The organism is Rhodococcus sp. WAY2, from assembly GCF_009859915.1.
GTDB lineage: Bacteria > Actinomycetota > Actinomycetes > Mycobacteriales > Mycobacteriaceae > Rhodococcus_F > Rhodococcus_F oxybenzonivorans.
On record NZ_CP046573.1, the window covers coordinates 685,882 to 743,552 of the forward strand.

Annotated in this window: 49 protein-coding genes, 6 pseudogenes and 1 other annotated feature (2 of these 56 only partly in view); of the genes and pseudogenes, 27 read left to right on the plus strand and 28 right to left on the minus strand. The window is 64.8% G+C overall.

Annotated elements, in window-relative coordinates; all coding sequences use genetic code 11:
- From GFS60_RS33220 to GFS60_RS33240, 5 genes and pseudogenes are all read right to left on the minus strand, one after another.
- Nucleotides 1-154: the 5' portion of an MBL fold metallo-hydrolase gene (locus GFS60_RS33220; protein WP_159928627.1), read on the minus strand. 782 nt of this gene lie to the left of the window's left edge; only the first 154 of its 936 coding nucleotides appear in the window; it begins with the start codon at nucleotides 152-154; its stop codon lies beyond the left edge, outside the window.
- A 239-nt stretch (nucleotides 155-393) separates the two neighbouring features.
- A pseudogene (folE, locus tag GFS60_RS33225) lies at nucleotides 394-1,022 on the minus strand (GTP cyclohydrolase I).
- Nucleotides 1,023-1,170: 148 nt separating this feature from the next.
- Nucleotides 1,171-1,914: a GntR family transcriptional regulator gene (locus GFS60_RS33230; RefSeq protein ID WP_159928629.1), complete on the minus strand. Its 744-nt coding sequence runs from the start codon at nucleotides 1,912-1,914 to the stop codon at nucleotides 1,171-1,173.
- A 167-nt stretch (nucleotides 1,915-2,081) separates the two neighbouring features.
- The gene (locus GFS60_RS33235; RefSeq protein WP_159928631.1) at nucleotides 2,082-3,659 is read right to left on the minus strand and encodes an ABC transporter substrate-binding protein; all 1,578 of its coding nucleotides are present in this window, start codon (nucleotides 3,657-3,659) and stop codon (nucleotides 2,082-2,084) included.
- Between the two features lie 298 nt (nucleotides 3,660-3,957).
- Nucleotides 3,958-5,175, minus strand: a complete 1,218-nt coding sequence (locus GFS60_RS33240; protein ID WP_159928633.1) for an amidohydrolase family protein — start codon at nucleotides 5,173-5,175, stop codon at nucleotides 3,958-3,960.
- Nucleotides 5,176-5,261: 86 nt separating this feature from the next.
- Here GFS60_RS33240 and GFS60_RS33245 point away from each other — a divergent pair, with 86 nt between their 5' ends.
- Complete coding sequence (locus GFS60_RS33245) at nucleotides 5,262-5,930, plus strand: SDR family NAD(P)-dependent oxidoreductase (RefSeq protein ID WP_159928635.1); 669 nt, start codon at nucleotides 5,262-5,264, stop codon at nucleotides 5,928-5,930.
- 7 nt (nucleotides 5,931-5,937) lie between these two features.
- Here GFS60_RS33245 and GFS60_RS33250 read toward each other — a convergent pair whose 3' ends face one another.
- On the minus strand, nucleotides 5,938-6,843 hold the full coding sequence (locus GFS60_RS33250) for an NAD(P)-dependent oxidoreductase (protein WP_159928637.1): 906 nt from the start codon (nucleotides 6,841-6,843) through the stop codon (nucleotides 5,938-5,940).
- Nucleotides 6,844-7,193: 350 nt separating this feature from the next.
- Between GFS60_RS33250 and GFS60_RS33255 the strand changes: the two genes are divergently transcribed.
- Complete coding sequence (locus tag GFS60_RS33255; protein ID WP_159928639.1) at nucleotides 7,194-7,979, plus strand: SDR family NAD(P)-dependent oxidoreductase; 786 nt, start codon at nucleotides 7,194-7,196, stop codon at nucleotides 7,977-7,979.
- 449 nt (nucleotides 7,980-8,428) lie between these two features.
- Here GFS60_RS33255 and GFS60_RS33260 read toward each other — a convergent pair whose 3' ends face one another.
- The gene (locus tag GFS60_RS33260) at nucleotides 8,429-8,599 is read right to left on the minus strand and encodes a hypothetical protein (RefSeq protein WP_159928641.1); all 171 of its coding nucleotides are present in this window, start codon (nucleotides 8,597-8,599) and stop codon (nucleotides 8,429-8,431) included.
- Between the two features lie 404 nt (nucleotides 8,600-9,003).
- Between GFS60_RS33260 and GFS60_RS33265 the strand changes: the two genes are divergently transcribed.
- From GFS60_RS33265 to GFS60_RS33280, 4 genes are all read left to right on the plus strand, one after another.
- The gene (locus GFS60_RS33265) at nucleotides 9,004-12,282 is read left to right on the plus strand and encodes a protein kinase domain-containing protein (RefSeq protein WP_159928643.1); all 3,279 of its coding nucleotides are present in this window, start codon (nucleotides 9,004-9,006) and stop codon (nucleotides 12,280-12,282) included.
- A 763-nt stretch (nucleotides 12,283-13,045) separates the two neighbouring features.
- Entirely contained in the window at nucleotides 13,046-13,165 is a 120-nt protein-coding gene (locus tag GFS60_RS33270) for an NAD(P)-binding protein (protein ID WP_159928645.1), read from the plus strand.
- Nucleotides 13,166-13,546: 381 nt separating this feature from the next.
- Nucleotides 13,547-14,041: a DoxX family protein gene (locus GFS60_RS33275; RefSeq protein ID WP_236603626.1), complete on the plus strand. Its 495-nt coding sequence runs from the start codon at nucleotides 13,547-13,549 to the stop codon at nucleotides 14,039-14,041.
- A 1,036-nt stretch (nucleotides 14,042-15,077) separates the two neighbouring features.
- Nucleotides 15,078-15,848 (plus strand): SDR family NAD(P)-dependent oxidoreductase, encoded by a 771-nt coding sequence (locus GFS60_RS33280; protein ID WP_159928647.1) that lies wholly within the window; start codon nucleotides 15,078-15,080, stop codon nucleotides 15,846-15,848.
- 305 nt (nucleotides 15,849-16,153) lie between these two features.
- Here GFS60_RS33280 and GFS60_RS40485 read toward each other — a convergent pair whose 3' ends face one another.
- The 3 genes from GFS60_RS40485 to GFS60_RS40010 all read right to left on the minus strand — a co-directional run bounded on the left by GFS60_RS40485 (nucleotide 16,154) and on the right by GFS60_RS40010 (nucleotide 17,416).
- Nucleotides 16,154-16,399 carry an integrase core domain-containing protein gene (locus GFS60_RS40485; RefSeq protein ID WP_442972215.1) on the minus strand — a complete coding sequence of 82 codons (246 nt, stop codon included), beginning with the start codon at nucleotides 16,397-16,399 and terminating at the stop codon, nucleotides 16,154-16,156.
- A gap of 40 nt (nucleotides 16,400-16,439) precedes the next feature.
- Nucleotides 16,440-17,066 carry an IS3 family transposase gene (locus GFS60_RS40490; protein WP_159928649.1) on the minus strand — a complete coding sequence of 209 codons (627 nt, stop codon included), beginning with the start codon at nucleotides 17,064-17,066 and terminating at the stop codon, nucleotides 16,440-16,442.
- Nucleotides 16,986-17,105, minus strand: a sequence feature (AL1L pseudoknot). Its footprint overlaps the gene before it by 81 nt.
- Complete coding sequence (locus GFS60_RS40010; RefSeq protein WP_268962673.1) at nucleotides 17,063-17,416, minus strand: transposase; 354 nt, start codon at nucleotides 17,414-17,416, stop codon at nucleotides 17,063-17,065. (Overlaps the previous feature by 43 nt.) Before GFS60_RS40010 ends, GFS60_RS40490 begins: the two co-directional genes overlap by 4 nt.
- Nucleotides 17,417-17,487: 71 nt before the next feature.
- Between GFS60_RS40010 and GFS60_RS40495 the strand changes: the two are divergent.
- Nucleotides 17,488-17,635, plus strand: a pseudogene (locus GFS60_RS40495) (IS30 family transposase); the annotation flags it as partial.
- A gap of 90 nt (nucleotides 17,636-17,725) precedes the next feature.
- On the opposite strand, the gene GFS60_RS33300 reads toward GFS60_RS40495, so the two are convergent.
- From GFS60_RS33300 to GFS60_RS33310, 3 genes and pseudogenes are all read right to left on the minus strand, one after another.
- On the minus strand, nucleotides 17,726-19,117 hold the full coding sequence (locus tag GFS60_RS33300) for an MFS transporter (protein WP_159928653.1): 1,392 nt from the start codon (nucleotides 19,115-19,117) through the stop codon (nucleotides 17,726-17,728).
- Nucleotides 19,118-19,752: 635 nt separating this feature from the next.
- A pseudogene (locus GFS60_RS33305) lies at nucleotides 19,753-20,551 on the minus strand (hypothetical protein).
- Nucleotides 20,551-20,754: a hypothetical protein gene (locus GFS60_RS33310; protein ID WP_159928655.1), complete on the minus strand. Its 204-nt coding sequence runs from the start codon at nucleotides 20,752-20,754 to the stop codon at nucleotides 20,551-20,553. The pseudogene GFS60_RS33305 and the gene GFS60_RS33310 overlap by 1 nt, the downstream one beginning before the upstream one ends.
- A 76-nt stretch (nucleotides 20,755-20,830) precedes the next feature.
- Between GFS60_RS33310 and GFS60_RS38795 the strand changes: the two genes are divergently transcribed.
- The gene (locus tag GFS60_RS38795) at nucleotides 20,831-21,283 is read left to right on the plus strand and encodes a hypothetical protein (protein ID WP_201453692.1); all 453 of its coding nucleotides are present in this window, start codon (nucleotides 20,831-20,833) and stop codon (nucleotides 21,281-21,283) included.
- 936 nt (nucleotides 21,284-22,219) lie between these two features.
- Complete coding sequence (locus GFS60_RS33320; protein ID WP_159928659.1) at nucleotides 22,220-23,365, plus strand: citrate synthase 2; 1,146 nt, start codon at nucleotides 22,220-22,222, stop codon at nucleotides 23,363-23,365.
- Nucleotides 23,366-24,044: 679 nt separating this feature from the next.
- Here the strand turns inward: GFS60_RS33320 and GFS60_RS33325 are convergent.
- Both GFS60_RS33325 and GFS60_RS33330 read right to left on the minus strand, forming a co-directional pair.
- Nucleotides 24,045-24,254 (minus strand): hypothetical protein, encoded by a 210-nt coding sequence (locus GFS60_RS33325; protein ID WP_159928661.1) that lies wholly within the window; start codon nucleotides 24,252-24,254, stop codon nucleotides 24,045-24,047.
- A gap of 200 nt (nucleotides 24,255-24,454) precedes the next feature.
- Nucleotides 24,455-25,726, minus strand: a complete 1,272-nt coding sequence (locus tag GFS60_RS33330; protein ID WP_236603627.1) for a DUF7373 family lipoprotein — start codon at nucleotides 25,724-25,726, stop codon at nucleotides 24,455-24,457.
- Nucleotides 25,727-26,005: 279 nt separating this feature from the next.
- Between GFS60_RS33330 and GFS60_RS40015 the strand changes: the two genes are divergently transcribed.
- The 11 genes from GFS60_RS40015 (at nucleotide 26,006) to GFS60_RS33380 (ending at nucleotide 37,393) form a co-directional block, all read left to right on the plus strand.
- Nucleotides 26,006-27,889: a dynamin family protein gene (locus tag GFS60_RS40015; RefSeq protein WP_159928663.1), complete on the plus strand. Its 1,884-nt coding sequence runs from the start codon at nucleotides 26,006-26,008 to the stop codon at nucleotides 27,887-27,889.
- The gene (locus tag GFS60_RS33340; protein WP_159928665.1) at nucleotides 27,886-29,313 is read left to right on the plus strand and encodes a GTPase; all 1,428 of its coding nucleotides are present in this window, start codon (nucleotides 27,886-27,888) and stop codon (nucleotides 29,311-29,313) included. The genes GFS60_RS40015 and GFS60_RS33340 overlap by 4 nt, the downstream gene beginning before the upstream one ends.
- A gap of 234 nt (nucleotides 29,314-29,547) precedes the next feature.
- Nucleotides 29,548-31,452, plus strand: a complete 1,905-nt coding sequence (locus GFS60_RS33345; RefSeq protein WP_159928667.1) for an Hsp70 family protein — start codon at nucleotides 29,548-29,550, stop codon at nucleotides 31,450-31,452.
- 208 nt (nucleotides 31,453-31,660) lie between these two features.
- Nucleotides 31,661-32,527, plus strand: a complete 867-nt coding sequence (locus GFS60_RS33350) for a hypothetical protein (RefSeq protein WP_159928669.1) — start codon at nucleotides 31,661-31,663, stop codon at nucleotides 32,525-32,527.
- Nucleotides 32,528-32,658: 131 nt separating this feature from the next.
- Entirely contained in the window at nucleotides 32,659-33,606 is a 948-nt protein-coding gene (locus tag GFS60_RS33355) for a C39 family peptidase (protein WP_159928671.1), read from the plus strand.
- Nucleotides 33,607-33,786: 180 nt separating this feature from the next.
- On the plus strand, nucleotides 33,787-34,200 hold the full coding sequence (locus tag GFS60_RS33360; RefSeq protein ID WP_236603628.1) for a hypothetical protein: 414 nt from the start codon (nucleotides 33,787-33,789) through the stop codon (nucleotides 34,198-34,200).
- Nucleotides 34,201-34,345: 145 nt separating this feature from the next.
- Nucleotides 34,346-34,888, plus strand: a complete 543-nt coding sequence (locus GFS60_RS33365; protein WP_159928673.1) for an RNA polymerase sigma factor — start codon at nucleotides 34,346-34,348, stop codon at nucleotides 34,886-34,888.
- A gap of 183 nt (nucleotides 34,889-35,071) precedes the next feature.
- Entirely contained in the window at nucleotides 35,072-36,142 is a 1,071-nt protein-coding gene (locus GFS60_RS33370) for a PDDEXK nuclease domain-containing protein (protein WP_159928675.1), read from the plus strand.
- A 180-nt stretch (nucleotides 36,143-36,322) separates the two neighbouring features.
- Nucleotides 36,323-36,535: a hypothetical protein gene (locus tag GFS60_RS33375; RefSeq protein WP_159928677.1), complete on the plus strand. Its 213-nt coding sequence runs from the start codon at nucleotides 36,323-36,325 to the stop codon at nucleotides 36,533-36,535.
- Nucleotides 36,536-36,575: 40 nt separating this feature from the next.
- Entirely contained in the window at nucleotides 36,576-36,734 is a 159-nt protein-coding gene (locus tag GFS60_RS38800) for a hypothetical protein (protein WP_201453693.1), read from the plus strand.
- A gap of 128 nt (nucleotides 36,735-36,862) precedes the next feature.
- A complete protein-coding gene (locus GFS60_RS33380; protein ID WP_159928679.1) occupies nucleotides 36,863-37,393 on the plus strand; it encodes a hypothetical protein in 531 nt (176 codons plus the stop codon).
- 166 nt (nucleotides 37,394-37,559) lie between these two features.
- On the opposite strand, the pseudogene GFS60_RS40500 reads toward GFS60_RS33380, so the two are convergent.
- The 4 genes and pseudogenes from GFS60_RS40500 to GFS60_RS33405 form a co-directional block, all read right to left on the minus strand.
- A pseudogene (locus GFS60_RS40500) lies at nucleotides 37,560-38,842 on the minus strand (DUF3644 domain-containing protein).
- Between the two features lie 562 nt (nucleotides 38,843-39,404).
- Entirely contained in the window at nucleotides 39,405-40,106 is a 702-nt protein-coding gene (locus GFS60_RS33395) for a DUF5642 family protein (protein ID WP_159928685.1), read from the minus strand.
- 92 nt (nucleotides 40,107-40,198) lie between these two features.
- Nucleotides 40,199-41,797, minus strand: coding sequence for a hypothetical protein (locus tag GFS60_RS33400; protein ID WP_159928687.1), 1,599 nt, complete (start codon nucleotides 41,795-41,797; stop codon nucleotides 40,199-40,201).
- 31 nt (nucleotides 41,798-41,828) lie between these two features.
- Nucleotides 41,829-42,476 (minus strand): MspA family porin, encoded by a 648-nt coding sequence (locus GFS60_RS33405; RefSeq protein ID WP_159928689.1) that lies wholly within the window; start codon nucleotides 42,474-42,476, stop codon nucleotides 41,829-41,831.
- A gap of 147 nt (nucleotides 42,477-42,623) precedes the next feature.
- Between GFS60_RS33405 and GFS60_RS33410 the strand changes: the two genes are divergently transcribed.
- Nucleotides 42,624-43,502, plus strand: coding sequence for a hypothetical protein (locus tag GFS60_RS33410; RefSeq protein WP_159928691.1), 879 nt, complete (start codon nucleotides 42,624-42,626; stop codon nucleotides 43,500-43,502).
- A gap of 56 nt (nucleotides 43,503-43,558) precedes the next feature.
- Here GFS60_RS33410 and GFS60_RS33415 read toward each other — a convergent pair.
- The 4 genes and pseudogenes from GFS60_RS33415 to GFS60_RS33430 form a co-directional block, all read right to left on the minus strand.
- Nucleotides 43,559-44,266 (minus strand): annotated as a pseudogene (locus GFS60_RS33415) (HNH endonuclease family protein); the annotation flags it as partial.
- Nucleotides 44,267-44,399: 133 nt separating this feature from the next.
- Nucleotides 44,400-44,672, minus strand: a complete 273-nt coding sequence (locus GFS60_RS33420; RefSeq protein WP_159928693.1) for a hypothetical protein — start codon at nucleotides 44,670-44,672, stop codon at nucleotides 44,400-44,402.
- Between the two features lie 669 nt (nucleotides 44,673-45,341).
- Nucleotides 45,342-46,130, minus strand: coding sequence for a DUF3626 domain-containing protein (locus GFS60_RS33425; protein WP_442972216.1), 789 nt, complete (start codon nucleotides 46,128-46,130; stop codon nucleotides 45,342-45,344).
- A gap of 81 nt (nucleotides 46,131-46,211) precedes the next feature.
- On the minus strand, nucleotides 46,212-46,595 hold the full coding sequence (locus tag GFS60_RS33430) for a MerR family transcriptional regulator (RefSeq protein ID WP_236603629.1): 384 nt from the start codon (nucleotides 46,593-46,595) through the stop codon (nucleotides 46,212-46,214).
- Nucleotides 46,596-46,654: 59 nt separating this feature from the next.
- Between GFS60_RS33430 and GFS60_RS33435 the strand changes: the two genes are divergently transcribed.
- Together GFS60_RS33435 and GFS60_RS40505 are read left to right on the plus strand one after the other, a co-directional pair.
- Nucleotides 46,655-47,344: an RBBP9/YdeN family alpha/beta hydrolase gene (locus GFS60_RS33435; protein ID WP_236603630.1), complete on the plus strand. Its 690-nt coding sequence runs from the start codon at nucleotides 46,655-46,657 to the stop codon at nucleotides 47,342-47,344.
- A gap of 210 nt (nucleotides 47,345-47,554) precedes the next feature.
- A pseudogene (locus tag GFS60_RS40505) lies at nucleotides 47,555-47,706 on the plus strand (putative dsRNA-binding protein); the annotation flags it as partial.
- 168 nt (nucleotides 47,707-47,874) lie between these two features.
- Here the strand turns inward: GFS60_RS40505 and GFS60_RS33440 are convergent.
- From GFS60_RS33440 to GFS60_RS33455, 5 genes are all read right to left on the minus strand, one after another.
- Complete coding sequence (locus GFS60_RS33440; RefSeq protein ID WP_159928695.1) at nucleotides 47,875-48,672, minus strand: hypothetical protein; 798 nt, start codon at nucleotides 48,670-48,672, stop codon at nucleotides 47,875-47,877.
- On the minus strand, nucleotides 48,672-50,645 hold the full coding sequence (locus GFS60_RS33445; RefSeq protein ID WP_159928697.1) for a hypothetical protein: 1,974 nt from the start codon (nucleotides 50,643-50,645) through the stop codon (nucleotides 48,672-48,674). Before GFS60_RS33445 ends, GFS60_RS33440 begins: the two co-directional genes overlap by 1 nt.
- Nucleotides 50,642-50,986 carry a hypothetical protein gene (locus tag GFS60_RS33450; RefSeq protein WP_159928699.1) on the minus strand — a complete coding sequence of 115 codons (345 nt, stop codon included), beginning with the start codon at nucleotides 50,984-50,986 and terminating at the stop codon, nucleotides 50,642-50,644. Before GFS60_RS33450 ends, GFS60_RS33445 begins: the two co-directional genes overlap by 4 nt.
- Nucleotides 50,987-51,196: 210 nt before the next feature.
- On the minus strand, nucleotides 51,197-51,367 hold the full coding sequence (locus GFS60_RS38805) for a hypothetical protein (RefSeq protein ID WP_201453694.1): 171 nt from the start codon (nucleotides 51,365-51,367) through the stop codon (nucleotides 51,197-51,199).
- Between the two features lie 129 nt (nucleotides 51,368-51,496).
- Complete coding sequence (locus GFS60_RS33455) at nucleotides 51,497-51,724, minus strand: hypothetical protein (protein ID WP_109335662.1); 228 nt, start codon at nucleotides 51,722-51,724, stop codon at nucleotides 51,497-51,499.
- A gap of 254 nt (nucleotides 51,725-51,978) precedes the next feature.
- On the opposite strand from GFS60_RS33455, the gene GFS60_RS33460 reads away from it, so the two are divergent.
- The 4 genes from GFS60_RS33460 to GFS60_RS33475 all read left to right on the plus strand — a co-directional run.
- Nucleotides 51,979-52,923 (plus strand): phospholipase D family protein, encoded by a 945-nt coding sequence (locus GFS60_RS33460; RefSeq protein ID WP_159928701.1) that lies wholly within the window; start codon nucleotides 51,979-51,981, stop codon nucleotides 52,921-52,923.
- A gap of 560 nt (nucleotides 52,924-53,483) precedes the next feature.
- Nucleotides 53,484-53,708 (plus strand): hypothetical protein, encoded by a 225-nt coding sequence (locus GFS60_RS33465; protein ID WP_159928703.1) that lies wholly within the window; start codon nucleotides 53,484-53,486, stop codon nucleotides 53,706-53,708.
- Between the two features lie 58 nt (nucleotides 53,709-53,766).
- Nucleotides 53,767-54,006, plus strand: a complete 240-nt coding sequence (locus tag GFS60_RS39530) for a hypothetical protein (RefSeq protein WP_236603631.1) — start codon at nucleotides 53,767-53,769, stop codon at nucleotides 54,004-54,006.
- 3,503 nt (nucleotides 54,007-57,509) lie between these two features.
- Nucleotides 57,510-57,671, plus strand: the 5' portion of a protein-coding gene (locus tag GFS60_RS33475) for a hypothetical protein (protein ID WP_005262432.1). The gene runs 66 nt beyond the window's last position; only the first 162 of its 228 coding nucleotides appear in the window; its start codon is at nucleotides 57,510-57,512; its stop codon lies beyond the right edge, outside the window.

Below are 57,671 nucleotides of genomic sequence, written 5' to 3' on the forward strand. Positions count from 1 at the left end.
GGTGGTTGTGCGTCGCCAGCACGCCGCTCACGTCGCCGGCTCCAGCCCCCAGAGCGCCCAGTCCCGAGAGAAGAGCCTGCCAGCCCTGCTCGCTCTCCCAGCCCGCGTCGATCAGCACGACCTCTCCCCCGGCGACGAGGGCATAGACAGTCACGTGACTGAGCGAGGAGGACGACATCGGGATCGGGATCGACCAGACTCCCGGGCGCACCTCCTCCACAGGCGGCAGCTGTCGCTCAGCTCGTCCGGCGGGCTCTTGCGTCCCAGTCGTCCCACCTCGGCGGTTCACTCATCCAGCATAGCCGAATCCTGGATTCAGTGTCGAACGCCCGTGCGTGGATCCTCGCGCGTTCGGCCGAGGCGCGGACGGATCCGGCCGAGGGTCGACAATTGTCAGCGTGAGCCGCGGCCGGCGAGCGCGAGGAATTCGGCACGCGAGGAGGGGTCGTCCTTGATGACACCGCGTAGCGACGAGGTCGTCGTGATGGCGCCGGGCGCACTGGCGCCTCGGAGCGTCATGCAGAAGTGCCCTGCCTCGATCACGACGCCGACACCGCGGGGCTGAAGACGCCGCGGGGCTGAAGACGCTCGTCAAGGATGGACGCGACCTGGGTCGTGAGTCGCTCCCGCGTCTGGGGCCGGCTTGCGAAGTGGGCCACCACTCGAGCCAGCTTCGACAGTCCGCCGATGCGCTCCGCGGGCAAGTAGGCAACGTGGACCCGACCGATGAAGGGCACCAGGTGGTGCTCACACACCGACTTCATCGGAATGTCCCGGACGAGGACCATCTCGTCGTACTCCTCCGCGTTGTCGAAGGTGGTCATCTCGAAGTTCACGGGCGTGAGCAGGTCGACGTACGCCATCGCGAGCCGACGCGGATTTCGGGCAAGGTCCGGGGTGGCAGGATCGCTCGGATCGATACCCAGAGCCAACATCATCGCCGCGGCCGCTTGCGTTGCCGTTTCGATGTCGCGCGGAGGCGCCGTCACCTCCGCCCGCGCCACCGCTGGAAAGGCAGTCATTGGCGTTGTGTTCCCTGCGTTTGCCGAGTAGTGATCCACTATTCCAGGATGCAGGATACTGGAATGGCGCGTCGATGCTCAGTTCGCTCGGTTGACGCGACGCGGATCCACCCGGGGAGGGGGCACACGGCGTTGAGGGCCCGCAGAGTCAGCGGGCGTTCTTCTCCCGCCACGCGATGACGTCCTCCGCGTGCTTGATGAAACGTGCGACGTGCTTGCACGCGGACTCCTCTGCCGCCTCCGGCCGCTGCTTGACGATCGCGTCCAAAATGCGCTTGTGATCAGCCTTGTCCTGACGCCGCAATGCCTCTCGCGCCTTGTCGAACGCCTTGTGACCTTCATCGTCGAGGTTCCGCATGATCAGGTTGTGGGACGAGATCCGAACGAGGCGACCGAAGTCCTTGAGCTGACTGTTCCCCGAGGCCTCGAGGAGCAGGAGGTGCCACTCCATGTGCGCCTGACTGAATGCGACGATGTCGAGGTTGCCGTCGGTCGTGGCGCGCTCCATCGCGGCATCTGCGGTGCGCATGCGCTCCAGGAGCTCCTCTGGGACCTCCCTGGAAGCGGCAAGACGTGCAGCGAGACCGTCCGTCACCTCTCGGACCTGGAAGGTGTCGCGAAGCTGCTCCACACCCAGCTCCGCCACCTCGACGGTCTTGTTGCCGTTCGAGATCCGAACAAGGCCATCGCGCTCCAGTACCCGGAATGCTTCACGCAGCGGCGTACGGCTCACGCCCAGACGCTGGGCGAGCTCGATCTGCAGCAGCTGGGTGCCGGCGGGGATGTCGCCCTTGATGATCTGCTCGCGCAGGAGATTAGCAATATCGTCGGCAAGCCGCTCGCGCGGTGAGATGCTGGGCAACACCGAGAGCGACGCTTCGACTGAGTTCACTTTGCTGCTCCTATTGGACGCGCCACGCGGGGGTCGACGAAGACGAGTTGTCCCAATAATACAGGATGCGGCATTCACCGTACATCTAGACGGCGCCGGCGCCCCGACCAGGCTCGCCCTGGTGCGACTGCCTCTTGGGGCCACATGCGTGGCCCCAAGAGCGCAGGTCAGACGCCCTGAGCGACTCCGAGGGTACGCACATCGATCACGCTGGAGAAGTGGCTGAATGTCATCTTGCCGATCCCCATCACGTCGGCCCTGGCCAGGATGACGCCCGGTACGCGCACCGCGGGCACGTGCACCGGCTCCTCAGCCATCCGGCGGGACAGGTCTTCGAGTGCCTCGGCCCGCTTGGGGTCGTCGAGCCCGAGCTCCAGCGCGGCCTCGGCCGCCTTGACCAGCTCGGGGTCGGATCCTCCGGGGTTGTATGGGCCGAGGATGTTCTCCTGCAGGAAGAAGCCGGGCTCGCCCCGCACGTCGAGCACGGAAGCCAGCGCGTCATACTCGCCCGTGATCCAGCTCGGGCGAAGGTCAGCCGGATCGGGTATCTGGACATTGAAGGTCACGCCGACCTTCGCCAGCTGGTCCTGGTAGATCGTCGCCAGCGTGCGCCCCGGCTCCGATCCGGTCGCCAAGGCGTTGATCGTCAGGGCCGGATAGCCGGCCTCGGCGAGCAGACGTCGCGCCTCATCGGGATCATAGGCATTCTCCTCGAGCTCGGGGACGTGCCCCGGCAAGCCCTCGAAGAAGAACTGTCCGGCTTCGGGCCCCCCGCCGTCGAACACTGCCTCGTTGATCGTCTTGCGGTCGAGGGCCAGTCCGATCGCCTTTCGGACCCGCGGGTCGTCCAGCCCGGGGGTCTTGGCGTTGAGGAAGATCCCATAGATGATTCCCTGGAAGGAGTCATCGCTGACGAACTGTCCCGAGTCGAGCAACGGCTGGTAGTACGCAGCGGAGCTGGGCTTGAAAGGCGCGAGGTCCACCTGACCGCTTTGCAGCGCCGCGAGCCGCGCGTTGTCGTCGGGGATCGACACAGTGGTGACCCGTGCCAGCCGGGGCGGGTTCTCAGTGTCCCAGTAGTCATCGTTGCGCTCGTAGGCCACGCGGTCCTGGCTGATGGTGACCGCCTTGTAGGGGCCGCTGCCGGCGGGAGCTCGAGCCAGATCCGTGCCGGCGGCGAGCGCCTTGCCGCTGATGATCGCTCCGAGGGTGATGTTGGTGGCCAGCGAGTAGGCGAACATCGGCGTCGGCTTGCTGAACTCGATCCGGACCGTGTTGTCGCCCTCGGCCTGGATGTCGCTGACGTCGCTCATCAGGTGCTTGGCCGTGGAGGTCTCCAGCGTCCTGGCCCGTTCCAGGTTGGCCGCGACCACGTCCGCATCGAGTTCGCTGCCGTCATGGAACCGGACACCCTCGCGGATGCTCAGGGTCAACTCGCGCAAGTCCTCACTGAACTTCCACTGCGACGCAAGCATCGGATGCAGGTTGAACTCATGATCGAAGCTGATCAGGCGGTCGTAAACGGTCGACAGGTACCCAGAGTCGGACGTGACGTTCTTTGCCCGGTGTGGATCGAACAACGGCACTGGGCCGATCTGGGAGACCGTCAGCTCGGCAGAGAGATCTGCAGGGCGGTCGTCGCCGCCCCCGGCGCCTCCCGGCTGCCCGACATCGGGCCCAGCGCAGGCAGAGAGAACGAGAGCCACGGCCGCAAGGGGCAGCCCTCGTTTGAAGATGGAACGCATCGAGGGTCCTCACACTTTCAATGAGGTGGATCCGGAGGATGAGCGAATGCCACATCCTGGATTCAGGCTACCTCTTTGTGACGCCCGACACAACACTGCACGATTGGCTGCCCGGGCACCCCGGCGTCCGACACCCGGAAGTCTCGTGCGCCCGAAGGACCTCCTGATCGCCGCCCGCATGGTCGACCCTACCGGCGCGGGGCGCGGCATCGCCGCGCGGCGGGTGCCCGGGAAGCCGACGGCGCGCCGAAAATGCGAGACGGGGACGGCCGGCCCGCCGGCACCCCCGTCCGCGTCGTCACTTGGTGATGCCGTACCGGTCCAGGCGGTAGCAGCTGATCGCGTTGCCACGCAGAAGCTGCCACGTCTCGTGCTCGCTGAGGTCAGCGGCCGTGACGAGCTTCTCCGCCATCTGGCGACTGTACGGGTAGCTGGTGTCGCCGTGCGGGTAGTCGGTCTCGAACATGATCTGGCTCATGCCCACGCGGTCTCGGACCTCGAGCCCGGCCAGGTCGTCGAAGATGCAGCCGTAGATCTGGTTCATGTAGGCGCTCGGCCGTTCCGGCACGCGCAAGCGCAGGTCCTTCTCGAAGAGGTGCCCGAGCTCCCATTCGTTGTCCAGGCGCCCAAGAACGAACGGGATCCACCCGACCTGGCTCTCGCTCAGTGCGATCCGCAGCTTGGGGTGCCGCGGCAGGATGCCCGACGCGAGCCAGTCCATCATCGTTCCCAGCGAGTTGAGGAAGCTCAGCGACTTCCCCACCAGCGGCGGGGCGTCAGGGGCGGTCGTGGGCATCCGGGACGAGGACCCGATGTGCATGTTCACGACGACGTCATTGTCCTCGCAGACCGCCCACAGCGGGTCCCAGTAGCCGCTGTGGATGCTCGGCAGGTCCAGGTGCGCCGGGTTCTCGGAGAACGTGATGGCGTGTGCGCCCTTGGCGACGCACCGCTCGACCTCGGCGATGGCGAGGTCGACATCCCAGAGTGGGATGAGGGTGACGGGGATCAGACGGCCGTAGCCGTCTCCCGCACACCACTCATCGATCATCCAGTCGTTGTAGGCCTGGAGGCACAGGAGCGCGAACGCCTTGTCGCTCCGCTCCTTGAACGTCTGCCCGCAGAACCGCGGCATCGTGGGGAACATCAGCGCCGCCTCGATGTGGTTCTCGTCCATCGCCGCGAGACGCGCTTTCTGCTGCCAGACGCCCGGGTCCGCCTCATCGAAGGTAACCGCGACTTTGTACAGGGTGTTGGCGAGCTTGCCGACCTGGACCTGACCGGCAGGGAGCGCCATTCGCAGGTCCTCGTAGACCCAGATGTCTGCCCACCTCGCTTCAGGGTGGTCGTGATCCTCCTCGACCGTGAAGCCGTACTGATCCACCGCCATCACCCCCTTGACCCGCTCCACTCGGGGAGCGCGATCGCGGTACTTGGCGGGCAGGCGGTCAATCCAGACGTTGGGAGGTTCGACCACGTGGTCGTCAACAGAAATGATCAGGGGAGTCGTCGTCATGATTGTCAGTGTGATAGATGATCGGAGTCGCTGTCAATAACCTAGATCCTGGATGTAGGATGAACGCACCTTACGAAAGGGAGACCATGACTCGCCCCCTGATCCTTGTCATCGGCGCCGGCCCCGGTGTCAGTCGTTCTGTCGCACTCCGCTTCGCGCGCAAGGGATACGACGCCGCACTGGTCGGCGTGGATGCCGCGCAGCTGGCCGCGCTTACCGACGAGCTTGCGGACGTCGGCGCGAGGGTGAACTCGCTCGAGATCGACATCACCGACACTGATCGCGCGCTACCGGCTCTTCGGGAACTCCTCGAAGCGGTCGGCCCAGTCGACGTACTCCACTTCAACCCGAGCGCCTACACCGAGCAGGGCCCGGCGGAGCTGTCCGCGCAGCAGTTGCTTGTCGATGTGGCCCTTGGGGTAGGGGGACTCCTGACCGCACTTCAGGCAGCGCGGCCAGTGATGTCTCCTGGGGCCCGGATCACCGTCACCGGATCGATGGCCGCGGACCAGCCCTGGCACGGAGCGGCGTCGCTGGGCGTGCAGAAGGCCGGAGTCCGGAACCTCGTCCAGAGCATCGACGCTGCGATGTCCGCCGACGGCATCCGGGCCGTCTCGGTGACGGTGTGCGGGATGCTGCGCCCCGACGGTCCATTCAGCCCCGATCGCGTGGCGGAAGCCATCTGGGATGCGGCCCACCAGACTGAGGAACGCTGGCGGACGGAAGTTCGCTATCAGCCTGCATCCGACGCGTGAGACGCCGTCAGCCGGCGACCTCGGCCCGCGCACGCTGCGGCCGCTCGATCAGTGCGGGAACGTCTGCATCGACCGGCCACGGCGTGCCGGCGAAGTAGCTGAGCGCAGCCGCTGCGATCTCGCTATGCAACCCGGACGACTCGCACATCTCGACGGCCAGCGCCAAGTCCTTGCCCAGGGTCTTCAAGGTCCCGCGCCCCGCGAGTGGGCCAAAGAGCATGGTCTCGAGGTGGCGATCCGAGGTCCGAGACTGCGAGGAGCAGTCCGGCAGGACTCGAGCGAGCGTGGACTTCTCGATCCCGGCCTCGAGAGCCAGGTTCAGAGCATCCCCGAGAATCGCGCTGGCCACGGCCACCTGCATGTTGTTGACCAGCTTGACGGCTTGCGCGGTGCCTACGGCTCCTAGGTACTCGACTCGACTGGCAAGGAGATCGAGGTAGGGCTTCGCCAGCTCGAACGCAGTCGGTGACGCACCGACCGGCATCAACAGCTCGCCAACAGCAGCCGCAGGAACGCCGCCTCCCAACAGTGGCGCATCGACGTAGTGCGCACCACGTGCCTCGGCAACGCCCGCGAGACGACGTGCCGCAGACGGCCCCACCGTTGCCGTGTTGATCAGGACCTTGCCACGCACGTCGGCCGACAAGATCCCGCCGTCGCCCTCGTAGACCTCGCGGTCGGACTGCGGCCCATGGAGGCAGGTCATGACCACGTCCGCCTGGGCCAGGTCCGCCGGACGCGGCGCCACGGTCGCCCCCAGAGCGACCAACGGCTCCGTCCTGCTCGCCGTCCGGTTGTAGACGATGACACTCGCGCCGGTTGCGACGAGCCGCGACGCCATCACGCTTCCGATGTCGCCGAGACCGGCGAAACCGATGTACTTCTTCTTCAACGCGAGCTCCTGACTGCTCATTCTTGATACGGCCAACCCTCGCGCGATGACCGCGACAAGGGGTAGAACCTCGGGACGAACCAGAGGAGGTGTCGGCTACCCGGTCGGGTTCAGCACGACGTTGATTGCGGTCGGGTCGTCAATGTCGCCAGCGACGAGTCGCAAGGAAACGTTCATCCGTAGCCCACGACGCTGGCCGCGTCCATGTCGCACCGGTGCCCACACGCAATGGCATGAGCGATCGGGGACCCTGGATTCAGGATAGCACGACACTCCCGGGAAGCGCTCGGCAGATCGAGCGTCAGGACCGCGCCTGACCTACCTGTATTCTGGATCCGTACCCGACATCTCCGGCAGCTGATGGGAGCCGCATGACACTTCCCAAGATCTCGCCCGGGCCGACCGGCAGGTTCCACCACCAGGTGGTCGCCATCACGGGCGGGGCGCGCGGCATCGGCAAGACCTATGCGCATCGCTTCGCAGGTGAGGGCGCGGGCATCGTCATCTCCGACCTCGACGTGCGCGAGGGGCGCAGGACCGCAGCTGAGCTCCAGGAACTCGGAGCCCAGGTCGTGGCGATCGAGGCCGACGTCACGCGAACTGCGGATGCGGCTTCGATTGCCAGGGAAGCACTCGAGACCTTCGGCCGGCTGGACGTACTCGTCAACAATGCTGGGATCCACGGCGCGGAGTCTCGGATCCCGTACACGCAAGAGGCGCTACCGGACTGGCGCCGGCTCCTCGACGTGAACGTCTTGGGTCCGCTCAACTGTTCACTCGCCTGCCGGGAGGCTTTGGGCGCCGACGGCGGCGGGGTGATCATCAACCATTCATCGGTGGCAGCGTTCAGCAGCTACGGCGCCTATGGTCTCTCCAAGCTCGCGCTGAACTCTCTCACTGCGTCGCTCGCACGCGAACTCGCCGACGACGACATTCGAGTCGTGGGGATCGCACCGGGGATGGTCGATTCAGAGAACGTCTTCGAATCGACCAACGAGGAGCTACGGCAGAAGCGCCTCGATGCCCAAGTGATCAGGCGGATGGGGAGCATGGATGACCTAGCAGCCGCCGCGCTGTTCCTAGCGTCCGAGCAAGCCAGTTTCGTCACTGGAACGACCATGATCATCGACGGCGGTCTGTCCTGCTTGACTCGGTGAGACCAGAACAACCGGGAGCTGCGGGAGAGTTCGGCCCAAGGTCTCACAAAGTCCCTATCAGCGCCGCCACGTTGTCGGAGCCGCCGGTGGGAATCGAACCGACGGCCTAGTCACGCCGCTTGAACTGCTCGGGGCTCAAGCTTCCAGGACACCGGTTGCCTCCCTTCGGCACCATCGCGAAGCACATCTCCGTTGAATGCCAAACTCGGGCCGAGCTCGCATCCACCGCCCCGCCTGATTCTCGGCCTTCTCTGGGTCGCCCTCGGACATCGATCCCGACCGTCGACGACTCTCTGAATCGCCCGGCCTCTACCGCTCAAAGCAGCCTTCTCATCAGCGGCACGCATGCTAGGCGGGTCGCACTGGGCCACTAGGTGGCTAAAGATCGCGTAGCCGGATTTTGGGGTCAAGTTTTGTGATGTTCGGGTCACGTTCGACGGCTTGGTGTTTCAGGCTGCGAGTTGCGCTGTGCCGGTGAGGGTATCGACAGCGATGCGATACGTGGTGGCAGCCGATCGCAGGCGAGCGGGAGTGGTTGTCGGGGTGGCGAGTTCGGCCAGGCCGGTGCGCAGGACCCACCAACACCATCCACAACCCACCCAGCCGCCGAAATGCACCATCCTTGTTCATAACTGAACGGTGTCGTGCGCGAACATCGTCTAACTGAAAGGAAAACACGTCCTCTCCGCTGGACGCGATGACCACGAACGGCTACCTCAATAATTGAAGTGGATGGACAGGCGCTGACACCGGTCACGACAATCCCTAACATTCCCGACCCTGCCACCATCCGCCGACCTAGTCGACGGCACCCACATCACACCGGGGCTGTCATCACGCCAGGTCACGGCACCATCACATCCCGTTAGCACACAAACAGCAGGCGTCACCCCGGGCTAGCCCCGGCCGCGATATCCTTGCTAGCACGCGATCGAAAACTGAATCCACGGTTGTATCTGCGCTGGTCATGCCGTCGGGACCAGTTCGCGGCACCACGAGCCCGACGGAGTGAGTAGTCCGTCCGATGGGTGAAGGTGACCCGCTCGACACGCAGCGGTACCCGCCGTCACCAGCCGCGGAGCTGGCCGGCGCGGGCTTCGGCGATGTTCAGGAGATCGGCCGTGGCGGTTTCGGCGTGGTCTACCGGTGCATCCAGGCGGAACTGGATCGCACGGTGGCGGTGAAGGTGCTCACCGTCAATCTCGACGAGGAGAACCGGGCCCGGTTCTTCCGGGAGCAGCGGGCGATGGGTCGGCTGACCGGGCACCCGAACATCGTCAACATTCTGCAGGTCGGTGCCACCGATAGCGGCCGTCCCTTCATTGTCATGCCGTATCACCCGCAGGATTCACTGGAGGCACGGATCCGCGGTGAGGGGCCGCTGCCGTTGGATCAGGTTCTTCGGTTGGGGGTGAAGATGGCCGGTGCGGTGGAGTCGGCGCACCGGCTCGGCATCCTGCACCGGGACGTCAAACCCGCGAACATTTTGCTGTCAGAGTACGGGGAGCCGGAGCTGACCGATTTCGGCATCGCACACATCACCGGCGGCTTCGAGACCGCCACCGGCGCCGTCACCGGGTCACCGGCGTACACCGCGCCGGAGGTACTCGCGGGTGACCCACCGAGCCCGGCTTCCGATGTCTACGGTCTCGGCGCCACCCTGTTCAGTGCCCTGACCGGGCATGCCGCGTTCGAACGCCGCACCGGTGAGCAGGTCGTCGCCCAGTTTCTACGAATCACCACACAACCGGTCCCCGACCTGACCGAGCAGGGGATCCCCGACGACGTGTCCGACACGATCGCCCGCGCGATGGCCCGGACCCCCGGGCAGCGGCCGGCCACCGCCGCCGACTTCGGAGACGAACTGCGCAGCCTGCAACACGCGCACGGCTTCCCGGTCGACGAGATGGCACTCCGTGCAGAACCCGATGCAGAGGTGGATGCGGAGATCAGTGAGCGAGTACCTGTGTCGCGCAGCCGGCGACGTTCCACTGCCCCCTCCACTCTGGGCGCGGTGGGCAGACTCCCCCTGGAACTGACCAGTTTCGTCGGCCGCCGACACGAGCTCACTGAGGCGAAGAACCTGCTGACCGGCTCCCGACTGGTGACGTTGACCGGGATCGGGGGTGTCGGCAAGACCCGGCTGGCGATGCGGGCCGCGGCGAGTGTGCAGCGCGAGTACGCCGACGGTGTGCGGCTGGTCGAGTTGGGTGAACTGCGCGACGAGTGGTCGCTGGTCGACGCAATCGCCGGTGCCGTGGGATTGTGGGATCACTCGGCACGGCCGTTGCGTGAGGTCCTGATCGAGTTCCTTTCACCGCGAGAGGTGCTGTTGGTTCTCGACAATTGCGAGCACGTGGTGGACGCGGTCGCCGAACTCGCCGCCCACCTGCTGCGGGTGTGCCCGCGGTTGCGGATTCTGGCGACGAGCCGTGAACCGCTTAGCGTCGGAGGGGAGGCGGTGCTGCGGGTTCCGCCGCTGGGTGTCCCGGATCCGGAGCGGACACCGTCGCTGCGGGGGTTGCCCAAATACGATGCGGTGACCTTGTTCGCCGAACGCGGCGCCGCCGCCGTTCCCGGCTTCGTGCTCACCGAAACCAATGCGGGAACGGTGGCCGGGATCTGCCACCGGGTCGACGGGTTGCCGTTGCCGATCGAGTTGGCGGCGGCCCGGTTGCGCGCGATGTCACCCGAGCAGATCCTTGCGCGGCTGACCGACCGCTATGCCCTACTGTCCCGTGGCAGCAGGGGTGCTCCGTCGCGGCAGCAGACGCTGCGGTTGTGTATCGACTGGAGCTTCGAGTTGTGCACCGCCGGAGAGCAACTGGTGTGGGGGCGGCTGGCGGTGTTCGCGGGAACCTTCGAACACGATGCCGCGGAGCAGGTCTGCGGTGCGGGCCTGGATCCGGACGAGTTACTGGACACGGTGACGTCGTTGGTGGAGAAGTCGATCCTGATCCGGGAGGAATCCGGGTCGGTAGTGCGGTTTCGGATGCTCGAGACTCTCCGTGAATACGGGTACGAGAAACTCGAGCAGACCGGCGAGGACTTGATCCTGCGTCGCCGGCACCGAGAGTGGTACGAGGCGTTGGTGCTCGATGCGGAGGCCGAGTGGATCAGCGCCCGCCAACTCCACTGGATCGCCCGACTGAAACGGGAACAACCAAACCTTCGGGAGGCCCTCGAATTCAGCATCGAAGACGACCCCGCCGCCGGACTCCGCACCGCCGCCGCACTCCGCTGGTTCTGGAGCTCTCAAGGCCTCCACAACGAGGGGCGACGCTGGCTCGACCAACTGCTCGCCCGCCAGAGCGGCCCACCCACTCTCGATTGGGTCAAGGCGCTCTACTACAACAGCATCATGGTGAATATACAGGGCGACCTTGCGGCCGGGACCGCACTCGTCGAGGAGGCACGTGCCCTCGTCGCGCACACCAGTGACCCAGTTATGCGCGCTTACGTCGACTGCGCCGACGGCATGCTCGGCCTTCTCAGTGGTGATTTCGCGCGAGCATGCTCGCACCTGGAAACCGCGCTCGCGGCGTTCAGCGAACGCAGGGATACAATGCTCGAAGTAGCCGCCCTGTACCCCTTGGGGTTGGCCTATCAACTGTCCGGCCTGACGGACCGGGCGATCGAATACCACGAACGTGTTATCGCGATCACGGAGATGCATGGCGAGAAGGTGTATCAGTCGCATTCACTGTGGGCCTTGGGAATTGCTGTGTGGCGTCAAGGCGATACCGATCGCGCGGTCCGGCTTCTCGAACAAACGCTGGAGCTGACTAGGCACGTGCACGGCCCCCGCTTCGCCGCGGCCTGCCTCGAGGCGCTGGCCTGGATCGCGTGCGAGCGGCACGACGCCGCTCGGGCCGCAGTGCTGATGGGAGCCGCGGACGGGCTGGCGACGTCGGTGGGAAGTGCTGCCGTCATACACTCGACACTTCTTGCTTACCAGAAGGAATGCGTTCAGTCGGCGCGACAGAAACTGGGGGACAGAGCATTCGCAACGGCCTACCGCAAGGGTGAACAGCTCAGCTTCGACGCGGCCATCGCCTACGCCCTCCACGAACATCCGCCCGCCACCTCCGCGCCCGATTCCGAGGGGTCGACGCGACTGACCAAGAGGGAACGACAGGTCGTCGACCTGATCGCCGAAGGCCTGACCAATCAGGCCATCGCCGACCGCCTGGTGATATCCCCCCGCACCGCACAAGGGCACGTGGAACATATCCTGGCCAAACTGGGTTTCACCTCCCGGACACAGGTCGCTGCCTGGGTTGCCGAGCAGGCACACGACTAGATTTCTAGGACCGGCGGAGCCTGTACTTTGAGTCAAGTTCGCGGTTCTCGGGTCGACTTTTGAAGGCGTAGCGTGGGACGTGCTCGCTCCACAGCGCAAACACAGCGCACCTGACCTGCCGATACGCACTTCGCGTGATGGTCAACATTCTTCGGCGTAGCGAGTGGTGGTGGTCGGCCACTCTGACCGCGGGTCCCTGCGTCAGGCTGCGCTGAAACCGGAGCCGACGACGACACGCCTTGTCGGGCTGCGGCGCAGCCCCGGTAGGGACGTTGGCCTCGCTGACGACCATGTGGCCGAATTCTTCCCGTTGCGCCTGCACAGCGCCGCGCAACTGCTCCGCAACGGGCCCGGACTCGTGTCCGTGCTCGCGGAGGTGCCTCGAACGCGCGGCCGGCCGCGGCGACTGCATCCTGCTCTGTCGCGTCCGCGCTACGCCCCGGCCCAGTTCGCGGGACGGTCGGTATTCGCGGAACGGCGACGCGCGCGACGCCGTGGACGGGTACAATCTTTCCTGTATCCAGGATACGTTTTGTGTTGTTGAAGGCCGACACCTTCCTTCTCGTCGAGGAGTAACCGTGACCGATGTCCATTCTGTCAGCCCTCCCCTGGGATTTGATCCTGATACCTTGCGCGAGGAGGACCTCGCAGAGAGGGACAAGCGGCTTCGCTCAGACGGACTTTCCCAGTACATCAATCTCACTGGCGCCTTGAAGAGTCCGCCGAGGACACTTATGCCGAGCCGGGGTTCACCCGCGCTCCGATGGTCGATGAGGTCGAGACGGCAATCATCGGCGCCGGCTTCGCCGGACTCCTCACGGCGGCTCGTCTTCGGCAGGCCGGCGCCGAGAACATGCATCCGGGTGATCGAGATGGGAAGTGACTCGACGGCACGTGGCATTGGAATCGCTACCCCGGGATCCGCTGCGACGTCGATGCTTACTGCTACATGCCGTTGCTCGAGGAGCTCGGCTACATCCCGGGCAAAACGCCATCCCAAGACCTCCACACCACCACCGAAAACCCCCACAGAACATAGACAGTGTCAGGTAGGTCGGCCAGGTCGACGTTTCGTGCACGGGCCCTCCTCCACCCAAAATCGACCGCGAACTACCCTCCCCGGTCACGGACACGATCGACCCCCCACACACACAACGGACTCCCACCGGGAGGGCAGCAGTCCTGATCGTCGAACGCTCCGACTCCCTCGGCGATGGCGTCCGCATTCGGCGGCTATGAACACAGGATGGTGACGATGTACACAATGGATGTGACACTGCTCGCGCTCAGGCTTGGACTGGGCGGAATGCTTATCACGCATGGGATTAACAAAATTTCTGGCCCTGGCGGCCTTGCCGGTACAACGAGTTGGTTCGAGAGCCTTGGCTTTCGTCCTCCTTGGCTTCACGCCCGACTTGCCGCATTCACCGAGATCGGCGCCGGTACCCTAATGGTTCTCGGCTTGTTAATACCTTTTGCTTCTGCTGCCTTCGTGGCGTTGATGACCGTCGCGGGTCGAACTGACCACAGCGGGAAAGGGTTCTTTGTATTCAAAGGCGGTTGGGAGTATGTCGGGCTCGTCGGATTGGTGGCGGTGTGTATCGCGGCGATGGGACCTGGTGGATGGTCGATCGACGCAGCATTGGATTGGCATCTAAACGGTCTAATTTGGGCGATTGTTGCATTTGGGTTCGGGGTAATAAGCGCAATGGCGCTCCTACTAGCCGGTCGGACTAAAACCATGCCAGTAAGTACCTAACCCTGCAATGGCTCTATCGAGAATTATCAATTAAGTCTTGATTGTGGATTTAGCAGAGAATGCCACAGTGGAGCTAGCGAAGTAGGAGATCGGCCATCTCGACTTCTCGGCGACCGGCTTTCTCCTATTCCTGAGAAAATTCCAACGGGTCTCTGGTACTCGGATCCAAGCGGAAGGAGAGCCACCAGTTGCTCTGACGATGGGTCCAGGGGACTCTATTTATGGGCTGAAATTATTGAACACTCAATCATATTAATGGGTAACTAAGGAAAGGTTCAGGTGCGATGCGGCAGCACCAGGAAAGCAAAGTTCCAGAAAAGACAATCGACAGTCACGGGGTTCACCATCCGGAATCAAGATGCGTCGAGCCCAGCGATATCAGGCGTGAATACGTTAGAGATGACATTAGGCGGTACAAGCGGAAACGGCGAGGGCGGATCCATTCCGACTCATTGACGTCGGACGAACGGGCGTTTATCGCCTTCGCGCAAGCTTGGGCTCCGTTCGGGGGCGTGCCGGCCGAGCAAACCTTCATCCAGTTCGGTATGACCGTGGCACAATTCATGAATCGAGTGGATCGTATCCTTCGGAAGGCGGATGGTTCGCGTGCTAACCCACAGGACAGTCGATTGCTTACATAAACTGCGGCCTACGCCGAAGGCCTATACGCTATCCGGTATCGCTCGCCGGCAACGTCGGCTAATCAAGCGGGCGGCTACTCGCGAATGGTATTCCGGCCGCGGAAAGCCTGATCACCCATCGGCAAGCGAACCTCCGCTCGGAGACCTGGAAATTTCAGAGTAAACGTGTTCGACCTCCGTTTTAGTGGACGCGTCTTTCTTGGCGGTATGCATCTGACCATGACCTGCACGGTGACCGATCCGCGTGGTCCACTCACGGGCGCAGTCGCGTGTTAGCCCGCCAAAGCGGCGAGACCGTCGGCACGACGGAAACCGGATTTGCCGGTTCCTAGTGCTGCGAATCGTGGCGAACCAATAGACATTTGCTTTGAGCGTCAAATTCCAAGGGGCCAGAAATGATCTACACGAGTGACCAGATTGATTTGACCGGCCGGTCGGCGCTCGTCACCGGTGCGGGCAGCGGAATCGGCTCGATGGTCGCGCGGGCTCTTGCGACCGCGGGAGCTGCGGTGTTGGTCGCCGATGCCAACGCGAGCGCCGCCGCTGCAGTCGCAGACCGAATCGTTGAGAACGGCGGAAATGCCGACCATGTTCGTCTAGATACTCGAGATCGTGCTGCAGCTGAAGCGGCAGCAGATCGGGCATCCGGTCTTGCTGACGGGATCCTGCACATACTTGTGAACTACGTGGGCATAACTGTACCGCCAACGTCCTCAAGACTGATGAAGGAGGCGCTCCAGTGGATGCTCGACATTCACTTGGTAGGAATCTTCCACTGCTCCAACGCTGTCCGGCCCTTCTTACCCATTGACGGCACGGGAAGGATCATCAATGTTCCGCCACTGGCCACCACTACCGAGGCCCTCGGTAGCAAGATCGGTTCCGGAAAGACGGTAGGTATCGCCGGTCTAACGAGATCCCTTTCACTCGAACTTGCCCAGCACAAGGTCCTTGTCAATGTCGTAGCACCGTTGGTGTTGACACAGCGGCCGGAAGGTGTCCAAAGGTACGCTAGGCCAGCACCGGCGACGCTCAGAAGAAACGGATCGCAGCAATGGTCGGATGACGATGCCGTCGCGGGCGCCGTGGTTCTTCTCGCTTCTGACTCTGCCCCGCCTCTGACGGGTCAGGTCCTGCCATTAGGTGGCGGCGGGATCGCGATCTGATTCTTCGATGAGATTGGCGCCCAAACGACGGCAATCGATCCCGCACTGTTTCGTAGATACCTAGCGGGAGTCGATCAGCGAGCGCTCGACAGGTAACGGATCAGGACGGGGAGGCTGATCACCGAGCCTCCGGCCGGCGAGCACTGCAGGAACCTGAAGTGAGGGTCGATTCCTGACTATAGAGCGTGCCCCGGCCGGTTGGTCAGGTCGCCTGTGGCGCGATGGGATGTCGTGCCCACTTCGAGCACTGGTCCATTAGTGAATCGCCCCGAGTTCGGCGTGGGCTCGGTTATCTGGTTCCCGCCTCAGCGAGGGCGGATGTCGCACGGTAGTCGGCCGCCGCGTGATTCGACCAGTAGGCGGTCTCGTACTCGGCAGGTGGGATGTGGTCGATATCGCCGTGAACGGCGACGCCGGTTGTAGTACGAGAGCCAGTCGAACAGCTCGAGCCGTCCCTGCGACTTTGAAGCCAGGCTCCGTCCGTGCAGCCATTCCCTCTTGAGTTCTTGGAAGAACGACTCGGCGAGGGCATTGTCGTAGCTCGAGCCCACCCGATCTCGGCTCGGCCGGATCCCATGACGACGGCAAACATCAGCGAAAGTTGCTGCGGTGTACTGACCCGCGGTCTGAAGGGTGAATAAGCTGGTCGATCGCCTGCCCGTTTCTTGTTCGTGCCCAGATACCCATTTCGAGGGCGTCGAGGGCGAGATCGGTGCGCAGGCTCGTCGACAGTTGCCAGCCGACGACCCTCCGGAGAGAACACGTCGGGTGACGAATGCGGCGTACACCCACCCGGCGAATGTGCGGACGTAAGTGATGTCGGCAACCCACAGCTGGTCCGGCGCCGCCGCGCGAAACTGGCGCTCGACCAGGTCCGCAGGACACTTGGTTTCGGCGGCCGGTGTCGTGATCCGCGGGTTCTTCGTCCGCGTGACTCCGCGTAGGCCTTCGGCACCTGAGACGCTCGACCGTGCACCGGGCCACCCGGATTCCCTGCCGGTTCCGCTCCGCGTTCACCTTCCTCGCGCCGTAGACACCGTAGTTCTCGGCATGCATTCTTTGGATCTCGGGGATCAGTTCGGCGTCGCGGACCGCCCTGGCCGACGGCGGCCGGGACTTCGCGGCATAGTACGTCGACGGGGCGACCTGAACGAGAGCTCGGCAGATCGGCTCGACCCCGTAGTCGGCCTTGTGTGCGTCGATGTAGTCGACGATCACTTCAGTTTGCGGTCGAGCTCCGCTGCCGCGAAAAATGACGCCGTCTTCAAGATCTCTTTGGCCCGCTTGAGTTCCCGCACCTCACGTTCGAGTGCAGCGATCCGCTTCGCATCGTCGGTCATGGTGCCTGGTCGGTCACCACCGTCGATCTCGGCCTGACGAACCCAGGTACGAAGGGCCTCCGGATGGATACCCAGTTGGTCAGCGCTCCTCGCGATCGCCCCGGCCCGTGTGCTCGGGTCGCGACGGGCCTCAATCGTCAGCCGTGTTGCCCGATCCTTCAGCTCCTCTGGGTACTTCCTCGGCGCTCCCTTGAACTCATACTTCCGTGTGATGAGCCCCTCTGCCAGAGTCGGGGCGCAACACCGTCGACACCGGGGTGTAGACCTACTTCCGCGACTTCGCTCGCCGCAGCAGTGTGTCCAACGAGAACTCCAACGGGCAGCTTCGTCAGTACTTCCCCAAGGACACCGACCTGTCCGCCCACACCCGAACACCTCGACTTCGTTGCAGCCGAACTCAACGAACGCCCCGGCGAGACGCTTGATCGGTATACTTCGGCCGAGCGTCCGACGAGGCGCTTGTTGCGACGATCGCATGAATATGCCAGGCTCTTACGCTCGCATAACGCACGGCTGGCTACAGATACACTGTGCACATCAAACTCTGTCCGGTTCACTCTGCGGCGTTTTCGCCAGCTGCGTCTTGATGGCGGAGGGCTTCGGCGGCATAAATAGGATCACTGCGGCACCGATGAGCCCTGGGATGGCAATGACCAACAGGGTCCAAGGCGATCCCGGCGCAGTCCCTGCTACCACTAGACCGAGCACGATCGGCGCGGTGATCCCTCCTACCCTGCCCATGCCCATTGACCAACCTATTGCGGTCGCCGACACGTCGACGGGATATAGCCTGGATGCATAGGCGATCAGCAGACCTGGGATGCTTGTGCCCGCCGCCCCTGAGAGCGCCACGATCAGGTAGTGCGCGCCTGACGGCAGATGTACGGCGAGCAACGCGATACATGCCGCCGCTGTAAGGAATGCAGCGCAAATGACTGGCTTTGAGCCCATTTTGTCTGCCAGAACAGCGAGCACCAAGGTGCCGATGATGGCGCCCACGTGCTGCCACACGCTGAACGACAGGGCCGCAGCCAAGTCGTAACCTGCCTGTCGCATGAGCTGAGGAAGCCATGTGGCGATACTCCAGTTACTGAACAGGGCCACGAAACAGGTGGCGCCAAAGCAGACGGTTATGAACACGTAGCGCCGGGAGAACATTGTTCGAAAGGCTGCAAGCTTGCTCGAGTCGGCCGGCGCTGAATGAGAGGTGGCAACGTCGTGACGTTCGATCTCGCTCAGATCCACGCCCCAGCGGGTGGCGATCCGTTCAGCCTCGTGGTGGCGTCCCTTCGACTGGAGGAACGCTATCGACTCGGGCAGGTACTGCAACGCGAGCGGAACGATAATGACGAACGGCAGGAAGGCAGCTGCGTATAAGGGGCGCCAACCCCACTCAACAACCAGGCTCTTGCCGATCTGGGCCCCCAACAGGCCACCAAACGGGTAACCCATGAAGACCAGCATCAATACGCGGTTACGCACCCGCGTGGGCGCGTACTCCCCGGCGAGCGCGGCGGCGGTAGGAATCACTCCTCCTAAACCCACACCGGCCACTAGACGCAGCAGGCTGAACAGTTCCACAGACGGCGCGAACGCGGACAAGCCAGTGAAAATCGAGAACACCGCGACGCAACCAATGAGCATCTTTCGGCGGCCCAGTATGTCGGTCAGCGCGCCGGACCCGATCGCCCCGACGGCCATACCAATCACGCCGAGAGAGCCGACTAGGCCGACACTTTTCGGAGTGAGTCCCCACGCTGGGTCCTTCAACAGCGACGGCACGGACACGCCGAATATAGCGGCGTCGTAGCCCTCACTGATCGCGGCAAGCCAGCACAACGCAACGACAACAAAGGTGACGGGCCCGAATGATTTCCGTTCACCAGCTCGTTTAACCGGTTCCGTACTCTCCACCGGTTCCGTGCTCATAACTGACTCCACTTCGTTTGGTCAAGGATCGGCGAGGCGGCCCATGCAGTATCATGAATCCCGGATTCGTGATACCGTAGCATTAACGCTCTATGTGACCGACTCGTCGAATTGGCCAGCGTGTGATCCATCTATCAAGTTCGTCGCCATTATGCACTTCGGGTATCCCAGCGGGCCCCGCCGCGAACAGATATGTTCGGTAGCAACCGCCGCGGATCCCGATTGTTGGGCGGCGATGAGGCCCGCGGTGGTGCAAGTCCAGGGGCCGCGACGACGAGGGCCTCGGTTCCGGTATCGAGGGTGGGTTGGATCACCCGGCGATGACCAGAATGTCCTCCGATACCCGCCCGGGCTCCTCCGCCTTGCGGTACGTGCCGGGGTCGACACGGTTACCGCAAGGCCGGATGTGAGAGCCGCCGACCGTCCGCGGAGGTGAGCCTCACAGGTGTGGATCCATCCAGTTACTCCCACCCGGGATGCCAACCCGGTTGGGGTGCAGAACCGCCGGCCGGCGGGCATTATGGCGGCCCGGCCGGCGGTTCTGCCGATGTCGGCCCGCTCCCCAGCCACCCTGCCCTCATCGCCCTGCATCTCGGAAACACCGCCGCTTACCGAAACGGCACGTCGCCTGCAGATCAGATCCAGTCGATGTGGACGGAGTCGATGTGGTCGAAGTGGAATCCGAATTGGTCGCTGTACCGGTCGAAGCCCTTGTTCTCCGGGTAGTCGAGGATGGCGTGCCGTTCGAGCAAGGCGACGACCCGGGCATGATCGTCGTTAGCGAGGGCGGCGGCGAGTTCGCGGGACTCCTCGCTGGTGAACGGGGTGTCCGAGTTCGCGAAATCCAGGGTCCGGACCCGGTAGTCGTAACCTTCGTCGGCACCGTTGCGGACCATCACACCACCCCGAACCCGGATGACCGCAGTCTTCGGTGTCCCATCGGGGCGCAACACCCCGGCCCGGACCATGATGTCCTCGGCCCGCACAGTTTTGAGTTTCTTGCTGGCGTCGGCACGCAGTTCGTTCGTCTCCCCCGAGCGGTACCGGGACACCGCCGAGCGAGACCGCCCGATCTTCGCGGCCACCGCGTCGAGACCGCCGAGGCGTTCGATCGCCGCCCGGCGTTGCGCCCGCTCGAGCACATCCGGGTGCGGGATGCGGCCCTGTTGCGCCCACCGGCGCAGTGTGCGGTCCGACGGTGGGGTGCGGCCGGCGTCGATCGCCGCTTGACGTAAACCCTCGTTCCCGAGTTCGGTCCGTAACTGTGTGACCGTCACCTTGCTGGTCAGCCCGGCCAGTCCCCCCGGTTGTGACCTGCTTCGACTTCTCCACCCCGCTGGTGGCGGCGTTCGCCGCGGAGACTTTGAGGCCGTCGAGGCCGACCGCCTGCTGGGCCGGTTTCCTGGTCCGCGGCTTCGGCAGATGCAGGGCCATCAGAACACCCCCGCCCCTTCGTCGTCGGCGGCGTCCTCGTGGTCGGCGAAGGCGGCCTTGATCGCCAGATTCACCTCGTGCACATCCGCGGCTGACGCCAACGCATCCAGGAGGGTGTCGGTGAGGGCCACGTCCTTTTCCACCGTCATCTTTCCCAGCGCCTCAGCCTCGAGAGAGTCGATCGTCACATACAGTATCGGCATGTACATCCTGGATCCGGGATGATACGGTGCTGCGGGCGGGCCACCGCCCAGCTACCGCTACTGCGAGGAGGTTCGCGTGTCGAGCCGACAGACCCCGTCGGGGATCACCATTTCGTCGTTCGAGGACCGTGATGGGTGGACGCCACTCGCCTTCGGCTTGACCCAAACGCAGATCATCCTGAGCGAGCCGGACAACCCGAAGAGCCCCGTGCTCTACATGACGCACTTCCCACCTGACACGGTGCTGCCTCGCCACCACCACGAATCGCCGTTCTGCGACGCCGTGGTCACAGGGTCGATGTGGGTAGAGGACGACCAGACCTGGTATCACGCCGGCACCGTGCGGCACGTGCCGCCACTCGTCGTGTACGGCCCCACCAAGAGTGGGCCGAACGGGCTCACCCTGCTTGAGTTCTATGCACAGGTCGAGGGCGTGCCCGCCACTCTGTACTACGACTCGATGAGCCCAGAGCAGGTAGAGGAGCTCGAGCGGTATCTCGCCCAGCGCCCGGCGCGCACCAGGGAATGATCGCATCAAGGATTGCGACCGCGACGTCGAAACGCCCTGATGGAGCACGCTCGTCGTAGATCCGCCGCAATGCCCTCGTCCTCGGCAGGTCAACCGATGGTGGCGGCCAGGTGGGAGTGCAGCTTTCGGAAGTGGCGCTCGGCGGCCGACTCGTCGTACATCGACGTGTCGGCAATCGCGACCTGGTGGGCGCGGGAACCCCGAACACGCGGGCTTCGATGGCATGTCCGGTGAGGGTGATGTCGCCCTGGGTGAAGCCGAGCGGTTCGCCCGCCGCCACCCGCACCTGCCACTCGACCAGGTCGAGTCCCGTCGGCGTACCGGCTTTGTGTTGAACTGGAGAAGAATTGGCATGCACAGACACCTGAACTGCCGCAGCGCTGCTCGATGCGGTCACCGCCAAAGTATTGGCGGATTTAAACCTTCACCTCGCCGAGACCAGTACCGTCATACGGATGGGCGGCTATGGAATCAGCCGCAGCCGGCGGGCGCGGGAAACTGCTTCATGCCTGGTGTGGGTGCCGAGCTTTACCGCGACGGGTCGTCGTCTGCGGCACCTGGCACCCGTGGCGCGCACCATCTCGACGTTCACTCAGTGGACGCCTTTGTGCGTGGCGTCCAGACCACGAGCACTGTGCTGACAACCCTTGCAATGCAGAGAGCAGCCGCTTTCAGTGGAACTGACCATAGCGACAGCTCTGTTCATCGAGTGGACGACTGTCCGCGAGAAGGGGACGCGGTAGGTCTTAAGGAGAGAGGATGCACGCCGCTTCAGGAGGGCTCGGCATCTCCGAAGGAAGCTGTCGCGGGCGTGTACGAACGCACAGTGTCCGGGGCGAAACGCCGCGGCGGCAGAAGTGCGACGCCCTGATCCCGCTCCCAACTTTGACCGCCGAACAACTATTCAACACAACACTATTCGAGGAATCCATTGCGATGACTACTGCAGAGATAACCGACCGCACACGTGTACCGGAGGATTTCGTCAGCGGTCTGGAGGGCGTGGTCGCCTTCACCAGCGACATCGCTGAACCCGACAAGGACGGCGGCGCGCTGCGCTACCGCGGCGTCGACATCGAAGACCTCGTCGGCAAGCACGTCACCTTCGGCAACGTGTGGGCACTGCTCGTCGACGGCCGCTTCGGCCCCGGCCTGCCCCCGGCCGAACCCTTCCCCCTGCCCGTGCACACCGGCGACGTCCGCGTCGACGTCCAGGCCGGCCTCGCGATGCTCGCCCCCATCTGGGGATACCAGCCCCTGCTCGACATCGACGACGACACCGCCCGCGAACAACTCGCCCGCGCCTCCGTGATGGCCCTGTCCTACGTCGCCCAGTCCGCCCGCGGCATCTACCAGCCCGCCGTCCCGCAGAAACGGATCGACGAGGCCAAGACCGTCACCGAACGATTCATGGTCCGCTGGAAGGGCGAACCCGACCCCGCCCACGTCGAAGCGATCGACGCCTACTGGGTCTCCGCCGCCGAACACGGCATGAACGCCTCCACCTTCACCGCCCGCGTCATCGCCTCCACCGGCGCCGACGTCGCCGCCTCCCTCTCCGGGGCGATCGGTGCCATGTCCGGCCCGCTGCACGGCGGCGCCCCCGCCCGCGTCCTGCCGATGATCGAGGACACCGAGAAGTCCGGCGACGCCCGCGCCCTGGTCAAGGGCATCCTCGACCGCAAAGACAAGCTGATGGGCTTCGGTCACCGCGTCTACCGCGCCGAAGACCCCCGCGCCCGGGTGCTGCGCGCCACCGCCAAACGCCTGAACGCCCCCCGCTACGAAGCGGCCGCCGCCCTCGAGCAGGCCGCCCTCGCCGAACTCCGCGAGCGCCGCCCCGACCGGGCCATCGAAACCAACGTCGAGTTCTGGGCCGCGGTCATCCTCGACTTCGCCGAGGTTCCCGCGCACATGATGCCCGCGATGTTCACCTGCGGCCGCACCGCCGGCTGGTGCGCCCACATCCTCGAGCAGAAACGTCTGGGCAAGCTCGTCCGCCCCGCCGCCATCTACACCGGCCCCGCACCCCGCACCCCCGAGTCCGTCGAGGGCTGGGACCAGATCGCCCACACCAACTGATCATTCGACATCTTGGAGTGCCTCGACGGTGTCCGTGATCCTGACCCGGCCGGGTCCGGTCGCCCGCTGAGGGATCGTTGACCGGTCGGCGACCCCCCGGCGGCCACCTCATCGAGTTGCTGCTTGACCTGCGGATCGAAGCGGAGCGGGATCGGGATCGCCGACAGGGACGCGGCCCATGCCGGTGGCGGTCTCGGTCATCGCTGCCCTTCTCCGTGAGGGATTGTTCGAAAGCTGGTTCGGGAGGGGAAGACCGAACATCGGAGGTTGCTGGTCGAGGGAACGCAATGCGCCCCAGCACCGGGGGGTGGCACTGGGGCGCGGGTGTCCAGGTCGGGGGGACGCTGGACACGGGGGGCGTTCAACAGTGCAAAATTTGGGGGGATGCTCTGCGAACGTCGTTGAGTGTACTTCCCACGAAACGGTTGCGCACACACGCCTCGGCAACAGCCCGTCATCCACACACGATGAGTTCCGGGCCTGCGCCGTCTGCGGGAGCTCACACCATGGTCCGGTGTCCGGTGTCGGGGTTATGAGTTCCGGGACAATGCCGAGCCCCGGCCTGGGTAGCACCGTCGGGAGATCCGATCCACGGCGGCGGCGAGAGCGGGAAACCCGGGGACGGCGGCCGCGGAGCCCGCGGTCGCCGTCCCCGGGCGAATCATCTACTCGCGCAGCCTTAGTTGTGCTTGTATCCCATCTCTAAACCGTCGAGGTCGAGGTGTTCGAAGACGCCGTGCTCCTGCGACCAGCAGGTGCTGCCGTCGTGGAGGCCGCTGCACTGGTTGTACAGGCCCTCGGTGTCGAGGGCCGAGGCGGTCGGCGCCAGCGCGAGGCCGGCGGAGGTGATGCCGGCCAGCAGTGCGGCACTGGCGATGAGCTTCTTCATGGGGTTCTCCCTGCCTGGGTGGATTTCTGCTGTTGGTGCGGATGTGTGGCCGGTCAGCTGCTTTTTGCTGCTCGGTGATCGAGGCGTTCAGCGCGGAATCGGGTTCGCCGAGGACCGCCCCGGTGTCGGCGGCGACCTGTGCAGCTCGAGGACGGGGGCGGGACGGGGCAGTGCCGCCGAACAGTGCTTGTCCGGTGGGGTTATTCGGCGTCTTGGTCGGCGTGCTCGAGGATCAAGTATTGGGCGGAGATCTGCTGATCGACGTCTTTTTTGTTGTCGGTGCCGCTGGCTTCACCGACGTAGCGGCCGTTGGCGACCATGCAGTAGTCCTGGGTGCCGTTGACGGTGTCCTTGGTGACGCACTTGGCGTCGGGTAGCCCGGGCGGGGTGGGGGCTGTGGTGAAGCCCTCGGCGAGCAGATCGTTGTGGAATTCGGTGAGGATGGTGTGGGCGCCGGCGTCGTCCTTGGCCCGGTAGACGCTGGTTTTGTAGACGGCGTTGTGCTCGGATCCCGCAGCGGTGAGGACCTTGTACGTCAGGGGCGGGTTGGTGGAGCGGTGCGCCATGCCGCGGGGGCCGTAGGCGGCCATGTCGTCGCCGAGTTGGGCTTGGGCGTCGTCTTCGGGGATGGCGTAGATGAGGACCTTGTCCTGGTCGATCATGGGCAGTTCCGGGGACTGGCCCCCGTTCTGGGCGCGGGTCGGGGTGGCCGGGAACTGGTCGATGAGCGGTTCTTGCAGGGACAGGGCCTTCGCGACGGCCCGGGCGGTCCAGTCCTTTTCGGCGGCGGGGGCTTTCGCCCAGGTGTAGAGCAGGTAGTTCCCGTGAGGGGTGAACGCGTTGACCGAGACCTCGGGGCCGGCGGAGAAGTTCGTCTGACCGGTCGAGACGAGGGTGTGGGGCAGAATGTCGATGTTCTCGGCGGTCTCGAGGCCGGTGCCATCGTCCACGGTGAGCAGGTTCTGGTGGATCTCGCGGGCGGTGGCGGCGGCGTCGTCGGGGTTGTTGAACCGCATCACCGCTTGCACGACGGACCGGGACGGGTCGGTGGTTTTCGTGGTGGGGGTGGTGGCGGTGGAGACGTAGCCGTAGAGCATCTGGTTCTTGTGGGCGATATCGCCGGCGGCGTCGCTGAGGACGACACCGAGGTTCTTGCCGCTGCGCATCACCATCGTGGGCATCTTCACCGAGGTCAGTTCGGGGTCGATCTCGAAGGGGACGACGGTGAACTCGGCGAGCCGCTGCCCGTCGACGTCTAGGATCGTCTCCTGGGTGGCCCGCCCGAACTCCGGGGCCGGGGTGATCAGGTAGTCGCCGGTGTCGAGGGCGGCCGGATCGACCGCTGCGGTCTGGGCGTCGCCGCCGGATTTGCCGGTGGGTTCGGCGGGAGCGTCGTCGGTACTGGCGCAGCCGGCCAACAGCACGGCGGCGGCGAGCACAGCCGCGGCGGGCCTCCACATGGTGGTCCTCATCGTCTTTTCTCGGTCCCTTCCCTGTTTTTCGCCCCCCGCTGGTGTTGTGCGTGTCCGGTTTTTGGTGTCGCCGGGCGGGGGCGTGTGGTTCTGGTAGTTGGAGGCTCCGGCCGCCTGGAAGGTTCCCACACCGCGTCAGTGTCCTGCGTCACACCCGATTCGGTGGTGGGAGGTGGGCCGGGGTTGACGGTGCCGGTCCGGGCCCGCTCACGCTAGGGTTTCGACCGGCGCCCACCTCACCGGTGCGCGCAGGTCGACGACGGGAAAAGGGGGGTGGATGTGGACAGTGCCGCACGCGCCGGGCAGCCGGCCGACGACCCCTCCCCCGCCACCCCGGCGCCGCGGGAGCGCGCCGAGGTGTTGCTGACGTCGATCACCGGGAAGATTCTGCGGCCGTTCGGGTATGACGCGATCAGTGATCTCGCCGAGCAGCGGGCCGCCGCCGTGGGGCAGACCCGGTCGGTGGTGGTGGTCGGTGAGGTCAAGCGGGGCAAGAGCTCGTTGGTCAATGCGCTGGTCGGCTGGCGGGATGCGTCCCCGGTGGGGGTGGACGTGACGACGTCGACGACGATCAGCTTCGGTGAGGCCACGCCCGGGCAGCCGGGTGGGACCGCGCAGATCCTGTTCCCGGACCGGACCGAGCAGATTCCGCACGCCGATCTGGCGGACTGGGTCTCGTGCGAGGGCGCCCATGTCACCGACACCCGGGCCCAGGAGTTACCCACCCGGGCGATTGTCCCGGTGACGGGCAGCCGGCTCGGTGATGTCACCGTGATCGACACCCCGGGGGTGGGCGGGTTGGATCCGTCGTACGCGGTACTGGCGGAAGCGTCGGCATCGCAGGCGTGTGTGTTGGTAATCGTGTGCGATGCGAGTACCCCGCTCACGGCACCGGAGATGGCGTTCATCGAGCGAACCGGGTCCGCGGTGGAGTCGCTGATCGTGGTGGTCACCAAGACGGACAAAAATATTCGCCGGTGGCGGCTGATCGTCGAGGAGAACCGGGAGCTGCTGGCCCGGCATCTGGGCCGGCAGGTTCCGGTGGTGGGGGTGTCGAGCCTGCGGGCGGTGATCGCCGCGGAGATGCCGCCCGGCCCGGCCCGGGACGCAGCGGAGGTGCGGTCGGGGATCACCGAGCTGCGGGAGCTGATCGGATCGAAACTCGGCATCGCCGAACATCTTCCGGCGATCACCGGGTTGCGGACCGCGGCCGAGGGATTGACGGGGTTGGCGGCGGATATGCGCACCCAGATCGGGGCGATCACCCGCAGCGGTGAGGTCATCCCGGATCTGACCGCCCAGTTGGCGCAGTTGCAAAGCCTGAAAGACCACTCGGCGCAGTGGGAACAGTATTTGCAGCGGGATCTGACGTTGATTCGTCAGCACGCCACCGATGATCTCGACCGCAGCCTCGACAGTATCCGGGAGAAGTGGACGACCCGGATCAACAAGAACGGGATGGCGGTGTTGCGGCGGAACCCGCAGCACTTCACCGCGGAGATGGAACGCGATTTTCAGGCGGCGATGGCCGGGGCGGTGAATCTGTTCCTCGAGCAGCTCTACACCCAGATCGTGCAACCGAGGTTCGCCTCGGAGGTCATCTGGCACGAAATCTCCGAACAGGTCCTCGCGACGTTGTCGAACCGCACCCTCGACACCCATCAGGTGGCCGGGAAACGGCAGGGGCTGCTCGATCCGTCGATGATCACCATGGGGGTGATGGGCTCGTCGATGCTCGGCGGTCTGATCGGGGTCTCGGCGATGATGGGAGTCGGGGCGGTCGTCGGCGTCGCGTGGGTGGGGTTCAATCTCGGGTTCAAGGCGATGCGGGCCGGGAAGACGAATCTGCTGGCCTGGCTGCGGGAGACGATCGCGACCACGAAAACGACCACCGCGCGGATGCTCGAATCCACCCTCGCCCTGGCCCGCCCGGAAATCGTGATCCGCTACCGCGAACACGTGAAGACCTCCATCGAAACCTTGCAGAAACAGATCAAGGACGCCGAGGACACCATGCGGACGGACCAGGCCACCCGGGAGAAGAAGGTGACCCGGCTGGAGAACAATCTGCGGGTGGTCGAGAACAACATCACCCGCGCCGAAGCCTTGATCGCCGAACTGTCCACCCCCGCTCCCCCGGCTGGTATTGGGGGTGTGCGGTGACGGCCACCCCCGCTGCCCCCGGCTGGGATCCGGTGCGCGCCGGTCTGGATCGGGCGTTGCATGCGCTCGCCGGGCTGGCCCCCGATCTCGCCGTCCACGCCAACCGGATCGGCCAGATCCTCTGGTCACCGCCGCGGATCGTGATCGTCGGCCGCCTCAAGGCCGGCAAATCCACCCTGGTGAACGCGTTGATCGGGGCGCCGGTCGCCGAAACCGCCGCCCTCGAGGCCACCAGCATCGTCGCCGTCTATCAGGATGGCGCCCCCTCCCGCGCGGAGGTGGTGTTACTCGACGGTGGGCGGGCGCCGGTGCATTTGGCCCGCGGGCACACCGCCGAGCTGGGGGTGCCGCCGGAGCAGGTGGCCTTTGTGCACCGGTGGTTACCGTCCGCGGCGATCCGCGATTTCACCCTGGTCGACACCCCCGGCCTGGCCACGCTGACCGCCGAGAACGAGGCCCGCACCCGCCGGGTCCTCATCGACGGCTACGAGCAGACCCGCACCGCCTCCGTCGACGCCGACGCCGCGGTGTTCCTGTTCGACTCCGCGCCGCGCGCCGACGAAATCTCCTTCCTCAAACAGCTCGGGTTCACCCCGCTCAACACCCTCGGGGTGCTCTCCCGCGCCGATGGGTTCGGCGAAGGCGCTCTGGGACAACGGAACCCACTCGAGCACGCCATCGCCCACGCCCGGGTCCTGGCCGGGCGGCTCGCCGACACCGTGATGACGGTGATGCCGATCGCCGGGTTGCTCGCCGAAACCGCCCACACCGGGGCGCTCACCGAAGCCGACGCCCGCGTCCTGGCCTCGCTGACCGGACACGGACCCTTCGAGGTCCTCGACCTCCTCGACACCGACACCCCCACCGCCCTGCCCGCCGCAATACGGGATCGGCTCCTCGATCTGCTCGGCGAGTACGGGATCATTCATGGCCGCGACGTCGCCGCCCGCGGCGCCGCCGCCCTGAACGAGTGGTTGACCGCGCATTCGGGGATCCCGCAGGTGCGCGGGGTGCTCTCGCAGCATCTGGGCCGGTTCGCCGCCGTGCACCGGGCCAGCCGGATCATCCGCGAACTCGACCAGCTCGCATTCACCCACCCCGCCCGCGACCAGATCCGGGCCGTCGTGGACACCCTGCGCCGCGACCCCGCCCTGCACACCGTGGTGCTGTTCGAACACCTGCGGTCCATGCTCGAGGCCGACCCCCGCTCCCCCGTCACCACCGAACTACGCCGCCTCCTCGAACACCGCACCCCGGCCGGCCAACTCGGCCTGCCCGAGGGCGCGGGCCCTGAGCAGGTGCGAATCAGCGCGCAGCAGAAGCTGAACTGGGCGCACACCCAGGCCCTGTCGACCATGACCGCCGCCGAGGACGCCGCCCTGATCGTGCTGGCACACACCTACAGCACCCTCGCCGCCACCTGACCCACCATGAGCACGAACCTGATTTGGTGTGGGCGGGATGGGAACCTTTTCCCCGTAGTACGCATCGAACTGGTACCCGCTCGATCGAGAAGACCCGTTTTTGTGTGGAAGGACCCCTTGTGATGTTCTACCGACCGTGGAAGCCGCTGCCGGCGCGCCGGCGTGACATGATGCCCGGGCGCGGCCACTCCGTCGCCGGATGTGGTTCGAGGGGTTTGAGGTCGGGGGGTTGCAATGTCTAGGCCGGACTGGTTGCTGGGGATCGACTTCGGCACCTCCAATACCGCCGCCGCGCATACTGGTGCGGTCAGCGGCGCGGTGGAAGCGTTGCAGCTCAGCCACAACCGCACCACGATGTCCTCGGCGGTGTTCGTCGAATCACCACACCAGATCGCGGTCGGGGACGTGGCCACCAACCGCGCCGAGAGCAACCCGGCCGCCTACCTGCCCTCCCCGAAACGGGTGATCGGTCAGGACGTGGTGCACGTCAACGGCTACGCGATCCCGTCGTCGGTGCCGGTCGCCGCGGTCCTCGATTCGGTGATGGCGCGGGCGCGGGCCGCGCACGCCGGGCAAGCACCCGCCCGGCTGGTCCTCACCCACCCGGAGGCATGGTCTCCCCGCGAGATCCAGGTCCTCCTCGACGCGGCCGCCCAGCTCGGCCTCGACGCCTCGCAGGTGACGACGGTCTCCGAGCCGCGGGCGGCGGCGCACTACTACTCCCGCTCCCACACCCTGCCCCCGGGTGCGAAGATCGCGGTGTTCGACTTCGGTGGCGGCACCCTCGATATCGCGGTGCTCGCCGCGAACGAGCACGGCACATTCGACGTGGTCGCCGCCCGCGGCGACAACGGTCTCGGGGGGAAGAACTTCGACGCCTACATCCGCCGGTGGGTCAACGAGCAACTCGAGGCCCGCAACCCCGAACTCGGTGACTATCTGCGGTCCGCGCCGATCGATATCCGGCACGCCCTCGACGATTCGATCCGCCGCGCCAAGGAACTGCTCTCGGAGGCGCCGTCGGCGACCATCACCGTCACCGGCGGCGGGCACACCGAAAAGTTCCAGATCACCCGGGAGGAATTCGAGGAACTCATCACCCCCGCTGTGGAGAAGGCGGTCACCCTGACCCGGGCAACACTCGCCGACGCCCACGTCACCGACCCCACCGGGCTGCATGCACTGTATTTGACCGGCGGATCCTCCCGGATCCCGATCGTGCAGGACCACCTCCGGGCACTGGGGCCGATCGCCACCCTCGACGACCCGAAAACTGTCGTCGCGCAGGGGGCGATCGCCGCGGCCGCCCCGATCGTCCGCGGCCTCGGCAACACCACCGTTGCGGGCGGAGCCCCGCGGTACACGCACCCAGGCCCACCCCCGGCCGCCTCACCCCGCAGCCCGGGCGGTCCGGCGGCGACCGCCCCCATCCCGAACCCCGGACACAGACCCGGCCCGGCGACCACCTGGCAACCCACCCCATCCCCGGCGCCCCCCGGCACCAACACCGATGCCGGGGGCGGGAGGAAGAAGGCGATGGTGCTCGGCGCCGCAGCCGCCGCCATCGTGGTGATCGCCGGAGTGATCGGGGCGATCACCCTCACCGGCGGCGACGAGAATGCTGCCGATCCCCCGGCCGCCGCGGCCGGTGACCCCGCAGCAGCGGAGCCGGCGGGCGCCTCCGGGAACGGGGCTACCGAGGTTCCGACCACGAAAGAGGCTGTACTGGCGGCGCTTCCGGCATCGTTGCGGTCCGATCTCACCGATTGCAAGGGCACCGGGGAGACCGAGAACGGTGGCGTGGAGATGCAGTGCACCCTGAAGGAGGGCAGCGCGTTGACCGCCGGGATCTCCGATCAGGACTTCCAGTCGATCATCGTCAGCGTCGACGCCGCGGAAGCGAAGAAGCGGGTCCTGGGGATCCGGCAGGGCTTTCACAACGACACCACCTCCACCGACAACGAGATCGTGGAGAACATTCCGCGGACCGCGGCCGCCCACATCGACGGTCCGGGCTACGCGGGCACCTACTCGATCTGGTATGCCAACGGATCGACCGGGGTGATGGCCAGCTTCGGCGACGCCCAGGGCCTGGCCGGGGCGAAAACGTTCCTCTCCCGCGCCGGCCTGATCAACTAAACCCCCACCAACACGCACATTTTCCGCGCCCGCCCCGGCTGTGTTTCCGGGGCGGGCGCCCCGCTGTGCGCACCGGTGTTCGGGTGCGGGGAAAAGTTTTTCGCTCGGCCGGGAACCTTTCGGGGCGTTCACCGCATCCAACTCTCGACAGCGCAAAGAACTTCGCTTTCCCCGCCCGATAGCTCCTCGACGACAAGGACTTCTGATCATGAGCAACCCCCGCAGCGCACAGGACAACCAGACCTCCGACGCGACCTCGGCCAGCCCCAACCTCACCGGGGACCCGCAGGACGCCACCTACACCCCCGCCCCGGGCATCGGACAGCCGCCGGCGGCGGGTGACCCGATCCCCGCCGCGGCCCCCACCGGCCCGGAAACCAGCGGTGATACCGATCTGGGCGCGGGAACCGCAGCCGAGGGCGATACGGGCGTCGTCGCGGGTGGGGAGTACTCCTCGCCGCGCGATGTCGACGGCGACGGGCTCGTCGACCTGATCCACAGCCGCGTCGAGGGAGTCGAGACCATCACCCATATCGACGAGGACGGGGCCATCACTCTCGTCGAGCAGGACACCGACGGTAACGGCACCTACGAGACCGGGATCGCCCCCACCGCGGGCGGGGTGCGGCTCGCCGAGGACCTCGACGACGACGGCACCGTCGACCTCGCCACCCACCTCGACTCCGCCACCGGTGCCCCGATCCGCCAGGACGTCATCGAGGGCGGGCTGATCACCGACACCCAGTTCGACACCAACGCCGACGGCAACCCGGATGTGCACCTGATCGACAGCAACGGCGACGGCCACTTCGACACCGCGGCCCTCGACACCGACGTCGACGGCATCACCAACGACACCCTGGTCGACACCAACGGTGACGGCACCTTCGATTTGCGCACCACCGACACCGACAACGACGGCTCCCAGGAGACGTTCGATACCGCCACCGACGGGCACCTCGGGTCGATCGAGCAGTTCGAAGCCCTCATCCCCGCCGAGGACCACTACCACGAGCAGGCCGGCACCTACCCCGGCGAGACGCCGGCCGAGCCCACGCCCACCGACCTGGCCTGACCCCAAGCCCGACCCCACCCACCACAGCGCCCTCGCACTCCCGGCCAGGATTCGGCCGGTGGGTGCACCCCCACCCCTGCCCCCTGCCGACGTCGGGTGCGGGCCGACACCTCACCCCGGGAGAGCACCGAATGGATGACATGCACGCGGACCTCACGGCCGCAGCCTGGTCCGCCGGCCCACTCGACGACGACACCTACCTGAGCGAACCGACCCCGGCCGAGGAGGACCTCGACCCGATTGACGGCCCGGTCGACGAGGATCCGTTCGCGGCAATCGTCGACCCGCCGGCAGCGGTGGATCTGTCCGGCATCGACCTGAGCGCACTCGACCCCGATCCAGGCCCGCCCCCGATACTCGCGCCGCCGCGGGACGAGGCCGACGTGAAGGCGGCCGACCCGGCGCCGGTCGCCGACCCGGGTACGGCACCCGTTCCGGTCCCCGAGGCGGGCGGGGACGGGGTGTACGGGGACCCGGTGGAATGGTCGGTGAACTGGTTCTACCAGCAGGTCGACGGGTACTGCGGGCCGGCGAGCGCCGCGCAGGTGATCGCCCAGTACACCGGCGTGGTCATCGACGACCCCCAGCACCTCGTCGACCGGGCCCTCGAACTCGGACTCACGCAGGACGGTGACCCCACCCGCGGCATGACGTTGCCGAACCTCGAGATCCTCCTCGAGGATCAAGGGGTGCCCTGCACGGTGCAGGACAGCTCGATCGACGACCTGAAAACCAAACTCGACGACGGCTACGGGGTGATCGCAATGGTCGACTCCGGTGAGATCTGGCACCCGGATAAAGAAGCCGAAGAAGACGACACGGCCGATCACTTCCTCATCGTCGCCGGCATCGACGAAACCCGCGGGGTGGTGATCCTCTCCGACCCCGGCGCCCCGAACGGCAACCAGATCGAGGTGCCCATCGACCAATTCCAGGAAGCCTGGGCCGACTCGGGCCACCGGATACTCGTCGCCGACACCCCCGACCCCGACCTGGCCGACCACCCGGACCCGGTGACAGCGCCGGTCGCGGTGGCGGTGACGGCATCCGGTCGGCGGTGGGCGATGATCGACCTCTAGTCGCCGGTCGCTACCAGCCGACGACAGGCCGGGCGTGCACACTGGACTACGCCACCCTCACCGACATCGGTGACGGTGACCGAAAAATGTGGTGCTCGGCGGGAACCTTCCGGCGATCCGGTGCATCCAACAGGTGGGCGTGCGCTGTGCCGGCGCACCGACAGACTCCAAGGAAGCGAGGTGAGAGCAGCAATGGACGACGATTCCGTCCTTGCCGCACTAGGGGTATCGGGTAATGCGCTGCCGCCCGTGCCCGACGAGGTGTGGGCGCGGGCCCTCGAGATCGCTCTCGACCCGACCACCGCGCCCGTCGACCCCGGCCTCGTCCCCGACCTCGACGACATCCCCGTCGTATCCGAGGACGACGAGATCATCCTGCTCGACGACGACACCGACCTCGACACCGACGGCCACGTCACCGGCCTGAACCACGACATCGATACCGACGTCGACGCCGACGACCCGGATGTCAACCTCCCGGCAGGCGAGGACCTTTTCGGTGACGACAGCGCCGACCCGACCCTTCTCGGTGTCGACGACCCGGCCGATCCCGGCATCGACCTCGGCGGGCACCACGACATCGACCCGCTCTAACCCACACCGATCCCGCCCTCCCCGTTTCTGGTGTGGTTCGCAGGGGAAGTTCCTGGGTCGGGCGGGCTGTATGTGACGGCGGGTACGATTCCCTCGGCGCCCGGGGCGGCGACTAACTAGTGATCACGGTACGGGGGGACCAGACATGGATGACGCGGACCTGATCGCGGCGTGCCGCGCAGGGGATCATCACGCCTTCGCCCAGCTCGTCGGCCGCTACCGCACCAACGCCTGGCACGTCTGCCTGCAGATCACCGGCAACACCCACGACGCCGAAGACGCCCTGCAGGACACGCTCACCGCCGCCTGGCAGAACCTGCCGAAGTTCCGGGGCGACGCCCGTTTCAACACCTGGCTGCACCGCATCGCCGCCAACGCCGCCCTCGCCGTCGTGCGCCGCCGCAAGAACACCGACAGCCTCGATGACTCCGACGGCGAGTACGGCATTCTCCTGGAAGACCCCGCACCCCGATTCGACGACCAGGTCACCACCATCGACGCGGTCCGCCGCGCCCTGGCCCAACTCCCGGAAGACTTCCGGGTCGCGATCGTCCTCGCCGAGTTCGCCGCCCTGCCCTACGCCGACATCGCCGAACACCAGGGTGTCACCGTCGCCACCGTGAAAACCCGAATCCACCGTGCCCGCAAGCAACTGGCCACCCTGCTCACCCCCGCGCTCGATCTTTAGAAGGCTCCGGCCGGGTGGCGCGGTGGCCACACCGCGGGTCAACTATCACCGGCGCTGAGCGGGAAATGATGCTGACTTTTCTGCTGTTCCCTCGTCCGCGTGGCCTGTCCGTGAAACGCGCCGACCGTCGCGGTCCGGGCGCCCTGGCGGTTCGGGTCCTCGGTCGTGCGGGAAGATGACCGGGTGAGCGATTCCGGACTGCTGCCCGACGACTACCGCGACTTCCTCGAACACCTCAAGACGCAGGTCCAGCAGGCCCGGATCCGGGCCACGCGGGTGGTCAACACGGAGTTGCTGCTGCTGTACTGGGACATCGGCCGGGCGATCCTGGACCGCCAGCATGCCGAGGGGTGGGGCAGCAAGGTCATCGACCGGCTCGCTGTTGATCTGCGGTCGGCGTTTCCTGAGATGCGTGGATTCTCCCGGAGCAACTTGCACTACATGCGGAAGATCGCCTCGGCGTGGCCGCGGAGCGCATTCGTCCAGCAGCCTGTTGGACAAATTCCGTGGGGACATGTGACGGTGCTGATCGACCGTCTCGACGACCAGGCCACCCGCGATTGGTACGCGGCCGCGGCGTTCGAGCGGGGCTGGTCCCGCAACGTCCTGTCCCACCAGATTAGGAACCGGCTCGACCAGAGGATCGGGGCGGCGCCGTCCAATTTCGCCGAACACCTGCCCACCGGTGACTCCGACCTGGCGCAACAGTTGGTTCGTGACCCCTATGTTTTCGACTTCCTGGATCTGAGCGATCGGGTCGCCGAGCGGGAGCTCGAGGCGGCGTTGATGGCCCGGTTGGAGCGGTTCCTGCTCGAGCTCGGGCACGGTTTCGCGTTCGTCGGTCGGCAGTATCACTTCGAGGTCGACGGTGACGATTTCTACATCGATCTGCTGTTTTTCAACTGGATCCAGGCCCGGTTCGTGGTGGTCGAGCTGAAGGTCGGTCGGTTCGAACCCGAGTACGTCGGCAAGCTCGGTTTCTATGTGTCCTGGATCGACGAGAATTTGCGCGATCACACCCAGCACGCACCCACGATCGGGATCCTGTTGTGCGCCGGCCGCAACGACAACGTCGTCCGCTACTCCCTGGCCGGGACCACCGCACCGTTGGCCGTCGCCGACTACACCTACGCGACCCTGCCCGCCCCCGTCCGGGAACTCGTCCCCACCGACGACGAACTCGCGTCCGCAGTCGGCGAGACACTCACCCACCTCGAGGCGAGCCGACGACCGGACGGTGATGCACAGCCATGAGCGATCGGTGAGATCGGTGAGATGGGTGAGAGGATGGCCGGCAACGCGCTACCCGCGGCGTATTCCGTGACCCAGCACGGGCCTTGACCCCGTTGACTGTGAGCACGAAAAGCGTTCTCACTCAGCCGCAATCCCAGCAATGCACAATTGTGAATTCGTGTGACGATAGAGAGGGCGACGATGGATAGCGATCACCAGGCACAGATCCCACGCAGAACTCGGCCGCAGCACACCGAGCACGGATACGGCACCTACGAATGGGACCCGCAGCACGGGGTGGTGTTCCGCATGGACCTCGACCAGTTCGGCACCGTCGGCGGCGTTCAGATCAGCCAACACGCCCCGCCCGTGGCGCCGACATCACCGTCTTCCCCGATCCCCCACACCCGATGAAGAATCCTCGATACTCGAACGCATTCAGGAGGATGACGCTGTGACCGACCGGACCACCGACGACCTCGAGCATGACCTCGCCCTGCTCGCGAACGTGCGCGCCTACCTTCGAGACGCGGAAGGGCCGGACTTCCGTATCCCGACCACCGCCCTCGATCGGGTCCTCGACGAACTCAACAGTCACGACCGACAACACTGACCCGCGCCACCTCCCCCGTTCTCAGCGACGATCCGGGTACCGCATCAACACCAGCCATGAACGGCAGCGATCATGTCGGAACCCGGCCCTTACCTTCGCCGTAACAGCACGGACGGGAGGAGGCCACGATGACGCTCGCCGCCGGCCCGGTGCTGCCACTGCCTGGAATGCCCCCCGTCCCCGTCCGGTCGCTCGAGCAACTCGCCCTCATCGGTGCGCCGCAACCGAGGGATGAAACCCGTTGCGCATCATGGTTAGGCGGGGTCAGCCCGACCGGGCGCGGATCCTTCCTGGCGGTGAGCCTGCCTGGACCGTCCCGCGGCGGCACCGTCCCGGCCAACTTGTTCGCGTACCAACTCGAATACGGGATCATTCCGCGGTTGGGGTGGTCGGGTACCGGTGATGCGGTGCTGTGTCACCAGTGCGCCTTCGACGGTTGTCCGAACCCACGTCACCTGCGTCTGGGTACCAACGCCCTCAACCGCAGCGAATACCACCCGCGCCACCGCGATCTCTCCAGACCTTTGGCCGACGTCCGCGGCACCGCCGGCCACACCCGCGCCGTCCGCACCGGTCCATCCAAGCAGGAAGGTTTAGAAGTGATCGAAGAACGGGTCCTCGCCGCCGGGACCGCTGGATCTCCCCAAACCTTCTGGTAGCCAGCGTTTTCGACGTCGAGGCATTCCAGCGCTACAACGTCATGCCGCCACGACTAGTTTGCCAAACATTCCGAAGCTTAGGCTGACAGAATCTAGGACTATCGGTGGTCAAGGTGGAAACCCTAGTCGATGTTACGCACACTTCGAAGGTTCTTTCGACACTCTGTCAGTCGGCCTTCAGTCGCGGTGCCAATCCAGTCGCCTCTACGAAGCCCGACTTCGTCTTACACTTCTTGATCAACCATTTCACGCACGACTCGGTATAGAGATAGTCCCTATGCACGCTGTCATAGATGCAGAACTCCGACCGGGTGTTCCCGGGATCATTGGATCCCTTTGGCGGCCGCCAGTTGTTCTTCCTCCATGCAGCCGCCATCTCGTATGACGGTGTGAACTGAAACGGAATCTCGGCTGACACCAACTCTGCGACTTTACCCGGCTTGAGCTTATCGTCGTTCGAAACGGGCCTTGTTTTCTGTTTTGTAATCACGTAGCGCTTCTTTGCTGCGATCTCTTCAGCCATCCGACGCTCGTCAGCGGTCAGGTCCTTGTAGTTGACAAACTGCAGCGACAGGTCCCCTTTTCTGTTGCCGCTCTCAAGAAGTATGGTCAGGCGCATGCAGTAACGGGGATCGCGCGAGACCTCATCGCTCAGGCCGGCGTCGTACTCGGCGAGGAAGGTACGCAGATCCTTCGGCAAGGTTTTTGTGAGCTTAAGCAGGTCGCTCTTGCCTTGGTCGGTGAAGCCGCCAATGAAAACTGGGAAATGAAGGCGGTGGGCAAGGGAATACTTGCGGCCAGCGAACGCCGTGACGAAGTCCTCATAGTTGAGGAGCATCGAGTGGCACTCACCGTTCACCACAGTAATTAGCGCGTCATCCGTGCCCGTGTGCCGGTGCTCGATCTTGTTGCGCAGCGCAATGAAGAACTCAAGATTCGCCCGCACGCGGACTGTTCGCTTGGGTACTCCTGCTTGAGGAACCACTCAAGGGGCTGTGACATTCGCTCCCCGTTGATCTGCTTGTACCGCCTTGGACGCTCGGACCTGAGGACGTGATAGTTTTCGCCGTCTCGCATCCATTTCGCCTGAAACGCATACAACCACGCGATGTGCATATGAATGACGAAGCCCTCCAGGGCACGCTCACGTCCAGCATCATTGAATAGACTGACGGCCAATAGAGCTTCTTGCTGCGAGGCCCTTAAGAGCAACTCCCAACGCTGGGGACGAGCCACTTGACGCGAGCCTCCTACTGTCACCGTGCCGCAACGAGAAGTTGCGCGTACAACAAAAGCCATCCAGGAACATTCTGACAGACCAGCACGATGGTCAGGCCGCGGCAGCCGCGCGGGCGCACGATGGCAACTGGCATGGTTTGGTGGTGAACGGCAGTGCCCGGACCGCACTGGCGCCTTCTTGATCGGTCTTCGACCCGCGGAACCGCACATGCTCCCCGTCCAAAGGGTGCATTGCAACGTCCCCACAGCTCAGGCCGACGAGATTGCTGCGTCGGACGCCCGGCAAACACCCGAGGGCACCAGTGCCTCTCCCGCTGGGTTAGGCATGCCTGCGGTCCGGTGGTATTGCCCGAAGACTGACACCCATCGACTCAGTGTGGATGGCGAATACGCCCGCTCCCTTCACCATTAACGATGTCGGCGGCGTCGACCAGGTACGGCGACAGTGACTGGGTGCGCCGGCAACGTTTTGTGTCCTCGGATCTCGCATCAGTTGCGGAAGCGCCGCCAATCGGAGGCGTAGACACGGCGGGTGCCTGGTGCCCGTGACGACGTGACAGCGCCGGCGATTCGTGTGGCTGTCTCCTCGCTCAGGTCCGGCGCCAAACCCGCTGGGCGGCCCCGACCACATCCGCGTCCTGATTCGGTTCCACTTCCTGTTCGAATGACAAAAGCTGGATCCTACTGGGAGTCACCGACACGATCATTCGGCGGGAATCGTGTCGGGACCTGCCCTTTCAAAGGCTCGTGCAGGTCCCTGTCGACGACTCAGCTATTGCACGAGTTCGGCGGCGCGTTTGTACAGGTCGATCCCCCTGCCGCTGTCGACGACAAGGCGTGGGGCGTTCGATGACAGGTCCGGGATGACCGAGAGGGTGAGCACCTCGCGGTCGGACAGGTTCGCGGTGTAGCTGACCGTGACTGACTGTTGAGACCCGTCGGGAGTCAACGTGATGATCTGCTTGCCCTTCGCCGGGACCCCATTGAGGTCGACCGGGTCGGGAACACGGAAGAACCCTTCACCTCCGGGCGCCCGGAAGGAGCCGGTGTCACAGACATTGTCAGCGTCATTGGCGGGGTGGGGTTCCTTCTGTGACTGCAACCCGATGACGATCATTTGTCCTTGACCGGTGAATGTCACCGTTTCCACCGTCGACCCTTCCTGGTAGGCCGCCGAGGACTGGAAGGACTGGGCGCATTGTGCCGGCCAGATTTCCATGCCCTCGGTAGTCGGTGTGGCCTTGGCGATCAGCTCCGCAGTCACGGTGGTCACACCAGACGCCTTCGCGGTGTAACCCTCTGGGGCCTGATCCTGCAAGGTGCTCAGACCTGTCGGCGACGACCCCGACGGATCATTGGCCGATGCCGAACCGCACGCGGCGAGCACGCTGCCGCCGGAAACGACCATCAGCACCGTCACCGCAACCGACGCCGCCCGGTGGCCCTTGCTCACATGCTCATCCTTCGCGGACATCCGCGTTCTCCTTGTTCCGTCGGGATTGGTGTGTTTCTCGCCGAGCTGGCGTGGGCTCACGGCGCGGCGTACTCCGGTGCCGAATTTTCTCATCAGCTTGCCGCCATCGCGGCGCCGCCGACGGCGAGCGGAATCCCGATCTGTGGCTGAACAACGACGAGGACGCCGACACCCACCACAGCCGCTCCGACCCCGACCTTCTCCCATGTCGAGAGTTCGTCATCGTCGTCGGGTTCGGCGGGCTTTGCCGGCGGCTTCGACACGGACGGCGGGGAAGACGCTCTCGGGGCCGCCGGCGGTGCCGAAGGCGACGGCACGGAGGTTTGCGCCGGTACCGAGGTCGTGATTTCCGTGGGCGGTGCAGTCGGGACCGCCGAGGAGAGCGGCACCGCGCTCGTGGTCGGCGTCGGTGCGGCCGTTGTCACCGGAATCTCCTGCACGGTCGTCACCGGAATCTCCGCCACCGAGGTATCGGGGAACTCCGGCTCCACCTGGGTGGTGACCTCCGGGACCACCTGCTCGGTGAAAATTTCCGGCTGTGTGGTGTACGGGATCTCTGGGTACGCCGTCGGTTCCACCGATGGTGCGGCTGACGGTTCGGCTGACGGTGCGACCTCGCGCGTCTCCGGGGAAGCGGGCGGGGGTGAACCTGGCTGACCTGCTCCCGGGACCACGATCTGTAGTGCTTGGTTGAGGTAGTACTCGGCAAGGGCTTGGAGGATCGCGACCTGGGCTTCACGCTCGTAGAGGCACAGCAACTTCCGATCCTCGTCGCTGAACTCCGGCTTGGGTGTCGTTTTCGGACCTTCCCAGTCACCGATCGACTTCTGCTGTTTGGAGCTGTTCCACTGGGAGTGCAGTGGACGCAGATTCTCTCGGGAATCGGCGATCTCGATCTGCTTCTCGAGGGGCAACTGCATGAACCCCGGTATCTGCACTAACCGATTCAGCGAGACGACATGATCTGCCTGCCAGTTCTTGCTGGGCGTATTGACATAGTGGTCGCCGTATTTGCCCGCCGCCACATCGTCCGTGACCCGGTCTCGATTGGTATCGGACGGCGCCCGTTTCCTCAGTGCGTCATAGGCCTGGACCTGCGTAGGAGTCAGCGCGGTGCGGTTGACGCCACCAGGGATCAAATCGGGTGTGCAGTCGGCCAGAACCTCCTCGAGCGACCGGCGAGCAGCCTCCTCCTCGAGAGTTTCCGCTTCCTGCGCCTCGGGAACAGCCGCACTCTCGGCGGGAACCGCAGGTTCGGCGTCAGGATCCGACAGGATCCCGGGTTCGGCCGGACCAGCAGGTGGCTGTCGCTGCCGCTGCGGAACCATAATGGGCCCATTGAGGTTCGGTTGAACAGTTAGTGGCGAGTTTGCATCGGGATTGGTTTCGGTGACCAACCCCTCGCCTGAGTCGGGACCGGGATCGACCGGATCAGTCGGATCGAACGGCTCGTCTTCCGGCTCAGGACCCGGGTCATAACAGGTATACGGGGCGGGGGGCGGCGGAACCGGTCCCGGATCCCCGGGATGCGCGGACAGCCATGACGACTCCCAGGCATCGTTGTACATCTGCGTTTCTCGTTCGCATCGCTGCGCCGGTGTCTCCGGGGCCCCATATGCCGGTTGCGTCAGCGCCACCACCGGAGCCGCCACCAGCACCGCACACACCAACGCCCGTAGTGCACGTCTCACAATCTCGCCTCTCCCCCGCGGTCCCCGCTCTCTACAACCACATGACAGGGCCGTAGGCGGCGACGGTGTCGTCGAAAGAGTCACTGGTGGTGGAGAAGGTGACGTAGGAGCGGATCGAGACCGGGCCCATGCACCCATCGATCTTGAGGTGCACGTTCTTCACCGACACCCCGGCCTTTCCGTTTGCCAGTTCCTTCGTCTTGAACGGCACATCCGTGATCGTGCCGGGCTTGAGCGTCGTCGAAACGTTCGGCTGAACCTGCGCACCGAGATCGGCTTTCGGCCCGGTGGCCGAGATCCCGATCGAGGGCCCCACCGAGAGGCCCAGACCCACCGCAAGTCCCGAGGACACATCGATGCCGCAGCCCACCTGATACCCCGTCTCGAGTGAGGCGCCGTTCACCGGCGCATCACCACTACCGGTGATATCGGCCTCGGCGCGGTACGAGACGAAGCCTTCCCGACTGAACTGGGAGGCAGCCAGGTTCGGAACCTGATTGACGATCTCGCCGGTCTTGCGGATGTTCAGCACCCACCCGTCGCCGGTCGTGGTGGTTTCGAACGCGTCGGGAACCGGATTCGGCTCCGCCGAGCCTGCACCCGCGGCAAGGACCATAGCCCCCACGGCCACAATCGACCCGATACTCAACCCGCGCAGCATTCTGACAGCAACCGACATAACTATCCCCCTCGTGAAACGTGAATCAGGGGGCGGGCACGCCGGATCGATGCCCCACGACCCCCCGCACGGCTCCGCGAACGGTAACAGACAACAACACCAGCTACCTTCCAGCTGTGACAGGTCACCGCGAATACGGCCCCGGCGTTGGGGCAAGGAACAGTTGCTAAAGTCATGGGCGGGAGAGGCCACGTCACGCGCATACTTCCGGGGGCGAACCCGTCGCACGACGAAGGATCAGAAAGGGTGTGGCTTGTGACCACGGACCAAGAAGTTGTACAGCTTCTGGCGACGCGGCATCCGTTCCACGATCTCGAAGCAATTGACGCCAACCAGTTAAGCGACGACGAGGCCGGCACCATCCCCCGATGGTGGATCGACGCGCAAACCTCGAACAATCCCGTCGACGTCGCGCTCCGGGCATGGGACAACGCGATCCCCGGGCAACTCCCGCGCACCACCCGGATCGTCCGGGACGCCGCACCCAGCCTCAGACTGTGCCGCGCGACCCTCTCTGAGGATGGCCGGACCGCCGTGGTTCTGGCCTACATCTTCGGGGAAGCCAACACTTCATACTTTCGAGTCGCATACGGGCTAGCACCATTGCCGCAGAACGAAATTCCGTTGTTCACCGCCGGGATCGATCACGGGCTCAGGACGTTCTATACGACCGTGCAGAACGGATTCTTCAACGAGGACCCCATCGGCCTGATGCCAGCTCAAGACATGCCGCGGATCTCGAACTTTGGGGAGGCAGCCGATTTCGAGTACGTCGGGCAATCACGGGACCCCGTGAGCAACGAGCTCCGTTTCGTAGAGATCGTGGAATCCGAGCTACCCGACATCGACCAACTCGTCGGCGTCTGCCGCGACGCCTCCGACAACGCAGTCGCTCTGGATACACGCGACGACACCGGTCGAGTCTGGGAGATGTGGCACGGAGGCCTCGAACGCGTCGACAAAACCCTTTGGGAGGCGATCGACGAATGGGTAACACGCCTGTTCGGAATCGATGACAACCATTGACAACTGGTCTCACCTCCACCTGACCGGTGGGATAGCCATCGGTCAGGTTCGCTTCAGCAGGAGTGCAGGACCTGGCTCATCGCGTCCTTCTCCGCCTGGGTTACCCACAACCGGTAGAGGGATTTGACGTCGATCTGGCGCGAGACGTAGGTGCATCGGTAGCTCTTGTTCGGCGGCAACCAGGATGCGGCGTCGGAGTCGGACTTCTTCGAATTGGTGGGGCCGTCCACAGCTTGCAGGTTCCGTGGGTCGTTGGCCAGGTCGCGGCGCTGCTCCGGGCTGAGCTGCTGGGCGCCCTTCTGCCACGCATCGGACAGGGCGACGACGTGATCGATCTGCACCGCGGTGGAGGTGTCCTGGCCACGCACGAACGCAATGGTGGTGCCGGTGTAGGGGTCATGCAGGGTGCCGGTCGCCACCACGCAGTCCCGGGTGCTGGCCTTATAGGTGAGGTCGACCAGGTCGCGGCGCAGGATGTCGTTGCGGGTGTCGCAACCGTTGTGGCCGCCCTCGACGCCGTTGTCGTCGGACCACGATGGGCCGAACTGCTCACGGGTGTAGCCGGTCTTCGGGGCGCGGCCTTTGACCGCCAGGGTGTCGAGCTTCGCCAACGCCGGTGCCACATCGAACCCCGCCGACGGGGCGGCTGGTGCGTCCCCGAGGGAGCCGGTGTCCGGGTTTGCATCGGCTATGGCCGAGCACCCGGACAGGCCAGCGCGGTGACCGCACCGAGGGCGAGAAGTGCGGTCCGGGGTCGATGACGCATGCGCCTGTTACCTTGTGACTGCTGTGCACACGAGTATCGCTGGTACCTCCGACAACCGCGGTAGTCGGCCCGGCTGAAATGCAGTGACGCGAGCTGCACGTCGAGCATCCTGGCGCCTGTGAAAGCTTGGGTCAGGCTGTGTGTCGGATCAGCTGCCAGCCGCGGTGTGCGGCGATGAGGCCGGAGACCGCCCCGAGGACTGCACTGAAAATGAGGCCCGCCGCGAGGAACGGCATGGGATTCACGGAGTCCGTGTCACCAGTGGCTCCATCGGAGGCGAACGGATCGCCCACATAGCCCACCGAGAAGCGGACCGGGTACGACAGCCACCAGGCGAACAGACCGGTGCATATCAGGCCCGCACCGAGCCCGAGGGCCGTTCCGATCAGTATCAGTGTCCGCACACGATCAACGTCGTAAACGTCGGCTGTGCTGTTACCGACGTCGTCCGCTGCACGGCGCCGTCATCGTTCCGGCAGTTCAGTCCCTACCTGCCCAAATCCATTGGCAGAGGCACTCCGATTGACCTCTGCAGAGGAACAAGAGTTTTGAATAGGAGTTTTGCCGCAGACGCTGCGTATATTTTTTTTGCAGCAGTCACCCCCCACAAACCATGAGTGACACGGAGCGACTCCCGAGTCGCCACTTTTCGGCAGGGTTTGTAGGTTCCGCGGCGTGGTGTCACTTTCCAGATTTCATGTCACTCGGAGAACCTGGATGCGTGCCCAGAACCAGTGAGGTCGAGTTCCGCCACCTACGGGAGGACAGTGGTCCTGTCGCGACAACGGGCGCCAGGTCTAAAGCGTGCCAGTTCCATTTAGCCCCGTCACGGAAATGGTCACCGGGCCACCTCTCGAGAACTCATTGCTGCCGGATACGCCGAGGACGTGGCGGTTGCCGCCGAGGTGGATCAGAGCCGTTCGGTGCCTCTTTCTGCGCGATTACCGGTTCGTCGACTCACGACGGCGCTGACATTTTCAGGATTGCTCAGCGGAATCGAGCCGTCCGCCTTCCTCGAATGCACCGGTACCCTGGCTCAGTGCCGTATCGGGCGATGTAGTGCCACACCTTTTTCAGGTCCTGCGGATCGAAGTGCTCACACCGTGCACGACCGAGGATGGACGGGGTAAGCTCGCCCTGGTGTGCGATGTCTCGGGCCACGTCGACGATGTGCGGCCCCCGGTAGTCGGGATGATGCGCAGTCTCCTCGACATCCACCTGGTATCCGTCGTGCCACAATACCGGGCAGGCGAGCGCCGGGCGATCTCGTCGAAGGGTGTGTGGCGGTAGCTTGGGTCGAGAACGAGGGCTTCGACATCTGACGCGATGTCGATGGTGCCGTGGACGTGTGCCTCGATGTAGTCGTCGAGCGGATCGTCGAATTCCACCGCGGCTGCGGCCTCCATCAAGTTCATCGCATCGGCGGTGCCGAACAGTTCGGGCTCGAAGACGCTGTCGGGAAAGCAGAAGGTGGTGCGGTCGAGGGTGTGCTCGGCCAGCAGGAAGTAGGAGGAGCCGAATCGAGGTGACCCGCCGTAAGGGTCGGCGCGGTAGTTCAGCGATCCGTACCTCGGTCGCTGAGAAGGCGGGTGCTCGTCGTAGGCGCCGCCGAAGATGCGGCTTTCCCAATTCCATTTATCGCCGCCGGGGTGGGCAGTCAGTCCGCCGTTGCCGGTCTGGGTCTCAAATTGTGACAGGTAAGCGCCTCTGTCCGCGATGGCTTGCAGCGTCGAACTACCGGCGAAGGGCAGGTCTGGATGAAAGTGCAGTGTCACACGTAGTGTCCGGTCGAGCGGTACGCCCTTGGCGAGCCTGCGCGCGTGTGCGACGGCAGTGGCTCCGGGAGAGGTATCGACAGGCACGCAGTGATTATCTGATCGATCGTCGCAGTTGTCCGCAAGCCGAACCCGCACCGGGCGGGGCACGCTACTAACCCGACGCACTCACCCGAGAGTGCCTGCCCGTTCATCAGTGACGAGCTGTGTGCCCGTCAACTCGGCCAAGCGTTGACGGGTAGCGGCCACGGCAGCCTGTTGCTGGGTCAGGCGTGCCGCGATGCGGTCAAGTTCGGACCTCAAGTCGGGGCACAATTCCAGAGAGGTGCCGTGGACACCAGTACGGGCACAGTCCAGATAGCGTCGAATCATATTGGTGCCCAGACCAGCAGAGATCATGGCCTGGATCTGCTCGACGACGGTCACGTCTGAAGCAGCGTAATGCCGGTACCCGTTGGTGTCCCGGACCGGTTCGAGCAGTCCCTGATCCTCGTAGTGTCTCAGGGCCCGAGCGCTCACTCCCGTCCGGTGCGCGAACTCCCCGATGAGCACTGTTTCCCTCCTCGTCGCCTTGACCTTCACACTGGCGTGAACCACTATCGTCCCCGAACGTGACTACGAAACCAACAACGGCCCGCGCAATCATCATCCACGGTTACGCCGCGACTCCGTCCGACCACTGGTTCGGCTGGCTGGGCGAGCATCTCGAATCCGCTGGCATCCCCACATTGATTCCAGCACTTCCGGTCCCGGAGGCGCCGGATCCGAGAAATTGGCTGAATGCCGCGGGGCAAATTGGCATTCCGGACGAGGAAACTATCCTCATCGCTCACAGCCTCGGATGCCTGACCGTCCTTCGCTACCTGGTGGCTCTACAGCGGCCATGGCGGCTAGGCACGCTGATCCTGGTCGCGGGATTCCTCGAACGGCTCCCCGCGCTGCCGAACCTGGACGGGTACATCGGGGAAGGCTGCGATGTTAGTTCCATTCCGAATCACATCGGCCGACTGACAGTGATCCGCTCCGACGACGACCCCTATGTCCCGACGGACCACACAGATCGACTGGCCAACCAGTTGATGGCAACTCCGCAGGTGGTTACAGGCGCGGGGCACTTCCTCGCCGAGAATGGGGTTACCGCAGTGCCCGCGGTCCTCGAGAAGGCGTTGACCGCTAGTACCCCAGTCAATTCCTCAACGCCTCACCACCGGAGGGCATGCGGCCGGCTCGCCGCGCAACCCGCTCTACCGCGGCCGACGGTCAACGGTTGCGCTCAGATCGCCGACGCAACGACCACGTGACAATGTCCGAAACTGACCACTGCATGGGCGACATCGAAGTACCGAGACTCATCACCTCACCAGTCGGTGGACATTCCGTGTGGGATCTGCCTGACGTCGTGAATCACCCACTACGGCGGTAATCCTGTCCCACTCGACGATCGGTGAGAGATCGTTTAACCGAGGCTGGGATGGCGCACGGAATTCTACGCCCGTCACTCATGGCGATGACCTGAGTGGAACTTCTGCACGGAGGGGCCCGCACACGCACCTCGGTTCACCGCCACCGTGCGCCTCGCCGGCCACAGCCCACCGCTGACACGACCACGAAAACGGCGGCGAAGACCGCATCGGCCACCGCGCTCATCGAGACACTTTTCAGCGCTGAAGACGACAGGTGCCTGCTGAAGGGGTTCCTGCTATCCGATCCCACCGAGCCCCCGGCATTGCGAGGAGCGCTAGATGAGATAGCAGCACTCTGCGATAGCACCGATTCCGCGACGCTGACCTGCCGAAACGACTCGTCCGGTCGCGGTTCGGTCCGTCTGAAATCAGATCCAGTCGATGTGGACGGAGTCGATGTGGTCGAAGTGGAATCCGAATTGGTCGCTGTATCTGTCGAAGCCCTTGTTCTCCGGGTAGTCGAGGGTGGCGTGCCGCTCGAGCAGTGCCACGACCCGGGCATGATCATCGTTAGCGAGGGCGGCGGCGAGTTCGCGGGACTCCTCAGGGGTGAACGGGGTGTCCGAGTTCGCGAAATCCAATGTACGGACCCGGTAGTCGTAGCCCTCGTCGGCGCCGTTACGGACCATCACACCACCCCTGACGCGGATGACCGCGGTCTTCGGTGTCCCATCGGGGCGCAACACCCCGGCGCGTTTCATGATGTCCTCGGCCCGCACGGTTTTCAGTTTCTTGCTGGCGTCCGCGCGTAACTCGTTCGTCTCCCCCGACCGGTACCGGGACACCGCCGAACGGGAGCGTCCGATCTTCGCCGCGACGGCATCGATACCGCCGAGGCGCTCGATCGCCGCCCGCCGTTGCGCCCGCTCGAGCACATCCGGGTGCGGGATACGGCCGTGTTGCGCCCACCGGCGCAACGTGCGGTCCGACGGTGGGGTGCGGCCGGCGTCGATCGCCGCCTGCCGCAAACCCTCGTTGCCGAGCTCCGTGCGTAACTGTTTGACCGTCACCTTGCTGGTCAGCCCGGCCAGTCCCCCGGTTTTGACCTGCTTCGACTTCTCCACCCCACTGGTCGCGGCATTCGCCACCGAGACTTTGAGGCCGTCGAGCCCGACCGCCTGCTGGGCCGGTTTCTTGGTCCGCGGCTTCGGCAGATGCAGCGCCATCAGTCCACCCCCGCCCCGTCGTCGTCGTCGTCGGCGGTGTCCTCGTTGTCGGTGAAGGCGGCCTTGATCGCCAGGTTCACCTCGTGCACGTCCGCAGCCGACGCCATGGAGGCTAGGAGGGTGTCGGTGAGGGCCACGTCTTTTTCCACCGTCATCTTTCCCAGCGCGCCGCTCGGGTCGGCAATGTCTTGACCGTTGGGGAGGAGGTATACCCAGGAGTCGGTGACGGTGCGGACCGGCCAACGATGGTGTTCGCGGGCGATGCGCATCGCGACGCGGCGGCCCCGCCACCGGCAATGGGCGATGATCGACGCCCGCCACAACGGCTGGTGGTGATGTTGCATCCGGGTCGCGGTCCACATGTCCGGGTTCACCATCCGCCCGATGTACCCCTTGTAACAGGACCCGAGAAACCCCTTCATCGCCGCATCCGAAGTGTCCACAGCGGTCTTGCGGGCCTCACGCAGGATCTTCGCCCACTTGTCCAGCACCCGACCCTGCTGCGGATACACCCACGCCTCGGTGACGTCGAGGTCGTCGAGATCGGCACCGATCCCACCATCCGCGACCGGCTCCCGCAGGGCATCGAGAGTGACGGTGGTGACCCAGGTCTGCACCGGCTGATCGGCGAGCATGTGCGGGTGCGGCAACGGCAGCTTCTCGGGCAGCGACAAGGCCTGCCCCGCTGGCAGGGTGATCCGCCACAACCCGAACGGGGTGCCCTTCTCCCCCACCGCCGCGGCCGCGGCCGCCCCACCGGTCAAATGTGTGGGTTGCCCGTAACCGAGTTCGAGCATCCCGGCCGAGGCCAAATAGGCGGCGCGTTGGTCGATCGACACCAACCGGTCCGCATCGGCGAGGTCACTCGCCTCCGGGACCCGGGTCCAGCCGACCGCGGGCTCGAGGTCCCCGCGCGGGGCACCATCGAGCGGCGGCACCGGACCCGCGGTCGTCACCACGATGCCCTTACCCGATCGGGTGCGTTCCCGTTTGATCTTGTCGATGATCGCCGCGCCGGTGCGGGCCGGTGTCGGCCCGGGAAGCACCCCGAGATGCTGGGCGCACCATGCCAGCCGGCGGCCCAGCTCCCGCGCCGCCGGGAGGTCGTCGTCCGGGAGATAGGTTCCCGCCGTGGGTGAGCCGAGGACACCCATATCGCCGACCCGGTTGTGCCAGCCGAAGTCCTTGTTCCAGTACGTCCACACATACGGTTCGATCACCACATCGACCATCGACGTGAAGTTCCCGATCGTGCGGGACAGGTGCACCACATGCCCGGGTTCGCCGCGCAGCTCCCACCCCGCACCGAGTAGCGGGGGAAGGGTCGCATGCAGGGTGGCGGTCAACTCCGACGCGGCGCGGGTCCGCAACGCTTCCATATCGTCGACGTCGTCCTCACTGCCCGGATCGATCACCCACCCGAGGAGCTCACATGCAGCCAACCCGACGATCCAGATCTGTGCGGGTGCACCCAACGGGGTCAAAGAGGCCCACCGAATCAGCTTGTCCAGCTTCTCGAGTGAATCGACCGGCCCGGTCAACTCCCGCCCCGACGGGGTATACGTCCCCGCGGCGGTCACGATCAACGCATGCCCATCCGCGGCCTCCCCCGCCGGCAACGCCTCCCACGCCGGCGGATCGACCGCGCCGCTCCCGGCCACGTCGCTGTCCGCGTCGGCGGTATCCACGTCGGGAGACTCCGGGCTCGTGGGAGTTTCGGCGACCGTGGGAGTTTCGGCGACATCAACCTGCTCGTCCGACTCAGCGTCCCCCTGCTCGTCCGGCTCAGCGTTCCCCGGCTCGTGTGAGTCAGGGTGTGTGGCAACGGTGGGTTCCGGGCCCGACTCCTCGGTGACACCCGCCTGATCGGTTGCGTTGGGGGAACCGTCTTTTTCGGCGGCGGATTTGGGGGGTGTCGCCGCGGTGGTGTCGGGCAAGGCGAAGAGGGGGATTTGCTCCCACGGGGAGCTCATGACTCCTGCTCGGCGATCCGGCCGTCGAGATCGGCCGGCGGGACCCGGTAGCGGTCGAAGAATTCCTGCAGGGCGACGTCCACGACGTTGGTCACCGTGGATTGACGGTGGTTCACCAGCCAGTTCAACCGGGCCTCCGTCGAGGCCAGTACCCGGGTGTTGAGCGGAACTTTCGTCGGCCCCTTCCGCGGCTCCAGCTTCGCCGCCAACTCCGCACTCGCCGTTCCCGACCCAGAGACGCCCCCCTCATCGGGACCGCGCTTTCCCGACCGAGCGGCACCGCCGCGTCCGCCCCCGGTCGGGCGGCGGGCGCCGCCCCCGGTGTTTCCCGTCTTCGCCATACCCACCCCACTCGTCTCCGCCCGTGTTACTTCAGTTGAGTCATCCTACCCACTACGAGCCTTCTTGCACGTATCTACGCGCGTGAACTTGCTTGCATATATGCGCGCAGTAATCGGTACGGTGTGCGGGGATCCGAGACGCGGAGTCACGCATGGTCCCTGGACCACGCGCCTTCTCGCGAAACCGGAGTCGATGATCGGCCGGACTCGTCACTCCACCAGCGTGATGGGCACCCCAGGTGTGATGTACAGGTGGTGTCGAGCGCCGCCGTGGGTGAGGGACATGGTCACTCCTATGGTGTGTCCCTCGGCGAAGCGGGCGAGCAGTTCGCGGGTGGCCTCGCATCTGGTGGGGCTGATGCCGTAGGTGACGCCGCCCAAAGATGAGGCTGGGCACCCTACTCCTCCTTTTGCGGACCGGTGGGTCGTTGCGGATAGTGTTGTGACACCTCGAGCGGTGAGGACGCCAGGTTCCGTCGCGGTCCGTCGGGGTATCGGCTCTGGGTGGGGTTACCAGCGGTAGACGATGCTCGGGTTCGGCTCGTCGCTGCCGCGAATCGCAATCGGAGTCGCCGGTGTAATCAGCAGGCGTACCGTCGAGTTTTGGCTGACAAAACCGACGAATCCGCCGTTGCCGTTGTTCTCGAAGATGCCTCTGACAGCGTCCTCGAGTCCGTGCGCGGCGGCCGCGTCCGCGAGTGGATAGCGGACCCCGTCGTAGATCGCTTCGTAACTCATGATCCTTCTCTCGCTGGTGTCGTGGTGCTCACAGCGTAAGAGTGCTGGACCGACCGTTGTGGCCGGTACCGACACATTCTCCTCAACTGAGAATTGGTCGAATCACTGCACTTGGGGCGACCGCGGTCAGCCCGCTCCACGCGACTGTCGACGCGCGCCGGGAGCGACGGACCGGCGGCGCCCCCCTTTTAGCTTCTTTTAGCGTTGCCAGGACCGGCACCACACGCAAGGCGCGCCGGTTACCGTCTGTGGGTATGGGGACCACCTTCCACGGGCCGAGCCCGTGGCCGCACATCACCCGCGCCATCCGCACTCGGGGCGCCCGGTACGCCGCGATCGGCTACCTCGGCCAGGACGCACCCGAGCTGCTCCCGCTGCGCGCCGGGGACCTGTTGGTCGTCAACGCCTCCAAGGCCGCTATCCGGGCGCACGCCACCTCCCCCGCCGCCCTCACCTACTACCTGAACAAGGGGGTGCGGGTGCTGTCGTCACCGACCCTGCACGCGAAGGTGATCGCCACCAGTACCCGGGCGGTGATCGGGTCGGCCAACGCATCCGAGAACTCCACCCTCGCCGACGACGCCGTGATCATCACCGACGACCCCGACATCGTCGCCGGTGTCCGTCAGTTCATCGACGGCCTCGACGAGATCACCGAGGTCGATCAGGTGTTCCTCGACGACGCGATCCTCGAGTGGGAGATCGGCCGCGCCGTCCCCCTGCCCGGGGTCACCGGCCGCGTTCGCACCGACACAGATTTCCTGCCCACACCGGTACGCCGGATGTTCGTCAAACACGCCGTCGATTACGAACCCACCGACACCGAACAGCAGGTCCTCGACACCCAGCGGGGCCGGCACAACGCCGCCGGCGGCCCGGTGGTGAAGTACCAGCTCGACTCGCTCCGCCTCGACACACGCGGCACCATTCGGCGCGGTGACGTGATTGTCTTCGTCTCCACCGGCGACGAGTGGATCCACCCGCCGGCCGTGGTGATCTCCGACCCGATGCGGATCCCACGATCGGGCGGAGCGGTGTTGTTCTTCCTACGCACCCGCACCGACCTGCCACCGGCGCCTCTCAACGACGCCGAGAAAACGCTCACCGACCTCGGGCACCCCGGCTCACGGCTGCGGACCGATCACTACGTCCGCTCCCCCAGCTTGCGGACGGCGCTACTCACTCTGTGGGGCCTCTGACCGTTCGGCGAGACTGTACATACGTGTGAGGTCTGCTCCGCAGAACCGAAGAACCCACATTGGAAACGCTAGACGGCGGTAGATCCCGCGACACGTTGCCCGCGACTCCGAGCAACGCCTATGCGGTGCTGCCAGCCTTCGGATTTCACTTCCGAAGCACTCCATTCCCACGAAACGAAGGTACTCGCGTCCTTCGTTCACACGGTCGCCGCGAGGACGTCCCCCGGGTTCACGGCATGCCGCTGACAAACCATTAGCACTCCACCAATGCGAGTGCTAAATTTTGTGTAAACGATGACACGGACCTGCGAGAACCGCTGGGCTCGAACGCAGTCCCTAGGTAAAGCCCAAGCGCACTGTTCCGGCTGGACAGTGGCTGGACGGCCGCCCTTGGATCGATGGGCACTCCGTCTCGTCGCATCGACGACCGGGCTACCCGAGGCAATGGAGGAGGGATCGTGAACGCTGCCACCCCGTGTAACTCAGGTGCCGCAGGCAACGAGAGTTCCTCCACGCCTGCACGACCGCGGGTACCGCGTGGGCGATCACGGTTACCCTCGGTGTCGGTTCTACTGGGCGCGTTGTCCATTGCGTCGTTCTGGGTGTCCGGACTCGGGTTCATCCTGGGGGTGAGCGCCGTGGTCTGCGGCGCTCTCGCCGCCTCCCGGTCAGGCGTAGCGGATGATGAGCCCGCATCGCTGCGAGCGTTGCTCGGAGTCGTCGCAGGAGTCGCGGGGATCACGGTGTCCGCGATCGCTCTCTTTCCGGTGCTGGCCGATCTGTGATCGGTGCACCAGTCCACCTATCTCCTGTCTCGACCTTTGGAAAGGATCCGCACCGCCCGTGACCGTCGCCGCCAGCCCGCATGGACCCACCACACAGACTCCGCCGGAAGCCGACTTGGATGACGGTGCGCCGCGCTGCGCAGCGCTCCTCGAGTCTTGGGAAGCGGGCATCGCCGTGACCGTCGGTCTGGCGCTGCTGACTACCCTTGTGTGCGCCGTCTTCGGGTCGCTCGCGCTGGGTCTTCTCGTGCTCGTCGCGATCGCCGGCATTGCCGGTCTGATTGCCGCTGTCCTTTAACGCCGCTACCTGGCGGCATCCCGCCGGCGTTCAGGGCGATACGCACCGAACACCAAGTCCCGCCACCGCTACGGCAATCGACGCCGCCAGAAACCTCTGGCGCTACCGCCCTTGGGAGCCGATCCGCGGGACGCCCATCAGCACCTGGAGCGTAGGTGTGGTGGTCGCCGCCGAACCTACCGATCAGGCCATGCTCATCAATGCACACCGCCAAGTTGCATCCAGTGCCTCTGACCGCCAACAACATTCGATCCCGGTCATCATCCGCGCCAATAAAGACGCGACCACGAATTTGACATGCTACGGGAGCGGGTCAGCAGCTTCCGCATTCCCGGAAGCATCTCATGCGACCCGTTTTTCGCTCTCAATCCGCTCGCTTGGCACAGCCCGAACAGATCGTAGTGGTCGACAGCAGCACCCAACCGAGATCGACCACTACCGGAAACGTGCGTGGCGTACGACACACTCTTGGGATGGACGTTGTTAGCGTCATACGATCTGTTTCGCACCGGCTGATCCGATGCGCAGGACGGCGGTGCCGCAACCCGTGAGTTGAATTTTTGTTCAGCTGTCACGCTTCGCGCTGCATCACCGATTCTCGAACTGCCGGTGTCGCGGCCCCGCCGTCCGCCAGCTCCGGCGGGGTTCCGCGTGCTCAGCGTTGGCGGCAGAGCCTCATTCGGCGGCCTCACGAAGCAGTGAAAACCTCCCGTTTCGAGTTCGTGGTGTTGTAACCCTTTCCAGCACTTGAGGATTCATTCAGCCCTGTTCTCACCGCGATATTGACGAGTGCTCCAAGGTCAAACGGCGGTCGGATTTCATTGCAAGGGAACAAATTTACTCTTACGGCACCGTCGCCCCCGGGAGTGTCGTCGAACATGGCTTCCCGTGTTTATAGAACCATTTCCGGAGACATGCACCGCTCCCCCACCCTGGACGTCGTTGCACTACCTTCATGAGTCGATGTGGGCGGAGGCCACATCACATCGCAGGTTAGTTATGAAGTTTTAGCGATTGCCACAGTTCGCCAGGGCGACATATGAACTCTCACTATGGCCAACCCTGTTCTGGAATCTTGACCCTCAGATTTCGCAGACGCTCAAACTTTCCCGCAGCATCAGGGTGATGCACCGTGCATCACCCGTCTACCGCGTGATGCACCGTGCATCACTGCGTGGCAGTCACTCGGGTAGGGGGTGAAGGCGTCGCAAAGCATGGGGAGGTAGACATCTCGAGCCTGTCTGGCGCAGGTCACCCCCGCCGCTTCGAAGTATCGGGAACCGCTTCTAGTCGCGCCCGGTGGACCGCCGTACCACTCACGGTCGGACTCGTCACGTGACGAAGACCGGCTAAAGTCCATGCCCTCGTTGCAGACCGCCGCCGTTTTCTTACGGCGGGCCTCCTGTGTCGCAGTGGTGACGCCCTGGCCATCGCTCGCCCGAGCCAAAGACCATTGGCATGGTGCATTCTGTTGGGTCAACCTGCGTATGGTTTCACTCATCCCCAAGCAAGCCGACACCGCTAGTGAATACGGCGATTCCTCAGGTCGCTCAGCGGCGAACTTCCCCCGCCAACCCCCTAGCCACCGGTGGCGTGGCCAAAAGGGCGGGATGATCCTGGACAACCATCAACGGTTTCCCCTCAGCCTTACCAAGATTCCCTCCGCATTGCGTCGACCTCCCATCTCCGGGCGGAGTGCGGGAAAGAGCCCGAAGCTGCGCACGCACTCGTCGCCGGCACCGCCCACGGAGGGCGGGTCAGGCCGCCCGGAGGAGCACCGCGCAGCCCGCAAGGACACGGTGCACCTCGCCATGAGTACGGGCGGCGTCTCGCGCGACACCGAATTCATCGGACCGCAACTCGAAGCGGCCCATTGTCTCTAGTCCTATTCGTACTGCCACTTGCCGGATCTGGATCCTTTACGCGCACCCGATCTGCCGTGGCCGTTTACCCGGAATCGACAACAGCTCATTCTTTTCCATTCCAGAGTCCATAACTCGACAACGTGCACGATCGACCATCATGCGGTGATGCACCATGCATCACCGACCCACCGGGTGATGCAGCGTGCATCACCACGCGCACAGGTGACGCACCATGCATCACGGTGACCTATCTCCCGGTATGGGATCGACCCGTTCCGTCGACCTCACCGATCGAGGGAGATGGCGCTCTTCTCTTGGATTTAAGAGCGCCATGATGGGGCCATTGACCGGTCCACCTCATCGCGAAGCTCATGTTCATCCGGCTTTGGGAGTCGCGCCGACGCATATTATTTTGGACTACCCATCCGACTCGAATGCCGCGAACAGTCTTCGCGCCGTTTCCACATTCCCCCCCCTCCCCAAAAAAAAACTCGACTCCCTCCCGTTAGCTAAGGAACGGGCGTCTCCCTGCGGCGATAGTTCGTCGGCGATGACGCATCACTCTTCGCCGTGGGATTCAAGAGTGTGCATCCCACACCGGTCGCCGCGAACTACGGTGCGGTCGGCGTGAATCCCAGTCGTTTCTTGATCGTTCTGCAGGACGCAGTATCAACTCGTGCGTCCTGCACGAAAGCTCGCCAGTCGCCAGCTATGCCCTTCTTCGCAGCACCCGACCTGTTAGCGCAATTACAGAGTCGTCTCGGCTTGTTCGCGAGGACCGCTTCGACCTCGGTCAGGATGGTGAGTAAAGGTCAGCGACCGCCGGGCATCGCGGAATCTTCTGTCTAGTACCTTCGGATTGTCATGCCGACAGGGATTACGTTGCAACGCGACCTCGAGGCTCTACCGGGGCACGAAGGTCGAGAGTCAGCCCGGCCTCGACGACGAAGCGTAAGCCGTCAAAAAGTCATAGCCGACACGATCGCAAAGCTGGAAGAGTTTCCCTCCAAATTGCAGCGGTCGTTGCGCGCGCTTTCCAATTGTTTTCAGTATTAATAGATCCTTACGCATGCCAGCAGCCAGCCACTCGGGTGTCATCGGCACCGTGCTAAATGGAGGTTTGGCGCGATCGACCGTTTCGTTGGCACCCCGTCTCCTTGGATGCATCCGTCCGTGGTTCCTGCCCGAATGTTCCGCCGATTCGTCGCCGGCCCGATTTACATCGAACAATGCGCTCCGGCCTATACGCCGAGAAAGGCCGCTCGATTCCTTCAACATGGCTCAGCTGCAGATTGCGCGTGTGATGGTTGGTCGACTGGGGATTCGCCGGTGATTTCACGGCGGACTTTACTTACGTCGTTCCCCATCATTTGTTGTTGGCGGCCCGCGTAAAGTCGTGTGTAACTCGATGTATCACCTACATTCTTTCATCACGTGACGTTTCAAGGGTGGTGTGATTACCTACCTAGTCGCAAAGCTATTTGATCAAATATTTCTGTCTTGGGTAGGTGTGCCGATCGCATACGATTCGGAGCCAGATTCACGCCCGGAGAGGCTTCCGCGCGTCATTTTCGGGTTTTATTTAACTCGGCGTGTCGCTGCGCGGTTTAGTTAAACCGAAAGAGCAGGATTTAAGGCATGACAACTCGGAAAAGTCGGGGCGGGCGCCCAGCCCGCGACGTCGCCGTTCGCCATATCGGGGTTGAGTTTCCCGCGGAGATCGCCGACCGGATTCTCGCACCGGTTGACGATGGTCGGGTTAAGACAATCACCGATCGAATGATCGCGCTCGTTCAGCTG

Bases quoted from the DNA above. Each gene is read 5' to 3' on its own strand.
- GFS60_RS33440 (WP_159928695.1), bottom strand. From the start codon at position 48,672: ATGGCGCTGCATCTGCCGAAGCCGCGGACCAAGAAACCGGCCCAGCAG.
- GFS60_RS33375 (WP_159928677.1), top strand. From the start codon at position 36,323: ATGGATAGCGATCACCAGGCACAGATCCCACGCAGAACTCGGCCGCAG.
- GFS60_RS33460 (WP_159928701.1), top strand. From the start codon at position 51,979: ATGGGGACCACCTTCCACGGGCCGAGCCCGTGGCCGCACATCACCCGC.
- GFS60_RS33250 (WP_159928637.1), bottom strand. From the start codon at position 6,843: ATGAGCAGTCAGGAGCTCGCGTTGAAGAAGAAGTACATCGGTTTCGCC.
- GFS60_RS33450 (WP_159928699.1), bottom strand. From the start codon at position 50,986: ATGGCGAAGACGGGAAACACCGGGGGCGGCGCCCGCCGCCCGACCGGG.
- GFS60_RS33310 (WP_159928655.1), bottom strand. From the start codon at position 20,754: ATGCCGATACTGTATGTGACGATCGACTCTCTCGAGGCTGAGGCGCTG.
- GFS60_RS33255 (WP_159928639.1), top strand. From the start codon at position 7,194: ATGACACTTCCCAAGATCTCGCCCGGGCCGACCGGCAGGTTCCACCAC.
- GFS60_RS33350 (WP_159928669.1), top strand. From the start codon at position 31,661: ATGAGCAACCCCCGCAGCGCACAGGACAACCAGACCTCCGACGCGACC.
- GFS60_RS33280 (WP_159928647.1), top strand. From the start codon at position 15,078: ATGATCTACACGAGTGACCAGATTGATTTGACCGGCCGGTCGGCGCTC.
- GFS60_RS33235 (WP_159928631.1), bottom strand. From the start codon at position 3,659: ATGCGTTCCATCTTCAAACGAGGGCTGCCCCTTGCGGCCGTGGCTCTC.
- GFS60_RS33455 (WP_109335662.1), bottom strand. From the start codon at position 51,724: ATGAGTTACGAAGCGATCTACGACGGGGTCCGCTATCCACTCGCGGAC.
- GFS60_RS33365 (WP_159928673.1), top strand. From the start codon at position 34,346: ATGGATGACGCGGACCTGATCGCGGCGTGCCGCGCAGGGGATCATCAC.
- GFS60_RS33275 (WP_236603626.1), top strand. From the start codon at position 13,547: ATGGATGTGACACTGCTCGCGCTCAGGCTTGGACTGGGCGGAATGCTT.
- GFS60_RS33265 (WP_159928643.1), top strand. From the start codon at position 9,004: ATGGGTGAAGGTGACCCGCTCGACACGCAGCGGTACCCGCCGTCACCA.
- GFS60_RS33300 (WP_159928653.1), bottom strand. From the start codon at position 19,117: ATGAGCACGGAACCGGTGGAGAGTACGGAACCGGTTAAACGAGCTGGT.
- GFS60_RS33445 (WP_159928697.1), bottom strand. From the start codon at position 50,645: ATGAGCTCCCCGTGGGAGCAAATCCCCCTCTTCGCCTTGCCCGACACC.
- GFS60_RS33330 (WP_236603627.1), bottom strand. From the start codon at position 25,726: ATGAGGACCACCATGTGGAGGCCCGCCGCGGCTGTGCTCGCCGCCGCC.
- GFS60_RS33240 (WP_159928633.1), bottom strand. From the start codon at position 5,175: ATGACGACGACTCCCCTGATCATTTCTGTTGACGACCACGTGGTCGAA.
- GFS60_RS33405 (WP_159928689.1), bottom strand. From the start codon at position 42,476: ATGTCGGTTGCTGTCAGAATGCTGCGCGGGTTGAGTATCGGGTCGATT.
- GFS60_RS33260 (WP_159928641.1), bottom strand. From the start codon at position 8,599: ATGGTGCATTTCGGCGGCTGGGTGGGTTGTGGATGGTGTTGGTGGGTC.
- GFS60_RS33270 (WP_159928645.1), top strand. From the start codon at position 13,046: ATGGTCGATGAGGTCGAGACGGCAATCATCGGCGCCGGCTTCGCCGGA.
- GFS60_RS33380 (WP_159928679.1), top strand. From the start codon at position 36,863: ATGACGCTCGCCGCCGGCCCGGTGCTGCCACTGCCTGGAATGCCCCCC.
- GFS60_RS33325 (WP_159928661.1), bottom strand. From the start codon at position 24,254: ATGAAGAAGCTCATCGCCAGTGCCGCACTGCTGGCCGGCATCACCTCC.
- GFS60_RS33355 (WP_159928671.1), top strand. From the start codon at position 32,659: ATGGATGACATGCACGCGGACCTCACGGCCGCAGCCTGGTCCGCCGGC.
- GFS60_RS33320 (WP_159928659.1), top strand. From the start codon at position 22,220: ATGACTACTGCAGAGATAACCGACCGCACACGTGTACCGGAGGATTTC.
- GFS60_RS33345 (WP_159928667.1), top strand. From the start codon at position 29,548: ATGTCTAGGCCGGACTGGTTGCTGGGGATCGACTTCGGCACCTCCAAT.
- GFS60_RS33395 (WP_159928685.1), bottom strand. From the start codon at position 40,106: ATGTCCGCGAAGGATGAGCATGTGAGCAAGGGCCACCGGGCGGCGTCG.
- GFS60_RS33245 (WP_159928635.1), top strand. From the start codon at position 5,262: ATGACTCGCCCCCTGATCCTTGTCATCGGCGCCGGCCCCGGTGTCAGT.